This is a genomic window from Streptomyces sp. NPDC001604 (assembly GCF_042893475.1).
GTDB lineage: Bacteria > Actinomycetota > Actinomycetes > Streptomycetales > Streptomycetaceae > Streptomyces.
This window is the reverse complement of the sequence record NZ_JBIAUY010000001.1, coordinates 1-56,122: the sequence shown is the minus strand read 5'-3', so window position 1 is coordinate 56,122 and position 56,122 is coordinate 1. Positions and strand designations below refer to the sequence as shown.

Below are 56,122 nucleotides of genomic sequence, written 5' to 3'. Positions count from 1 at the left end.
CACCTGGCCTGATCTACGAGACCCGGCGGACCACGTACGCGGCACCGCGGTCCGCCGGCTCCTCACCCACGTACTCCTGGCCCCGCATCTCGCACCAGGCCGGGATGTCCAGCCGCGCCGCCTCGTCGTCGGACAGGACGCGCACCGTGCCGCCCACCGGCACGTCCCCGATGACCTTGGCGAGCTCGATGACGGGGATCGGGCAGCGCTTGCCGAGCGCGTCGACGACCAGCGCGTCGTCCTGCCGCACGGTCGCTGCCGCAGCCGGCGCCCCCAGCTTCTCCCGCACCCCCGCCACCGCCCCCGGCAGGACCTCCAGGAACCGCTCGACGTCTTCCTGCGGTGTCCCCATCGGCAGCGAAACCCGCACATTCCCCTCACTCAGTACCCCCATCGCCTTCAGCACATGGCTGGGCGTCAGCGTGCTGCTGGTGCAGGACGACCCGGAGGAGACGGAGAAACCCTCCCGGTCCAGCTCGTGCAGCAATGTCTCTCCGTCGACATAGAGACAGGAGAAGGTGACGATCCCCGGCAGCCGCCGCTCCGGGTCCCCGACCACCTCCACGTCCGGAACCGCCCGCGGCACCCGCACCCGGATCCGCTCCGTCAGCTCCTGCAGCCGTACCGCCTCTTGCTCCGCCTCAGCCCGCACCGCCCGCAACGAGGCGGCCGCGGCCACGATCCCCGGCAGATTCTCGAACCCGGCGGCCCGCCCCGACTCCCGCTCGTCCGCAGGCCCTTGCGACACGAACCGCACACCTTTTCGTACGACGAGCAGCCCCACCCCGGAGGGCCCGCCCCACTTGTGCGCACTGGCCGTGAGCAGCGACCAGTCACCCTCGACGGGGCCCCACCCCAGCGACTGCGCCGCATCCACCAGCAACGGCACACCGGACTCCCGGCACACGGCAGCCACTTCGGCCACCGGCTGCGCGGTCCCCACCTCGTGGTTGGCCGACTGAAGACAGGCCAGCGCGGTGTCCGGGCGCAGGGCGTCCGCGTACGACGCCGGCGTCACCCTGCCCTGCCGGTCCACCTCGATCTGCGTCACGCTCCCACCGCCGGCCTTGTGCGCGTCAGCCGCATGGAGCACCGAGGAGTGTTCGACCGCAGACACGATCAGGTGACGCCCAACCCGGTGACGCCCGGCCGACGCTCCGGCGATTCCCGCATGCACGGCCCGGGTCCCCGAAGACGTGAAAACCAGCTCGTCGGCCCGACATCCCACAGCCTCAGCGGCGGCTTCCCGCGCCGCATCGAGCAACATCCGAGCCCGCCGCCCCTCCCGATAGAGCCGTGCGGGGTCGGCCCATCCTTCATCCAGGGAGGCCAACAGCGCCTGACGAGCGACCGGATGAAGAGGAGCGGAGGAAGCGGCGTCGAAGTAGGACATACGGCAACCGTAGAACTTGGGGCAGGGCAGCCGCCGTTTCAGGGGCGCGGGACGAGGACATCAGCGGCTCCGTCGCGGGGCGCGACAAGCCACAACGAACCCGCAGCCGCCAATCCAGCGAACCCCCGGAGTGACTAGGCCCCCCTCCCCGCGAACCCCCGGAGGGCGTCGGCTAGGGTTTGGTCCGCATAAACATCCAAACCCCTGCCCGACGCAGGGCGGCGACCGACCACCGAAGAAGGCAGGCCGCAGCCAACCGCGCGGGCGAGACTCTCGGGAAGGCGCTACGTGAGTCCCAACGGCTCCGACCGCTCGCCGCGGCGCCCGATGCGGCGGAAGCTGCTGCAGGCAATGACCGCGGGCCTGGTCCTGGCGACCGCCACCGGTTGCACATACAAGGACTTCCCCCGCCTTGGTATGCCCACCCCGACCACGGAAGAGGCTCCGCGGATCCTCTCCCTGTGGCAGGGCTCCTGGGCTGCCGCGCTCGCCGTCGGCGTGCTGGTGTGGGGTCTGATCATCTGGAGCGCGATCTTCCACCGGCGCAGCCGCACCAAGGTCGAGGTTCCTCCGCAGACCCGGTACAACATGCCGATCGAGGCGCTGTACACGGTGGTTCCGCTCGTCATCGTCTCGGTGCTGTTCTACTTCACGGCCCGCGACGAGTCGAAGCTGCTCAGCCTCTCCGACAAGAAGCCCGACGTCACCGTGAACGTCGTCGGCTTCCAGTGGAGCTGGGGCTTCAACTACATCGAGCCCGTCCCCGGTGTCACCGGTGACGCGAAGACCGACAAGAACCTGGCCGCCATTCCGGACCGGTTCAAGAACGCGTTCCCGGCGAACGCCGGCGGTGTCTACGACGTCGGTACGCCGGCCTCGAAGAACCGGGACGGCGGCCCGGGTCCGACGCTGTGGCTCCCCAAGGGCAAGACGGTCCGCTTCGTCCTCACCTCTCGTGACGTCATCCACTCCTTCTGGGTGGTGCCGTTCCTGATGAAGATGGACGTCATCCCGGGCCACACCAACGCCTTCCAGGTGACCCCCAACAAGGAGGGCACCTTCCTCGGGAAGTGCGCCGAGCTCTGCGGCGTCGACCACTCCCGGATGCTGTTCAACGTGAAGGTCGTCTCCCCGGACCGCTACGAGCAGCACCTCAAGGACCTCGCCAAGAAGGGGCAGACCGGTTACGTTCCCGCCGGCATCGCGCAGACGAGCCACGAGAAGAACCGGGAGACGAACAACCTGTGAGCATCGTCAACGAACCCCAGGGCGCCGCGGCGGAGTCCCACTACGCGGACGAGCTGCCGGTCCGGCGCAAGCAGCCCGGCAACGTGGTCATCAAGTGGCTCACCACCACTGACCACAAGACGATCGGGACGCTCTACCTCGTCACGTCGTTCGCGTTCTTCCTGATCGGCGGCGTGATGGCGCTGCTGATGCGCGCCGAGCTGGCTCGACCTGGTCTGCAGATCATGTCGAACGAGCAGTTCAACCAGGCGTTCACGATGCACGGCACGATCATGCTGCTGATGTTCGCGACGCCGCTGTTCGCCGGTTTCACGAACTGGATCATGCCGCTGCAGATCGGCGCGCCCGACGTGGCGTTCCCGCGGCTGAACATGTTCGCCTACTGGCTCTACCTGTTCGGCTCGACCATCGCGGTCGGCGGCTTCCTCACCCCGCAGGGTGCGGCCGACTTCGGCTGGTTCGCCTACTCCCCGCTGTCGGACGCGGTCCGCAGCCCGGGTGTCGGCGCCGACCTGTGGATCATGGGTCTGGCCTTCTCCGGCTTCGGCACCATCCTCGGTGCGGTCAACTTCATCACCACCATCATCTGCATGCGTGCGCCGGGCATGACCATGTTCCGCATGCCGATCTTCGTGTGGAACGTGCTGCTGACCGCGGTGCTGGTCCTGCTCGCCTTCCCGGTCCTCGCCGCCGCGCTGTTCGCGCTGGAGGCGGATCGGAAGTTCGGGGCACATGTCTTCGACGCGGCCAACGGCGGTGCCTTGCTCTGGCAACACCTCTTCTGGTTCTTCGGCCATCCAGAGGTGTACATCATCGCGCTGCCGTTCTTCGGCATCATCTCCGAGGTCATCCCGGTCTTCTCCCGCAAGCCGATGTTCGGCTACATGGGCCTGATCGGCGCGACCATCGCCATCGCGGGTCTGTCCGTGACCGTGTGGGCCCACCACATGTACGTCACCGGCGGTGTGCTGCTGCCGTTCTTCTCCTTCATGACGTTCCTCATCGCCGTACCGACCGGCGTGAAGTTCTTCAACTGGATCGGAACGATGTGGAAGGGGTCCCTGTCCTTCGAGACCCCGATGCTCTGGGCGACCGGCTTCCTGGTCACCTTCACCTTCGGTGGTCTGACGGGTGTCATCCTGGCCTCGCCGCCGATGGACTTCCACGTCTCGGACTCGTACTTCGTCGTGGCGCACTTCCACTACGTCGTCTTCGGCACCGTCGTCTTCGCGATGTTCTCCGGCTTCCACTTCTGGTGGCCGAAGATGACCGGCAAGATGCTCGACGAGCGCCTCGGCAAGATCACCTTCTGGACGCTGTTCATCGGCTTCCACGGCACCTTCCTGGTCCAGCACTGGCTGGGTGCCGAGGGCATGCCCCGTCGTTACGCGGACTACCTCGCGGCCGACGGCTTCACCGCCCTGAACACGATCTCGACGATCAGCTCGTTCCTGCTCGGCATGTCGATCCTGCCGTTCCTCTACAACGTGTGGAAGACGGCCAAGTACGGCAAGCCGGTCGGCGTCGACGACCCGTGGGGCTACGGCCGCTCGCTCGAGTGGGCGACGTCCTGCCCGCCGCCGCGGCACAACTTCCTCACCCTGCCGCGGATCCGCAGCGAATCCCCGGCGTTCGACCTGCACCACCCTGAGATCGCCGCTCTCGACCAGCTCGAGAACGCGCCTCACGGTGAGAAGGCTCTGGCTGGTGGCAAGGAGGCCGGCAAGTGAAGGTTCAGGGCAAGATGTTCATGTGGCTGAGCGTCTTCGTCCTCGCCATGGCGGTGGTCTATGGCGTGTGGTCGAAGGAGCCGGCCGGTACCACGGCGCTCTTCCTGGCCTTCGGTCTGTGCATCATGGTCGGCTTCTACCTCGGCTTCACGGCCAAGCGGGTCGACGCGGGTGCCATGGACAACAAGGAGGCGGACGTCGCGGACGATGCCGGCGAGGTCGGGTTCTTCAGCCCGCACAGCTGGCAGCCGCTGGCCCTCGGGGTCGGTGGTGCGCTCGCCTTCCTGTCGATCGCGATCGGCTGGTGGCTGCTGTACTTCTCGGCGCCGATCATCATGATCGGCCTGTACGGCTGGGTCTTCGAGTACTACCGCGGTGAGAACCGCACCCAGTAGCACGCGCAGAGCCCACAGGGAGCCCGGACACTCCGTAAGGAGCGTCCGGGCTCCCACTTTTGCCCCAATAACGTTCCCCCGGACGGATTACCCCGCGCGCCGTCCTTGACGAACGTCCATAGCGTGAGGGACATGAACCACTCTCCGCGCACCCGCACCGTCGTCAGCTGCACTCTGCTGGTGATCGCCCTCGGCGCGGGCGGCACCGCTTGCAGCAGCGGGGGCAACCCGCTGGCCGGCAAGCCGTACGACGCGACGGACCAGGTCTCCCTCAGCGGGCTCAAGGGTGACGGGAAGAAGGCCGACCCGGACAAGGCCCTGGAGGTCACCGCCGGGGACGGCGGCCATCTCACGGACGTCACCGCCACGGACGCCGCAGGCCGCTTCGTGGCGGGCGAACTCTCCGCCGACGGCACCCACTGGCACAGCACCTCCCCGCTCGCCGCCAACGCCCACTACACGGTCCGGGTGAGCACGGAGGACGAGGACGGGGCGCCGGGCCGCAAGGTCCTCACCTTCGACACCAGCACCCCCACCACCAAGAAGCGCCTGAATGTGAAGTTCGGCCCCGACTCCGGCGAGTACGGCGTCGGCCAGCCCGTCACCGCCCAACTCGACCAGCCCGTCAGGGACAGGGCCCAGCGCGCCATCGTCGAACGGGCACTACGGGTGGACTCCGTGCCCGCCGTGCAGGGCGCCTGGCACTGGGTGGACGACAAGGAACTCCACTACCGCCCCAAGGACTACTGGCCCGCCCATGCCACCGTCCAGGTGCACAGCAACCTGGACGGCATCAAGGTCGGCGACCGCCTGTGGGGCGCCAAGAGCAAGCCGCTGAAGCTCACCATCGGCGACAGCCTCATCGCCGTCACCGACGCCGCGGCGCACTCCATGACGGTGTACAAGAACGGCGAGGACATCAGGGAACTGCCCGTCACCACCGGCAAGCCCGGCTTCGAGACCCGCAACGGCGTCAAGGTCGTCCTGGGCAAGCAGTCCTTCGTACGCATGCGCAGCGCCACCGTGGGCATCGCCGAGGGCAGCGCGGACTCCTACGACCTGCCCGTCTACTGGGCCACCCGCCTGACCTGGAGCGGCGAGTACGTCCACGCCGCCCCCTGGTCCGTCGGCTCCCAGGGCTACGCCAACGTCAGCCACGGCTGCACCGGCATGAGCACCGCCAACGCCGAGTGGTTCTTCAACACCGTCCACGAGGGCGACGTGGTGAAGGTCGTCAACTCCAACGGCGAGACCATGGAGCCCTTCGGCAACGGCTTCGGCGACTGGAACCTCACCTGGAAGAAGTGGCGCACGGGCAGCGCCCTGGTGGGCGGTACTCCCGACGGCCCGAGCCCGGACGACGCGGCACGACTGAGACCCCAGAACGTCTGATCCGCCCCGAGGGGCAGCGCCCCGTCAGGGGCGCGGGGCTGTGTCGATATGCGGCTCCGCCGCGTGGGCGCGATCAGCCGCACACGACCCGCAGTCGCCCGCGAACCCGAGCCTCTCGACCCGTCAGGCGCTCTGCTGAAGCGCCTTCTGCCGCAACAAGGAAGCCAGCGCCGAGGCGAACTCCACAGGCTCCACCGGCAGGGTGACCGCGGCATCCGCCCGACTCCACGTGGCCAGCCACGCATCCTGAGGCCGCCCGATGAGCAGCAGCACCGGCGGGCAGTTGAACACCTCGTCCTTGATCTGCCGGCACACCCCCATGCCTCCCATGGGCACGGCCTCACCGTCCAGGACGCACACGTCGATCCCGCCCCGGTCCAGCTCCTTGATGACGGCGGCCGGCGTCGCACACTCCAGGAACTCGACGACGGGAACGTCGGGAGCGGGCCTGCGCCCGGTGGCGAGCCGCACCTGTTCGCGGGTGTTGGAGTCGTCGCTGTAGACCAGCACCGTGGCGGTCGGCTGCATAGTTCCTCCGAGACGTCAGCGTCGTACGGAAAGGCCCGATGGGGCGGATGTTACTCCGTTCAACACCACGTCAACACCGGTATGGCCGCCAGCAACACTCCGAACGGCACCCCCCGGAGTGAGGGCGGGATAAGCGACCGACATAATGTCGGTCGTGGCGACAGCAACGACAGTAGAAACCGGGCACGCGCACCCGTCGGTCAACCGGCCGAACCTCACCAGCGTCGGAACCATCATCTGGCTGAGTTCCGAGCTGATGTTCTTCGCGGCCCTCTTCGCGATGTACTTCACCCTGCGATCGGTGACCGGTCCGGATCACTGGAAGGAGATGGCAAGTCATCTCAACCTTCCGTTCTCCGCGACCAACACCACGATCCTGGTGCTCTCCTCCCTCACCTGCCAGCTCGGCGTGTTCGCCGCCGAGCGCGGGGACGTGAAGAAGCTCCGGGGCTGGTTCATCATCACGTTCGTGATGGGTGCGATCTTCATCGGCGGTCAGATCTTCGAGTACACGGAGCTGGTGAAGAAGGACGGGCTCTCCCTGTCCTCCGACCCGTACGGCTCGGTGTTCTACCTGACCACCGGGTTCCACGGCATGCACGTGACGGGCGGCCTCATCGCCTTCCTGTTCGTTCTCGGCCGCACCTACGCGGCCAAGAGGTTCACCCACGAGCAGGCGACCGCGGCCATCGTCGTGTCCTACTACTGGCACTTCGTCGATGTCGTGTGGATCGGCCTCTTCGCCACGATCTACCTGATCAAGTAGCCGGGCCCGTTCCCGCGTGCGCCCGCGCGGCGCACAACCCACAAGCATCGACGCAGAAGATCCTGACACCGGGGTAATCCGTGAAAAAGCTCTCCGCACGACGACGCCATCCCATGGCGGCGCTCGTCGTCCTACTCCTCGCGCTGGCATGCACAGGGGGGCTGTACGCCGCGTTCGCACCCGCGAGCAAGGCGCAGGCCGATGACACCGCCCAGTCCCTTGCCATCGACGAGGGCAAGAAGCTCTACTCCGTGGGCTGCGCCAGCTGCCACGGCACCGGCGGTCAGGGCACCTCCGACGGTCCGAGCCTCGTGGGCGTGGGCGCCGCGGCCGTCGACTTCCAGGTCGGCACCGGCCGTATGCCGGCCCAGCAGCCGGGCGCTCAGGTCCCGAAGAAGAAGGTCATCTACTCGCAGGCCGAGATCGACCAGCTCGCCGCGTACATCGCCTCCCTCGGCGCCGGCCCGTCCATCCCCACGGCGGCGCAGTACGGCCCGGACGGTGCCGACATCGCCAAGGGTGGCGAGCTGTTCCGCACCAACTGCGCGCAGTGCCACAACTTCACCGGCAAGGGCGGTGCGCTGACGCACGGCAAGTTCGCGCCCAGCCTCGAGGGTGTAGACCCGAAGCACATCTACGAGGCCATGCAGACCGGCCCGCAGAACATGCCGTCGTTCCCCGACACCACGATGTCGGAGCAGAACAAGAAGGACATCATCGCGTACCTCCACGCGGTCAACGGAGACGACACCGAGAGCCCCGGCGGCCTTGAGCTGGGCGGACTCGGCCCGGTCTCCGAGGGCCTGTTCGCCTGGATCTTCGGACTCGGCGCGCTGATCGCGGTCGCCGTCTGGGTCGCCGCTCGGACCGCAAAGGCCAAGAAGTCATGAGTAGCCAAGACATTCCAGAAGAGAACCTGCCCGCTGAGCAGGACGCGCACGGCACCGTAAGCCTCGCGGACGAGCAGAACCCGTTCGCGGACCCCGGTCTGCCGCCCCACGAGCACCGGGTGCAGGACATCGACGAGCGGGCCGCCAAGCGGTCCGAGCGTGTGGTGGCCATGCTGTTCACGGTCTCGATGCTGGCCACGGTCGGCTTCATCGCCTCGTACGTGGCGATCCCGCACGACAAGTCGATCTTCGTGTTCCCGCTCGGCCACATCAACGCGCTGAACTTCGCGCTGGGCCTGACCCTGGGCCTCGCGCTGTTCTCCATCGGCGCGGGCGCGGTCCACTGGGCCCGCACCCTGATGTCCGACGTGGAGATCGCCGACGAGCGGCACCCGATCGAGGCGTCCCCCGAGGTCAAGGCCAAGGTCATGGCCGACTTCAAGCAGGGCGCCAAGGAGTCCGCGCTCGGCCGCCGCAAGCTCATCCGCAACACGATGTTCGGTGCGCTGGCCCTGTTCCCGCTCTCCGGCGTCATGCTGCTGCGCGACCTCGGACCGCTGCCGGGGACCAAGCTGCGCCACACGCTGTGGTCCAAGGGCAAGCTGCTCGTCAACATGAACACCAACGAGCCGCTGCGCGCCTCCGACGTCGCGGTCGGCTCGCTCACCTTCTGCAAGCCCGAGGGCCTGGAGGAGCACGACGAGAACTTCCAGACCGAGATCGCCAAGGCGGCCCTGATGATCGTCCGGATCCAGCCGGACAACATCAAGGACAAGCGCGAGCTCGAGTGGTCGTACGAGGGCATCGTCGCGTACTCGAAGATCTGCACCCACGTCGGTTGCCCGATCTCGCTGTACGAGCAGCAGACGCACCACGTGCTGTGCCCCTGCCACCAGTCCACCTTCGACCTGTCCGACGGTGCCCGGGTGATCTTCGGCCCCGCCGGTCACGCCCTGCCGCAGCTGCGCATCGGCGTGAACGACCAGGGCTACCTCGAGGCGCTCGGCGACTTCGAAGAGCCCGTCGGTCCTGCTTTCTGGGAGCGCGGATGAGCACCAACGAGAACACCGAGTCCCGGCGCGGCAAAGCGCCGGCCGGCGAGCGCGTCGCCGACTGGGCCGACGGCCGGCTGGGGATCTACTCCCTGGCCAAGACCAACATGCGCAAGATCTTCCCCGACCACTGGTCGTTCATGTTGGGCGAAGTGTGCATGTACAGCTTCATCATCCTCATCCTCACGGGTGTGTATCTGACGCTGTTCTTCCACCCGTCGATGAACGAGGTGGAGTACCACGGCAGCTACATCCCGCTGCAGGGCCAGATGATGTCCGAGGCGTTCAACTCGACCCTGCACATCTCCTTCGATGTGCGCGGTGGTCTGCTGATCCGGCAGATCCACCACTGGTCCGCGCTGATCTTCCTCGCGGGCATGTTCGTGCACATGATGCGTGTGTTCTTCACCGGCGCGTTCCGCAAGCCGCGTGAGGTCAACTGGATCTTCGGCTTCCTGCTGCTCGTCCTGGGCATGTTCACCGGCTTCACCGGTTACTCGCTCCCGGACGACCTGCTCTCGGGTACCGGTGTCCGCTTCATGGAGGGCGCGATCCTGTCCGTGCCGATCGTCGGCACGTACCTGTCGATGTTCCTCTTCGGCGGCGAGTTCCCGGGCGGCGACTTCGTGGCCCGGTTCTACTCGGTCCACATCCTGCTGCTGCCGGGCATCATGCTCGGCCTGATGGTGGGCCACCTGATCCTGGTCTTCTACCACAAGCACACGCAGTTCGCGGGCCCCGGAAAGACGAACAACAACGTCGTCGGCATGCCCCTGCTGCCCGTGTACATGGCGAAGGCCGGCGGCTTCTTCTTCCTGGTCTTCGGCGTCATCACGGCCATCGCGGCGATCGCCTCGATCAACCCGATCTGGGCCATGGGCCCGTACCGTCCGGACCAGGTGTCCACCGGCGCTCAGCCCGACTGGTACATGGGCTTCTCCGAGGGCCTGATCCGTACGATGCCGGGCTGGGAGATCAACCTCTGGGGCCACACGCTCGTCCTGGGCGTGTTCATCCCGCTGGTGATCTTCCCGCTGGTCCTGGTCGCGATCGCGGTCTACCCGTTCATCGAGTCCTGGGTCACCGGCGACAAGCGCGAGCACCACATCCTGGACCGTCCGCGCAACGCCCCGACGCGTACCGCGTTCGGTGCCGCGTGGGTCTCCTGGTACTTCGTGCTGATGATCGGTGGCGGCAACGACCTGTGGGCCACGCACTTCCACCTGTCGATCAACGCGATCACCTGGTTCGTGCGCGTCGGCTTCTTCGTCGTGCCGGTCCTCGTGTTCCTCGCAACCAAGCGGATCTGCCTCGGCCTCCAGCGCCGCGACAAGGACAAGGTGCTGCACGGCCGTGAGTCGGGCATCATCAAGCGCCTGCCGCACGGTGAGTTCATCGAGGTGCACGAGCCGCTCAGCCAGGACGCCCTGCACACGCTCACGGCGCACGAGCAGTACAAGCCGGCCCAGATCGGCCCGACGGTCGACGAGAACGGCGTCGAGCGCAAGGTCAAGGGCTCCGAGCGACTGCGCGCCAAGCTCAGCGAGGCGTACTACGGCGAGGAGTCCCAGATTCCGAAGCCCACCGTCGAGGAGTACAGGGAGATCACGAGCGGCCACGGCCACCACTGATCGCTGCGGCTCGCCACGCCACGGCAGGGGCCCCCGTCCGGTCTTCGGACGGGGGCCCTTTTCCATGCCCTGAGCTGGATAGGGTGGCCTCACACTCGTTTTCTTCTTCTACGACGACCAGGAGCGGCCTCATGAGCGCTGTGACCCCCGCTGGAGGCGACACCGCGGCGGGCCGTTCCTGGCCCCTGCTGCTGAACGGCCTGCTGGACGGCCACGACCTCAGCGCCGACGACACCGCTTGGGCGATGGACCTGATCATGCGCGGTGAGGCGACCGACGCCCAGATCGCCGGGTTCGCGGTGGCGCTGCGTGCCAAGGGCGAGACCGTCGAGGAGATCACCGGGCTCGTCCGGACGATGTACGAGCACGCGAACGTGATCGAGGTGCCGGGGCGGACCGTCGACATCGTCGGAACGGGCGGTGACGGCGCGAAGACGGTGAACATCTCCACCATGTCGGCGATCGTCATCGCGGGCACGGGCGCCAAGGTCGTCAAGCACGGCAACCGGGCCGCCTCCTCGGCGTCCGGCGCCTCGGACGTGCTGGAGAAGCTGGGCGTCAATCTGGAGCTGACCCCGAAGCGGGTGGCGGAGGTCGCGGAGGAAGCCGGCATCACCTTCTGCTTCGCCATCAAGTTCCACCCGGCGCTGCGTCATGTGGCCGCTGCCCGAGGCCAGTTGGGCATCCGGACGACCTTCAACGCCCTCGGTCCGCTGACCAACCCGGCGAAGGTGAGGGCACAGGCGGTCGGTGTCGCCGACCCGCGCCTGGCGCCGCTCATCGCCGGGGTCCTCGCCGAGCGCGGCAACTCCTCCCTCGTCTTCCGCGGCGACGACGGCTTCGACGAGCTGACCACGACGGCCACCTCACGTGTCTGGGTCGTCCGCGACGGCAAGGTCACCGAGGAGACCTTCGACCCCCGTGACGTCGGCATCGAGCTGGTCCCGGTGGAGGCCCTGCGCGGCGGCGACCCGTCGTACAACGCGGAGGTCGCCCGCAGGCTCCTCGACGGCGAGAAGGGGCCCGTACGGGACGCCGTCCTGCTGAACTCGGCGGCCGCCCTCGTCGCCCTCGACCCGGGTCCCGGGACGCTGGCCGAGCAGCTGCGGGCCGGCATGGACAAGGCGGCCCAGTCGATCGACTCCGGCGCGGCCAAGCGGGCGCTGGAGCGCTGGGTGGCGGCCAGCAACGCATAGCAGGGGAGCGCGGTCCCGCAATGCGGACACGAGTTGCGGGACCGCGATCACTTCACGTACGTTCCTGCCCAGGTCATGAGTGACAGTCATGAGGCCCCGGCCGACTGTCCGGCAACCCTCCGTCCGTGGCGGGGTGCCCCGGGTGAAGACCAGGCCGTAGGCAGCGAGGTCTACGGCAAGCGCGGACCCCTCGAGCAACCAGGGGTCCTGGTCGTCGAGGAGCCTTCCGTGAGCAAGCGAATGCGATAGGGCCGCAGAGCCCCGCCTCCGCATCCCCCTTTTCACCTTCACGCCCCTGCTTGAGCGCTACCGCTCGCGGGGCGAATTCCACCTGCTTACACGGGAGTTCCGCCATGTCCGTCTCCACCGCTGCCGCCGCCACCTCGGTTTGTGCCCCGCTGCCCGTTCTGGGTCGGGATGTCACCGTCCCGCTCGTCACGGGCGGCGAAGTCACCTATGCGGCGCTCGACTACGCGGCCAGCGCGCCGGCCCTCCAGCGGGTGTGGGACGACGTCGCGGCGTACGCGCCCTACTACGGCAGCGTCCACCGCGGCGCCGGCTACCTCTCGCAGCTCTCCACCGAGCTGTTCGAGAACGCCCGCAGGACGGTCGCCGAGTTCCTCGACTGCCGGCCCGACGACCAGCTGATCTTCACCCGCTCGACCACGGACTCCCTCAACCTGCTGGCGCAGGCCCTGCCGGCCGACTGCCAGGTCTTCGTCTTCGAGACCGAGCACCACGCCGCCCTGCTGCCCTGGAAGGACGCCCGGGTCACCTGCCTCAACGCCCCGCGCACCCCGCAGCAGGCCGTCGAGACGCTGGAGAAGGCCCTCGCCGACCGGGACCCCTTCGGCCCGGCCCTGGTCTGCGTCACCGGCGCCTCGAACGTCACCGGCGAGCTGTGGCCGGTGCGTGAGCTCGCGGCCGCGGCCCATGCGCACGGCGCCCGTATCGTCCTGGACGCCGCCCAGCTCGCCCCGCACCACCCGGTCTCCGTGCAGGAGCTCGACGTCGACTGGGTCGCCTTCTCCGGCCACAAGCTGTACGCGCCCTTCGGCTCCGGCGTACTGGCCGGCCGCGCCGACTGGCTGCAGGCCGCCGACCCCTATCTCGCGGGCGGCGGCGCCAGCCGCAAGGTCACCCGGCGCGAGGACGGCGGCGTGGACGTGGAGTGGCACGACAGCGCCGCCCGCCACGAGGCCGGCTCGCCGAACGTGATCGGCGCCTACTCCATCGCGTCGGCCTGCAAGGCGCTCACCGAGGCCGGCTTCGACACCCTGGTCGCCCGCGAGCAGCACCTGATCGAGAAGGTGCGGGCGGGCCTGGCGGAGGTGCCGCAGGTGAAGGTGCTGTCCCTCTTCGGTGACGACGCCCCTCGCGTCGGCGTGATCTCCTTCGTCGTCGAGGGCTGGAACAGCTCGCACTTCGCCGCCGCGCTCTCCGCCGAGTACGGCATCGGCGTCCGCGACGGCCTCTTCTGCGCCCACCCGCTGGTCCGCACCCTCCTGGGCAGCGACCCGCAGACCCAGGGCGAGTGCGGCGCCCCCGAGGCCGCCCCCGGCGAGAAGTCCCTCAACGCCATCCGCGTCAGCTTCGGCGCCGGCACCCCGGACGAGCACGTCGAGCGCTTCGTCACCGCCGTCAAGGAACTGGTGACGGACGGCGCGAAGTGGACGTACCGCACGGAGGACGGCCGCTGCGTCCCGGCGGTTTGATCTCGACCGCCGCCAGGGGCAGCGCCCCTTTTAGGGGCGCGGGGAACTGCGCGACCAGCCACACACGGCCCGCAGTCGCACACGAACCGCGCCCCGCAGACGCCTAGGCGTCGATCAAGAATCCAACCCGATGGCAAACGCAGCCTCCAGGTCATGCTGCGAGTACGTCCGAAACGCAACATGCGTATCCGTCGCCTCCACACCAGGGATCTTGCTGATGCTCCCGGGAATCACATCGGCAAGATCCTCATGCTGCTTCACCCGAACCATCGCGATCAGGTCATACGTTCCGGTCACGGAAAAGACTTCACTCACGCTCTCCAGCGAAGCGATCCGCTCCGCGATCTCTGGGATCCGGTCCACGCTGGTCTTGATGAGGACGATCGCGGTGATCACGGCTGGTTCTCTCCCTCGGGGGCCGGAGCTGGGGCGGACCTCACTCTAGTCGTACGGCCGAATCGCACCCAGGCGTAGACGAAGCCCAGGCCGAAGCCCACCAGGTGAGCCAGATAGGCCACCCCCGGTCCCGTCGCCGCGCGCCCGGCCGCCAGCCACTGCAGGGCCGCCCAGAAGGGCAGCACGACCCAGGCGGGGAAACGCATGGGCAGGAAGAAGAGGAACGGCAGGAGACTGGTCACCCGCGCCCCGGGGAACAGGTAGAGAAACGCGCCCAGGACCGCCGAGATCGCCCCGGACGCGCCCACCAGGGACTGCTGGGAGGTGGCATTGGCCGCCGCGTACCCCAGTAGGGCGAGGTAGCCGCAGCCGACGTAGAAGAGCGTGAACTGGACGCGGCCCATCCGTTCCTCGGTCATCGCCCCGAAGACGTAGAGGAAGAGCATGTTGCCGAGCAGGTGCACCCAGCTGCCGTGGACGAACAGGGCCGTGGCGGGGGTCAGGGCGGCCCTCGGGGAGCCCTGGAACAGCTCGGCCGGGACGACGCCCCAGTGGTGGAAGTAGGCGCGCTGGGCGGCGAGCAGCGCGTCGCCGGAACCGTGGACCGGATTGAGGCCGGCTGCGGGGCCGGTGACGAAGAGCAGACAGCACAGGGCGATCAGCGTGTGCGTCATGGGCGCCGAGGGGCGCCGGATCGCTCTGCCGACGGTCGTGCTCCACTTGCCGATCATGAATACAGAGCATGACGTAACGGGACGCAGTCGCACAGACCGCCTCGCCGCCGTGGACGGACGGGCGGCGAGTCCGCACCAGGCCGTAGGGTTACGAGCCACACGCCCGGGGAAGCTCGGGCGTCACTGACAATAGAAGGCCTAGAAGGAAAGAGCACAGGCACGATGACGGTTCCCCTCCCGACCGCCACGACGCGGTGGCGCTGCACCCTCTGCGGCAACCTCACGCGTTTCGACGTGACCCGCTCGTCGAAGGTGGTCGAGTACGTCCACCTCGATCTGGCCGGAGAGCCCAAGGTCGAGGAGCGCGAGGTGGTCAGTGAGACCATCGAGTCGGTGCGCTGTCGCTGGTGCAACGCGGTGGATCAGGTGGAACTCGTGGACAGGCCGGGCGCCGACTCCTGAGGGAGCGGCCCCACAGGTAATGGGGTGTGACGGATGGTGGAGACCACAGGCGGGGGGCCGGACGACGGCACCGCCGAGGTGCTTGACCGTCCGCTGCCCGACGGAGTGCGCCGCAAGGTCGTCCAGATCGTCTCGGACGGCTTCGGCGGGCTGACCGTCGCCGAACTGCCCGCACAGCTCAGGCAGTACGCCCGTTTCGCACCGAACCGGCGGGCCAAGTTCGCCGGCAACGCGATGGCGGCCGCGCTGGAGACCGATCCGCTGTTCCGGCAGCGCATCGGGGAGAAGCTGAGAGAGGCCCAGCCGGAACTCACCGGCGCTCTCGACTCCGGCTCGCCGCCCCCGGCCGCGGATCCGCTCGACGTGGCGGCCGCGGCCTATGTTCTGCGGCCCGCCGGCTGGGTGAAGCTCGTGACCGCGGCCGGCGAGGAGGCCCAGCGGGCCGATGCCGAGCGCGCCGACGAGGAGAGCCGGGCCGAGCTGGAGCGGCTGCGGGCGGAGCTCGACCGGGCCCGGGAGCAGACCCGGGCCGACACCGAGCGGCTCCGTGCCGAGCTGGACGCCGCCAAGAAGGAGGCCGACTCGCTGCACCGCAAGCTGCGAGCGGCCCTCAGCGACGTCAAGCGGGGCGAGGCCGCCCTGCGCAAGATCCAGGGCGAGATCGAGACCGTACGCGCCGAGGGGCAGGCGCAGGTGTCCGCCGCGGAGAGCGAGTCCCGGCGGCTGAAGTCGCGGCTCGGGGAGGCGGAGGCCGCCCTCGAGGCCACGCGCAGAGCAGCGCGCGAGGGGCGCAGTGTCGAGGACATGCGCGTGCGCCTGCTTCTGGACACCGTCCTGGACGCGGCCCAGGGGCTGCGCCGCGAGCTGGCGCTCCCACCGGTGTCCGTACGGCCGGCGGAGACCGTCGATGCCGTCGAACCGGGGCGAATGACCCCGAAAGACATCGCCGCGCGCGCTTTGTCCGAAAATGACCCGGCGATCCTGGACCAGCTGCTGGAGCTGCCGCAGGCGCACCTGGTCGTCGACGGTTACAACGTCACCAAAACGGGTTATCCCCAAATGCCTCTGGAGAAGCAGCGGTTGCGGCTCCTCGGGCAGCTTTCGCAACTCGCTGCACAGACCGGCGCCGAGGTCACCTGTGTCTTCGACGGAGCCGAGCTGGCCGCTCCGGTGCTGCTGGCGCCGCCGCGCGGAGTGCGGGTGCTGTTCTCCAAACCGGGCGTCACCGCGGACGAGTTGATCCGCCAGCTGGTGCGTGCGGAGCCGCCCGGGAGGCCTGTCATCGTGGCTTCCACGGACCGCGAGGTGGCCGACGGGGTGGCCCGCGCGGGGGCGCGGCCCATCGCCTCGGCGATGCTCCTGAAGCGGCTCTCCTGAGCCGCTTCCCGGGCCGCTGTCCCGAAGGTCGAACTTCTAGGTTTAATGCCCGAATTGGCGCAATCGTCACGCAACGTAGCGTCAACCTCGCGTCACCGCACGTGGGTTATGTGCAAAGAATGCATTGCGTCACTAAGATTTTTCACGCGAGGATTTGAAGTGATCACAAGAAGGTCACTAAGGTCTGGCCTCGAACCTCCGAGCGGGTGATCACTCACAAGAAGGAGCCCTCTTCCGTGGCGTCCCATCGTCGACCGAAGCAGCCGAGCCGGGCTCGTGTGACCGTGCTCACCACCGCAGCTGCTGCCGCTGTTGCCATCAGCGCCCAGGCCGCGAATGCCGCGCCGAGCGAGAAGCCCTCCAAGGACGAGGTCAAGGCCAAGGTCGACAAGCTGTACGAGGAGGCCGAGCAGGCCACCGAGAAGTTCAACGGCGCCAAGGAGAAGCAGGAGAAGCTCCAGAAGGAGATCTCCACCATCCAGGACAACGTCGCCCGCGGCCAGGAGGAGCTCAACCAGCTGCGTGACTCCATCGGTCTGGCGGCGGCCGCGCAGTACCGCACCGGCACCATCGACTCGTCCCTCCAGCTCTTCCTGTCGTCGAACCCGAACGACTATCTGGACAAGGCGTCCACCGCCGACCAGCTCAGCGCCCAGCAGGTCGAGGCGCTGAAGAAGATCCAGGAGAAGCAGCGCGAACTCGCCCAGGAGCGCGCCGAGGCCTCCGACAAGCTCAAGGACCTCGCCGCCACCCGCACCGAGCTGGGCAACAAGAAGAAGGACATCCAGGGCAAGCTCGCCGAGGCGCAGAAGCTGCTCAACTCCCTGACGGCCGCCGAGCGGGCCTCGCTCGCCGCCGCCGACGCCCGCGCCAGCCGCTCGGCCAGCGAGCGGGTGGACCTCGGCAACTCGACCGCCGCCTCCGCCCGGGCCCAGGCGGCCTTCGACGCAGCCAAGACCCAGATCGGCAAGCCGTACGTCTACGGCGCCACCGGCACCGCCTCCTACGACTGCTCGGGCCTGACCTCCTGGGCCTACGCCCAGGCCGGCGTCTCGATACCGCGCACCTCGCAGGCGCAGGCCAACGCCGGCACACGGATCTACTCCGAGGGCCAGCTCCAGGTCGGCGACCTCGTGCTCTTCTACGGCGACCTGCACCACGTCGCCCTCTACGCGGGCAACGGCATGGTTCTGCACGCCCCGCGCACCGGCACGACCGTGCGCTACGAGTCGATCAACAACATGCCGTTCCAGTTCGGCGTCCGGATCTGACACGCGCCCCTGAGGATCCGTTCCAAGATCAGGACACCGGTCCGCCCGAACGGGCGAATTACCTGAACCCGCACTGACCCCACGCCCCGCCCATGACCTGCGTCAGAGGCGGGGCGTCGCGTTGTGCGCCCGCAGACGTCGCTGGCCGCCGCGCACTCGCGTGGCTAGCATCGCCGCGTCCCTCGACGGAAGTCGTCGGACCTACCGCCGGACGGGCGGAAAGTCACGCCTGCTCAGGCCGCGTAGGACCAGCCCACCCGGGCCGGCTCAGGCCTGTGAAACAGGAACCCGTGGTGGCATCGCGAAGCGGTGCGGACCAGAATCTCCCGCCCCCCGGGTCGGAGAGGGCGTCCATGTCTGCCGCGTGTCCCCCGGAGCCCGGGGGAGGCCGGTGGCGTCCGGCAATGGAAGGAGCGTCGCTACTCGTGAGGTCCCACCGCCGCCCTGCACCGTCCGGGTTCAACCGGGGCGCCGGCACCGCCTTGTGTGTGCTGTCCGCCGCGGCCTCCGCCCTCGGTGCCGTCCCGGCCGACGCCGCTCCGTACGACCACACCCGGGCCGAGGTGGACCGCCTCTACGCGGAGGCCGAGAAGGCGACCGAGGCCTACGACAAGGCCGACGAAACCGCAGGCAGGCTGCAGAAGCAGGTGCACGAGGCCCAGGACCTGATCGCCCGGCAGCAGGAGCGCATCAACTCCGTGCGGGAGTCGCTCGGTTCGCTGGCCGTCGCCCAGTACCGCTCCGGCGGCATCGACCCGACCCTCGCGCTGCTCTTCTCCGACAACCCGTCCGACTACCTCGACAAGGCCTCCGTCCTGGACCGGATCAACGCCCATCAGGCGGGCGAGCTCAGAGACCTCCAGACCTCGATGCGCGACGTCGCCCAGGAGCGCGCCGAAGCGGTCGGCAAGCTCGCCGAGCTGGAGAAGAGCCGCAAGGCCGTGGCCGCCCACAAGAGGATCGTGGAGAAGAAACTCGCCGAGGCCCGTCGGCTGCTCAACTCCCTGCCGTACGGGGAGCGTGCCGCCTACGGCCGGGCCTCCCGGGGCGACCGCGGCGAGCTCTTCCCCGACCTCGGCAGCGCCATGCCGGCCTCGGCGCGGGCGGCCGCCGCGATGGCCGCCGCCCGCTCCGCGCTCGGCACGCCGTATGTGTGGGGCGCCACCGGCCCCTACGGCTTCGACTGTTCGGGGTTGATGCAGTGGTCGTACGCGCAGGCCGGGGTCCAGCTGCCGCGCACCTCGCAGGAGCAGGCGTACGCCGGCCGGCAGATCCCGCTCTCCGAGGCGCGCCCCGGCGACCTGGTCATCTACCGTTCCGACGCCAGCCATGTCGGGATGTACATGGGCAACGGCCAGGTGATCCACGCGCCCTACCCGGGCGCGCCCGTGCGCTACGACCCGGTGGACATGCTGCCGGTGTCCTCGGTCACCAGGGTCTGACCAACCGGCCCTGTCGGCCTTACGATCGGAAAGTGGCTGGTCGTGGGCGGGCGTCGAGGTTCTCCGTGGTGGCGCTCGTGCTGCTGCTCGTCTCTTTGGTGGCGTGCGGCGGGCAGCCCGCCGGCGGCAGCGCCGGGGCCGATCTGCAGCGGCTCCTCGACCGGCGGTCCACCGCCGTCCTCGACCGCGACCGGGCGGCCTTCCTGAAGACGGGTGCGCCGGGCTGGTTCGAGAACCTGCGCGGGGTGCCGCTGGCGTCCTGGTCGTACCGCGTGACCGCCCTGCACCGCACCGGCGACGAAGCCACCGCCGACGCCGAACTGCGCTACCGCATCGAGGGATACGACAACGCGCCCGTCATCGTCGGCCGCACCCTGACCCTCTCCCGGGAGAGCGACGGGCAGTGGTACGTGGACGCGGACAGGCCCGCCAGGAAGTCCTCCCAGCAGCTGTGGGACCAGGGCGCCGTGACCGTCGTACGCGGCGGCCACAGCATCGTTCTCGGCACCGGGCAGTCCAGCGAGGCGCTGCACTCCTACGCGGATCTCGCGGACCGGGCGGTGCCCGCCGTGTCCGCGGCCTGGGGCAGCGACTGGGCGGGGCACGTGGTGGTGCTCGTGCCGGGGTCGGTGGAGGGCATGGCGGGGCTGCTCGGCTCGCCCGCCTCCCAGTACCGCGGGATCGCGGCGGTCACCACCGGCGAGGTGGGCGGCCCGCCGACCGCGCCCGCGGACCGCATCATCGTCAACCCGGACGCGTACGCCCTGCTCGGCCCGCTGGGCAAGCAGGTCGTGCTCACCCACGAGACCACCCATGTCGCCACCCGTGCCCACACCAACGCCGCCACCCCGCTGTGGCTGTCCGAGGGGTACGCCGACTGGATCGGCTACCTCGGCACCGGCCGCACCCCGGCCGAGGCCGCGCCCGAGCTGGCGCGCGCGGTGAGCGAGGGGCGGGTGCCGGACCGGCTGCCCACCGACAAGGACTTCGGCTTCAGCGGCGACGCCACGAAGCTGGCGCAGGCCTACGAGGGCGGCTGGATGGCCTGCCGGCTGATCGCGCAGCAGTGGAGCCTTGAGCGGCTCCGGCAGTTCTACCGCGCGGTCGGCGACCACCGGCAGCGGGCGGGCTCGGTGGAGGGTGCGCTGCAGAAGGTGCTGGGGACGACATCGGAGAAGTTCTCCCGGCAGTGGCGGGACTACCTCCGGGCGCAACTCGGCTGACCCGGGCCGGACAAAGGCCCCTCAGGAGGAGTTCGAGTTCTCCCTGGTGCGGGTGGCCTGCGTGGGCAGGGGCGGCACGGGCTCGCGGGAGACCGTCGACTGCCACAGTTCCACGGCCCCGAGCACGGCGGCGACGACCAGCAGGCCGTTGCGGACGACGAGCAGGGCGACGCCGAGGGTGTCGCTCAGGACGACGTGCAGGAACCAGACCGGGAACTCCAGCACCGTCACGAAGGCGGCCGCAACCACCAGCGCCACCGGCACCTGCATCCGGCTGCTCCGGAAGCACAGGCAGACGGCCCCGAGACCCACCAGCCACACCATGTACTGCGGGCTGATCACCCGGCTGGTGACCGTGAACATCAGCACCGCGACGAAGGCCGCATCCGCGAGGGTGTTCGGCAGGAACCGCGTGGCCATCAGCCGCCACAGCAGCAGCCAGCCGAAGACGACACCGGTCAGGAACAGGGCCGCAGTGCTGACCAGGCCCACGTACGGGCCGAGGAATTCGATCGAGCCGTAGTTCAGCAGCACCTGGCCCTTCCAGCCGAACTGCCGGGCGACGTGGAAGACGAGGGAGCCCAGCGACTCCACCTCCGTGCCGCGGTTGCGCTGGAAGGTCAGAAAGGCGAACGCGCCGGGCATGGTCACCGCGAACACCGCCGCCAGCGCGGCCACGGTCGCCGCCGCCCAGGCCCAGGTGGAGCGCTTGCGGGCGCCGACCAGCAGGAGCGCCGGCCACACCTTCAGCATCGCCCCGAAGCCCACCAGGAGGCCCATCACGCGCGGATGCCGGGCGCCCGCGAGCAGCCCGGCCACGGCCACCGCGGTGACCATCACGTCGTAGCGTGCGTACACGGTCGGACCGAGCAGCGGTACGCCCAGCACCCACACCCAGGCGCCGCGCAGCGTCTTGCCGGGCCGCAGCCCTGCGTACAGGAGCAGCGACAGGACGACCAGGTCCGCCAGGCAGGCGAGGGCGAAGAAGGCCGTCGCGTAGTCGAGGAAGCCCAGCAGCGCGGGGGAGAGGATCGGCAGGGCGGCGGCGGGCGGGTACTGCCAGGTGACGTCGCCCAGCGGGAAGGTGCCGTGGCGCAGGGTCTCGTACCAGCCCTGGTAGATCACGGACACGTCGGTGGTGACGTCCGGCCCGGGGAAGACGAACACCTTGAGGACGGACAGCAGCAGCACCAGCCTGGTCAGGCCCCAGGTCACCAGCAGTCCCGCAAGGGGCCGCCTTCCACCCGCAATGTCCACCGGAGCCCCGTTTCCGTCCGCTTCCCGTTCCCGTCTTGAGGGGAACATGATGTCCTGTGCAGCTGTGTGCGTGCCATAAACGTGGCCGTGCCGAGCTGTGTGCGCCCGTTGGATAAGGTCGGCGGCGATGCACAAGACCCTGATCGTGACGAACGACTTCCCGCCCCGCCCGGGCGGTATCCAGGCGTTTCTGCACAACATGGCGCTACGGCTCGACCCGGACCGCCTCGTCGTCTACGCATCCACCTGGAAGCGCAGCCGGGAGGGGATCGAGGCCACGGCCGCCTTCGACGCCGAGCAGCCCTTCACCGTCGTACGCGACGCCACCACGATGCTGCTGCCCACGCCGGGCGCGACCCGGCGGGCGGTCGGGCTGCTCCGGGAGCACGGCTGTACGTCGGTGTGGTTCGGGGCGGCGGCGCCGCTCGGCCTGATGGCGCCGGCCCTGCGCAAGGCGGGCGCCGAGCGGCTGGTGGCCACCACCCACGGTCACGAGGCGGGATGGGCGCAGCTGCCGGCCGCCCGGCAGCTGCTGCGCCGTATCGGCGAGTCCACGGACACGATCACCTACCTCGGCGAGTACACGCGCTCGCGCATCGCCACCGCCCTGACCCCTGAGGCGGCCGGGCGGATGGTGCAGCTGCCGCCGGGCGTCGACGAGAAGACCTTCCACCCGGAGTCGGGCGGCGCCGCGGTCCGCGCCCGCCTCGGCCTCACCGACCGGCCGGTGGTCGTGTGCGTGTCCCGCCTGGTGCCACGCAAGGGCCAGGACACCCTGATCCTCGCCATGCCCCGCATCCTGGCCGCCGAGCCGGAGGCGGTACTGCTGATCGTCGGCGGCGGCCCCTACGAGAAGGACCTGCGCCGACTGGCCCACGAGACCGGTGTCACCGACTCCGTGCGTTTCACGGGCGCCGTGCCCTGGTCCGAGCTGCCCGCCCACTACGGCGCCGGAGACGTCTTCGCGATGCCGTGCCGGACCCGGCGGGGCGGGCTGGACGTGGAGGGGCTGGGGATCGTGTACCTGGAGGCCTCGGCGACCGGCCTGCCGGTCGTCGCGGGAGACTCGGGCGGCGCCCCCGACGCCGTACTGGACGGCGAGACGGGTTGGGTGCTGCGGGGCGGCTCCGCCGAGGAGGCAGCCGACCGGATCGTGGCGCTCCTGGGGGATGCGGAACTGCGGCGGCGGATGGGGGAGCGCGGCAGGGAGTGGGTCGAGGAGAAGTGGCGCTGGGACCTCCTGGCGGAGCAGCTCAAGGCCTTGCTGTAGGACAGCGCCCCTTCAGGGGCGCGGGGCTGTGTCGATTTGCGGCTCCGCCGCATGGGCGCGACAAGCCACAAACAACCCGCACCCGCCGACAACGAATATGTGGCACCCCACTAGGCGGAACCCGAAAATCCGCCCATGCTGCGCACATGACAGCAAAACTGATACAGCATCAGCTGACGAGACGTCAAATCCTGGGCATGGTTGCCCTGCAGACGGCGGCTGCGGCCGGCCTCACCCGCATCGGACTACAGTCCGCCCACGCAGCCGAGCCCGACGCAGTCGACACCGCCCCAGCCATTGTCATCGGCTCCGGCTACGGAGGCGCCGTCGCCGCCCTCCGCCTCGGCCAGGCCGGCATCCGCACCCTCGTCCTGGAGATGGGCCGCCTCTGGAACACCCCCGGCCCCGACGGCAAGGTCTTCTGCAACACCGCCAACCCGGACCAGCGCTCCATGTGGTTCCGCAGCCGCACCGAGGCCCCGCTGGCCACCTTCCTGTGGCTGGACGTCGTCAACAAGGACATCACCCCGTACCCCGGCGCCCTGGACCGCGTGCACTTCGACAACATGTCCGTCTACGTCGGACGCGGCGTCGGCGGCGGCTCCCTGGTCAACGGCGGCATGGCGGTCACCCCGCTCCAGTCGTACTTCAAGGAGCAGTTCCCGACCGTGGACGCGAGCGAGATGTACAGCACGTACTTCCCGCGGGCCCGTTCCATGCTCGGCGTGAACACCGTCGACCCCACGTGGTTCGAGTCCACCGAGTGGTACCGGTTCACCCGGACCTCCCGCAAGGCCGCGGCGAACACCGGCCTGGAGACCACCTTCGTGCCGAACGTGTACGACTTCGACTACATGCAGCGCGAGGCGGCCGGAACGGCGACCAGGTCCGCGCTCGGGCAGGAGGTCATCTACGGCAACAACTACGGCAAGCGCAGCCTCGACAAGACGTATCTGGCCTCGGCGCTCGGCACCGGGAACGTCACCATCAACACCCTGGAGAAGGTGAAGGCCATCGGCCGGGCGAGCGACGGGAGCTGGACCCTGACCGCGGACCGGATCGACAACACCGGCGCGGTCGTCGAGACCAAGCAGTACAGCTGTACGTACCTCTTCCTGGGCGGCGGCAGCCTCGGCACCACCGAACTCCTCGTCCGGGCCCGGGACACGGGCGCCCTGCCCGCGCTGAACTCCAGCGTCGGCGCCGGCTGGGGCACCAACGGCAACACCATGCTCGGCCGCGCCAACCACATCTGGGACACCACCGGCGCCAACCAGTCGACCATGCCGGTCATGGGCATCGACGACTGGGCCAACATCGACAACCCGGTCTTCGCGGAGATCGCCCCGCTGCCCATCGGGTTCGAGACCTGGGTCAGCCTCTATCTGGCGATCACCAAGAACCCGGAGCGGGCGAGCTTCACGTACGACTCCTCGACCGGTGGGGTCAAGCTGGGCTGGAGCGCCGCGCAGAGCGCCGTCTCGGTCGCCATGGCGAAGAAGCTGTTCGACCGGATCAACTCGGCCAACGCCACGATCTACCGCTACGACCTGTTCGGATCCTCGAACAAGGTCTTCGCCGACGACTTCTGCTACCACCCGCTGGGTGGCTGCGTCCTCGGCAAGGCGACCGACAACTACGGCCGGGTGAAGGGGTATTCGAAGCTGTACGTCACCGACGGCTCGCTGGTGCCGGGCTCGATCGGCGTGAACCCGTTCGTGACGATCACCGCGCTCGCCGAACGGACGATGGCGCGGGTCCTCGTGGAGGACACCGCGCCATGAGCCGTCGTAGGACCGGGGCGTACTACTTCGCGTAGATCGCCTCGATCTCGTCCGCGTAGTCCTTCGCCACCACATTGCGCTTGAGCTTCAGCGACGGCGTCAGGTGGCCGGACTCCTCGGTGAACTGGGAGGACAGAATGCGGAACTTCCGCACCGATTCCGCCTTCGACACCGCGGCGTTGCCGTCGTCGATTGCCGACTGGATCTCGGCCTGCAGGTCCGCGTCCTCGCGCAGCGACGCCGCGGTGGAACCCGCCGGCTTGCCGTGCTCGGCGGCCCAGCGGCCCAGGAACTCGTCGTCGATGGTGACCAGCGCGCCCACGAACGGCCGCCCGTCGCCCACCACCATGCACTCCGCGACCAGGGCGTGCGCCCGGATGCGGTCCTCGATCACGGCCGGGGCGACGTTCTTGCCGCCCGCGGTGACGATGATCTCCTTCTTGCGGCCGGTGATCCTGAGGTAGCCGTCCTCGTCCAGGGTGCCGATGTCACCGGTGTGGAACCAGCCGTCGGCCAGGGCCTCCGCGGTCGCCGCCTCGTTGTTCCAGTACCCCTTGAACAGGTGCTCGCCGTGCAGCAGCACCTCGCCGTCGTCCGCGATCCGGATCACCGAACCGGGCAGCGGCTGGCCGACCGTGCCGATCTTCTGGCGGTCCCAGGGGTTGAAGGCGGTGGCGGCACAGGACTCGGTCAGGCCGTAGCCCTCCAGGACCGAGAAGCCGATACCGCGGAAGAAGTGGCCCAGGCGCTCGCCCAGCGGGGCGCCACCGGAGATCGCGTACTCGCCGCGGCCGCCGAGCACCGCGCGCAGCTTGCTGTAGACGAGCTTGTCGAACGTCTTGTACTTGAGCTTCAGGCCGAGCGACGGGCCGGACGGCGTGTCCAGCGCGCGGCTGTACGCGATCGCGGTGTCCGCCGCCTTGTCGAAGATCTTGCCCTTGCCGTCCGCCTGCGCCTTGGCGCGCGCCGAGTTGTAGACCTTCTCGAAGACGCGCGGGACACCTAGGATCAACGTCGGCCGGAACGAGGCCAGTTCGTCGGTGAGGTTCTTGATGTCCGGGACCAGGCCCAGCTTGATCGGCGCCATCATCGGCGCGATCTGCACCAGCCGGCCGAAGACGTGCGCGAGGGGCAGGAAGAGCAGGACGGAACACTCGCCGGTGCGGAACAGGGGCCGCAGGCGCTCGACGATGTTGCCGCACTCGGCGAAGAAGCTGCGGTGGGTGAGCACACAGCCCTTGGGGCGGCCGGTGGTGCCGGAGGTGTAGACGATCGTCGCCGGGTCGTCGGCCTTCGCCAGCGAGCTGCGGTCCTCGACCATGGCGTCGGTGACGTCCTTGCCGGCGTTGCCGAGCTCCTCGATCGCGCCGGCCTCGATCTGCCAGACGTGCTTGAGGGCGGGCAGCGACTCACGCACCGACTCGACGGCGGCGGCGTGGCCGTCCAGCTCGACGATCATGGCGGTGGCGCCCGAGTCGGACAGGATCCACTGCACCTGCTCCGGCGAGCTGGTCTCGTACACCGGCACGGTGACCGCGCCCGCGCTCCAGATCGCGAAGTCCAGCAGCGTCCACTCGTAGCGGGTGCGGGACATCAGGCCGACCCGGTCGCCGGGCTGGACACCGGAGGCGATCAGACCCTTTGCGGCCGCGTGCACCTCGGCCAGAAAGGTGGTCGCCGTCACGTCCTGCCAGGCGCCGCCCACCTTGCGGGCGATCACGGCGACGTCCGGATGCTGCGCGGCGTTTCTGCGGACGATGTCGGTCAGGTTGCCGTCCGCAGGGACCTCGTACAAAGCCGGAAGGCTGAACTCGCGCAAGACTGCTGCTCCTAATAAGGCGCCGGCGCCACGACGTTGTGTGATGCGACGGTGGGTCCAAGGCTCGGGCAGGTACTCAGAGATTCAGTGGTTGAAATACTGAGCACGACTGGACTGCCCGGACGTTACCCGCCGGTATGGCTTCTTCGACAGGGGGTCCCGGCGAGATGTTCGCTGCGTCACACGGGTTGGTGTTGCTTTACGTACGGTAGTCCACCCGCTAACTGACTGGCCAGTAACGGCAGGACCGGCCGCCACTGTTCACGTTCACCCCACACGCTTACCCTTGATCGCCATGGCATCCACACCACCCGGCAACCGCAGGACACGGGTCCATGTGGTCAGTGACGTGCACGGCAACGCCCGTGACCTGGCGCGGGCCGGCGAGGGCGCCGATGCCCTGATCTGTCTGGGCGACCTGGTCCTCTTCCTCGACTACGCCGACCACTCGCGCGGGATCTTCCCCGACCTGTTCGGCGAGGAGAACGCCGACCGCATCGTCGAGCTGCGCACCGCCCGCCGCTTCCAGGAGGCGCGGGAGTTCGGGGCCCGGCTGTGGGGCGGCATCGGCGCGGACCGGGCCTTCGCGATCGAGCAGGCGGTGCGCAAGCAGTACGCCGAGATGTTCGCGGCCTTCCCGACACCGACGTACGCCACCTACGGCAATGTCGACATGCCGCCCCTGTGGCCGGAGTACGCCGGCCCGGGCACGACCGTGCTCGACGGCGAGCGCGTGGAGATCGGCGGCCGCACCTTCGGCTTCGTCGGCGGCGGCCTCAAGTCCCCGATGCGCACCCCGTACGAGATCAGCGACGAGGAGTACGCGGCGAAGATCGAGGCCGTCGGCGAGGTGGACGTGCTGTGCACCCACATCCCGCCGGAGGTGCCCGAACTCGTCTACGACACGGTGGCGCGCCGCTTCGAGCGGGGCAGCCGGGCCCTCCTGGACGCGATCCGCCGCACCCGCCCCCGGTACGCACTGTTCGGCCACGTCCACCAGCCGCTGGTGCGGCGCATGCGGATCGGGGCCACGGAGTGCGTGAACGTGGGGCACTTCGCGGGGACCGGGAAGCCCTGGGCGCTTGAATGGTGAATAGGGCCTGTCTTTCGGGCCAGGTCGGCCTTGGGAGACGGTGCTTCTCGGCCGCCCCGAGCGGGGTCTGGTGCGTGCAGCTGCAAGGCGGAGGAGGCTGTGACATCAGCCGCTGCCGCGGCGGGCGACGCGGAGCGTCGGCGAGTGACGACAACGCCGCTGGGGGTCCCCCACGCCCTTAAGGCAGTGGGGGAGCGCGTGCCGGGGCCCGCGACGCCGGGCTGGCCCGAAAGGCAGGCCCTGACGCAGGTGGGGGTGAAGGCGGGCGCTCACGTGCGCGGTAGCCTTCACGCTGCGCGCACCGTGCGCACGACGACCTCTTTACCGGCCCGCATCTGGAGGAGCCACGGCGATGGCGGAACACACCAGCTCGAGCATCACGATCGAGGCGGCACCGGCCGATGTCATGGGGGTGATCGCAGACTTCGCCCGCTACCCGGACTGGACCGGTGAGGTGAAGGAGGCCGAGGTCCTCGAGACCGACGCCCAGGGCCGCGCCGAGCAGGTCCGCCTCGTCATGGACGCCGGCGCGATCAAGGACGACCAGGTGCTGGCGTACACCTGGACCGGTGAGAACTCGGTCTCCTGGACCCTGGTCAAGTCGCAGATGCTGCGGGCGCTCGACGGGTCGTACATCTTGAAGGCAGTGGGGGCGGGGGCGACCGAGGTCACGTATCAGCTGACGGTGGACGTCAAGATCCCGATGCTCGGGATGATCAAGCGGAAGGCCGAGAAGGTCATCATCGACCGGGCCTTGGCCGGGCTGAAGAAGCGGGTGGAGTCGGGGGAGAAGTAGGGGTCCCGCCGTAGGGGTGCGTCCGGCTTGCGGGGTCTCGGTTACCGTTCAGCCTCATGCGCACCATCCTGATCACTGGCCCTGGCGGTTCCGGGCGTACGACCGTTGCCGCCGCGACCGCCCTGCGGGCCGCCGGCAACGGCACCCGCACCCTCGTTCTCAGTGCCGACCGCACTGACACCCTGGGGGCTGTGCTCGGGGCGGCGACGGGACCGGCCCCGGTCACCGTCGCCCCGAACCTCACCGCCTGGCGCCCCGACGCCGCTGCCGGTTTCCGGGATGACCTCAGTGCTTTTCAGGAACGTGCGGCCAACGTCCTCGATCTGCTCGGGGCCTCCCGGCTGGATGCCGAGGAGGTCACCCCCCTTCCCGGCGCCGAGGAGCTGAATCTGCTGCGAGCCCTGCGGGACGCGGCTCTCGCGGAGGCACATGACCTGCTGGTCGTCGATCTGCCGCCGACCCCGCAGGCGCTCGCCCTGCTCGCCCTGCCCGAAGAGCTGCGCCGCTATCTGCGCCGGCTGCTGCCGCCCGAGCGGCAGGCGGCCCGGGCCCTGCGGCCCGTTCTCGGACGGCTCGCCGGGGTCCCCATGCCCTCCGAGTGGCTGTACGAGACGGCCGCCCGCTGGGACACGGAACTCGGCGCCGTCGAGGCGGTCCTCGCCGACCCGAACACCGTCGTACGGCTGGTCGCCGAACCCGGGCCGGCCGGTGCCGACGCCGTGCACTCCGCCGGCCTCGCCCTCGCCCTGCGCGGGCTGCGCACCGACGTCCTGGTCGCCAACCGGGTGCTGCCCGAGGCGAACGGCTGGCTCGCCGGGCTCGTCGCCCAGCAGCGCAAGGTCCTGGAGGAGTGGCAGGAGCCGTACGACGTCCGGACCGTCGCCCACCTGGGCCGCGACCCGCGCGGCACGGACGACCTCGCCGCGCTCGCCGTCCCCGGCACCCTGGACGTCAACGGCACGACCTCCACCGTCGAGTGGCCCGTCGCCGACCGGCTCGCCGACGACGGCGTGCTCGTGTGGCACCTCCCCCTGCCCGGCGCCATACGCGACGACCTGGACCTCATCCGGCGCGGCGACGAACTCGTCGTCGCGGCAGGCCAGTTCCGCCGTATCGTCCCGCTGCCGTCCGTGCTGCGCCGCTGCACCGTCGACGGGGCCGCGCTGCGGGAGGGCGAACTGCGCATCCGGTTCGTGCCCGACCCGGATCTGTGGCCGGACAGGCCGTGAACCACCTACGCCCATTCGGGTAACGTCGTAGAGACGAACCGTAGTCAGGAGGTCGTCATGAGCGAAGAGCGCCCCCCGTCCGACGCCGGCAATCACGAGGTGGTCGACGAGGTGCGGGCGACCGACGCCGACGCCTGGGCGAAGGCGTGCGCCGAGGACCTCGCGGCGGAGAAGGCCCGCCGCCGCGCAGAGTACGGCCAGCCGCCGATCTCGGCCGGTGAGGAACTGCGCAAGCTCGTCGACGCCGTCTCGGAGAAGCTGTCGTCGATCCAGTCGCCGCTGCTCGGCTCCGTCGCCGGACCGGCCGCCCAGCAGGTGGTGAAGCAGGTCGTCCAGCAGGCGAAGGCCGCGGTCGAACCCGTCATCGAACGCAACCCGGACGTCTTCGACCACCTCGCCGCCGCGGGCAACGAACTGCTCGCCGCCTACCGCTCCGCGGTCCAGGCCCAGGAACAGCGCTGGACGAGCCGTACGACGGACCTGCACAAGGACCTGGACGAGCGCCGGGACGGCGACGAGGGCGGCACCGGCCCCGGACAACGCATCGACCTGGACTGACCCCTCCCTCGCACCCCTCGCCGGGCCTCGCCGCCCGGGTCCCCGGCTGCCCAGCGATTGGACGTCGAGGCCTTGGCGCCAGGGCCTCGGGTACGGTTGGCCGTAGCGGGGCTCGACCGAAACTGAGGGATTCATGGGACTCACCATCGGCGTCGACATCGGCGGCACCAAGATCGCGGCCGGCGTGGTCGATGAGGAAGGCAACATCCTCTCGACGCACAAGGTGCCGACCCCGGGCACGCCCGAGGCGATCGTGGACGCCATCGCCTCCGCAGTGGAGGGCGCGCACGCCGGGCACGAGATCGTGGGCGTGGGCATCGGTGCGGCCGGTTACGTCAACCGCCAGCGCTCGGAGGTCTACTTCGCGCCCAACATCGACTGGCGCAACGAGCCGCTGAAGGCCAAGGTCGAGGCCCGGGTGGGCCTCCCGGTCGTCGTGGAGAACGACGCCAACGCGGCCGCCTGGGGCGAGTACAAGTTCGGCGCGGGCAAGGGGCACCGCAACGTCATCTGCATCACCCTCGGCACCGGCCTCGGCGGCGGCATCATCATCGGCAACAAGCTGCGCCGCGGCCACTACGGCGTGGCCGCCGAGTTCGGCCACATCCGCATGGTGCCGGACGGCCTGCTGTGCGGCTGCGGCTCGCAGGGCTGCTGGGAGCAGTACGCCTCCGGGCGCGCCCTCGTCAGATACGCCAAGCAGCGCGCCAACGCCACCCCCGAGAACGCCGAGATCCTGCTCGGCCTCGGTGACGGCACCCCCGACGGCATCGAGGGCAAGCACATCTCCATGGCCGCCCGCCAGGGCGACCCGGTCGCCGTCGACTCCTACCGCGAACTCGCCCGCTGGGCCGGCGCGGGCCTCGCCGACCTGGCCTCCCTCTTCGACCCCTCCGCCTTCATCGTCGGCGGCGGCCTCTCGGACGAGGGCGAACTGGTCCTCGACCCGATCCGCAAGTCCTACAAGCGCTGGCTGGTGGGCGGCAACTGGCGCCCGGTGGCCGAGGTCATCGCCGCCCAGCTGGGCAACAAGGCGGGCCTGGTAGGCGCGGCAGACCTGGCGCGAGAGCCCGACCCGATCATGTGAGGGCCACCTTTCAAGGTGCGGTGAGGACGCGTTTTCAAGGGGCGCGGGGAACTGCGCGACAAGCCACAGACGACCGGCAGTCGCCCACAAACCTCGCGCCCCGGCCCATTGGGCGTAGATTGATCCACATGGAGCTGCTGCCCAACTCCCACACGGAACCGGACGGTTCAGCCGTCATCCGAGTCCTCAGCTACAACATCCGCTCGATGCGCGACGACACGGACGCCCTGGCCAGGGTGATCACCGCCTGCGCCCCCGACCTGGTCCTCATCCAGGAAGCCCCCCGCTTCTTCCGCTGGCGCAAGAAACTGTCCCGTCTCGCATCGGCCGCAGGCCAAGTCATCCTCACCGGAGGTGCCACCGCCTCCGGCCCGGCGATCCTCTGCACGCTCCGGGCAACCGTCGAGCGCACGGAGGACGTCCTCCTCCCGCTCACCCCCGGCCTGCACCGCCGCGGCTTCGCCACCGCGGTCGTCCGCTTCGGCGGCGCCCGCCTCGGTGTGGTCAGCTACCACCTCTCCCTGCAGGCGGACGAGCGGTACGAGCAGGGCGGCATGCTCCTCGACCGCCTGGCCGGCCTCGGCGTGGAGCACGCGATCGCGGGCGGCGACCTCAACGACCGCCCCACCGGCCGCACCTTCAGCCGCCTCGCCGACAGCCTGCAGGACTGCTGGGCCACCTCCCCCTGGGGCAGCGAGTACACCTCGACGCCCGTGACCCCGTACCAGCGCATCGACGCGATCTTCGCCACCAAGGGCATCGAGGTGCTCGGCTGCGGTGTCCCGCTGGGTCATCCCGGGGTGGCCGAGACCGACCTCAACAGGGCGACGGATCACCTGCCCGTGCTTGCCGCACTTCGCGTGCCCGCGGCCTGAAACACACCTGCCGGACGGAGTCCGGCGCAGCCGCCCGAAGCCTGTGAGGCCCCCTGGGGCCGAGCAGTGCGAGGGTGGCGTTGAGAGGTACTGCCCTGAGGGCGGCCACGGACCACTTTCCGGTCCTGGCCGCCCTCAAGATCCCTGCCGGCGATGTCCCCGCTGGTCAGACGACGGCTCCGCGCCCCGGATCGTCGTCGTCCTCGTCGTCCGTCCTCATCCGCATCACCAGCGTGGCGAAACCGCCCAGGAAGCCGCCGATGCCGAGCGTGGCCAGCCACCAGGTCATGTCCCAGCCGAACAGCACCGCCAGCAGGAGCAGGATCGGGCCGCCGATCACGCCCAGCCAGGCGAACTTCGCGGTCGCGTCGGCGGTGGGCAGCGGCGGCGGCTCCGGCGGGACGAAGTGGCCCTCGTCGTCCTCGTCGAAGTCGTCCTCGGACGGCTCGGCGGCCGTGTAGTCGCGCGGTCCGACGCCGGGTGCGAAGGAGACGGAGCCGCCCAGCGGCTTCTTCGGCTTCTCCTGCTTCGGCGCCTCACCCTGGGAGTCGTCGTTGGTCTCCGGCTCGAGCAGCGCCAGGTCCTCGATCGACTTGAACGGCTTGGTGCCCGGTGGGTCCTTCGGCTCCTCGCCGTAGCCGGCGACGATCGCGGCCCACGCGGCATCCTCGTCGAAGGGGACGCCCTGCTCCTCCGGCTCGCGGTCCTCGCGGTCCGAGTCGTGCTCAGCCACCTGCGGCCGTCCCTTCCTTGCCGACACTGGGTGCGAGCCGGCCGATGAACGCGAGGCTCTCTTCGAAAATCCGGTCCGCATCGTGGTCCAACGTCGCCACGTGGTAGCTCTGTTCCAGCAGTATCTCCGTCACGTCCCTCGATGAGACCCGGCCGAGGATCCGCGCCGAGTCGGCCGGCGGCACGACATGGTCCTGCGGGCTGCGCAGCACCAGCAGCGGCTGTGTGACCTGCGGAAGCTCGCCGTCGACCAGCCGGAAGAAGTTGCGCAGGGAGTGCGCCGCGTGCAGCGGAACCCGGTCGTACCCCAGCTCGGCGCTGCCCTCCTTCGCGATGTCGCTGGCGATCCCCTTCGTCGTGCGCACGAGATGGCGGGCCACGGGAAGGGCGTACGGGGAAAAGCCGTGCATGCGGTTCGCCGGGTTGACGACCACCACTCCGGCGACCGCCTCCCCGTGCTTCGCCGCCAGACGCAGTGCCAGGGTGCCGCCCATGGACAGGCCGGCCACGAACACCTCGCTGCAGCGCTCGCGCAGGGACCGCAGCTCGCGGTCCACCTCGGCGTACCAGTCCTGCCAGCCGGTGAGCTGCATGTCCTCCCAGCGGGTGCCGTGCCCGGGCAGCAGCGGCAGTGAGACCGTGAGGCCGTGCTGGGCGAGATACTCGGCCCAGGGGCGCAGCGACTGGGGGGAACCGGTGAAGCCGTGGCAGAGCAGGACGCCGACCTCCCCGCCCTCGTGGCGGTACGGCTCGGCTCCAGGAAGGACCGGCACTTCGGTCTCCTGTTCATGAGAGTGACGTGAAGTCCAGGTGCTTCACCGTACGCGACCGCACTGACACCGACCAGGGTCGTCGGATCCTTTGACAGTGCTCCGGGTTAAGGTCTGACCGACGGAAACAGGAGGCACACGGGTGTTGTACGGCACGATGAAGGTTGCCATCGGGGGGCCGCTGAAGGTCGCCTTCAGGCCTTGGGTGGAAGGCCTGGAGAACATTCCGGCGGAGGGCGCCGCCATCCTGGCGAGCAATCATCTCTCCTTCTCCGACTCGTTCTTCCTGCCCGCGGTCCTCGACCGCAAGGTCACCTTCATCGCGAAGGCCGAGTACTTCACCACGCCCGGCGTCAAGGGCCGGCTGACGGCCGCCTTCTTCAAGGGCGTCGGCCAGCTCCCGGTGGACCGCTCCGGTGCGCGCGGCGCGGGCGAGGCGGCCATCAGGAGCGGCCTGGAGGTGCTGGAGCGCGGCGAGCTGTTCGGTATCTACCCCGAGGGCACGCGCTCGCCCGACGGCCGCCTCTACCGCGGCAAGCCCGGTGGTCTCGCGCGCGTGGCGCTCGCCTCCGGCGCGCCGGTCATCCCGGTCGCCATGATCGACACGGAGAAGATCCAGCCGCCGGGCAAGGTCATGCCCAAGCTGATGCGCCCGGGCATCCGCATCGGCAAGCCCCTCGACTTCAGCCGCTACCAGGGCATGGAGCACGACCGCTTCGTGCTGCGCGCGGTCACCGACGAGGTCATGTACGAGATCATGAAGCTCTCCGGCCAGGAGTACGTCGACATGTACGCGACCGCGGCGAAGCGCCAGATCGCGGAGGCGGCGAAGGCCGAGAAGGAACAGGCCAAGGAGCAGGCCAAGGAGCAGGCCAAGAAGGACAAGTCCGAGGCCTAGGCTCTCGGTCGAGGGGGGTGGGGGGACATGCCCAAGCGCGAGCGCGTCATGCGCATGTCGGTCGAGCAGCCGCTGTGGCGTGCGCTCACCGCGTACCGGGTGCTCACGATGCTGTACGCGGTCGGCCTGTTCGCCACGGCCTACGACGAGTACGACCACGCGGGCGTCGCCATCGCCTACTACGTCGTCCTGTTCGTGTGGACGCTCGCCACCCTGCCCCGCGTCCAGAGCGCGGCCGCCTGCACCAAGCGCTTCCTCGCGGTCGACCTCGCCATCGCGCTCACCGGCATCCTGCTCACCCCGCTCGCGGTCAACGAGCAGCACATCCAGAGCGGCGGCCCCACCCTGCCGTCGATATGGACCGCAGGCTCGGTCCTCGCGTACGCCATCAAGGGCGGCTGGCGCTGGGCCGCGTTCGCCTCGACCCCGGTCGCCGCCGCCAACCTGATCGAGCGCGGCGCCCCCGCCCGCGACACCGTCCACAACGTCATCCTGGTCTGGGTCGCCTCCATCGCCATCGGCTACGTCGTCGAGGTCGCCCGCGCCTCCGAGCGCACCCTCGCCCGCGCCCTGGAGATCGAGGCCGCGACCCGGGAGCGGGAGCGGCTCGCCCGGGACATCCACGACGGCGTGCTGCAGGTGCTGGCCATGGTGCAGCGCCGGGGCGCGGTCCTCGGCGGCGAGGCGGCGGAGCTCGGCCGGATGGCCGGTGAGCAGGAGGTCGCGCTGCGCACCCTGGTCTCCGGCGGGCTGGTCCCCGTCTCCCGGGTGTCGGAGGACGCCGCCGAGGGCGCGGTCGTACGGGCGGTGGAGGAGCCGTCGTACGACGAGGACGGTCCCGTCGATCTACGGGCGCTGCTCGCTCGGTACGCGGCCGCGAAGGTCAGCTTCGCCGAACCCGGCGCCGCCGTGCTGCTGCCCAGAGCCGCCGCGAAGGAGCTGGCCGCGGCCGTCGGCGCCGCCCTGGACAACGTGCGCAGACACGCCGGCGAGGACGCGCGGGCGTGGATCCTCGTCGAGGACGAGCCCGGTGAGGTCGTGGTGACCGTACGGGACGACGGACCCGGCATCCCCGAGGGGCGGCTCGCCCAGGCCGAGGGGGAGGGGCGGCTCGGCGTCGCCCTGTCGATCCGCGGCCGGCTGCGCGACCTCGGCGGCAGCGCCGAACTGATCTCGGTGCCCGGGCAGGGCACGGAGGTCGAACTGAAAGTACCGAAGGACGCGAAGGACCCACGGGGGAAGGCAGAGCGGCGATGACGGATCCGACCGACGAGCGGCAGGACGCGATCAAGGTCATGGTGGTCGACGACCACCCCATGTGGCGCGATGCCGTCGCCCGTGACCTGGCCGAGTCCGGTTTCGACGTGGTCGCCACCGCGGGGGACGGCGACCAGGCCGTGCGCCGCGCCAAGGCCGCCGGCCCCGATGTGCTCGTGCTCGATCTGAACCTGCCCGCCAAGCCGGGCGTCCAGGTCTGCAAGGAACTCGTCGGCCACAACCCCGCGCTGCGGGTCCTCGTGCTGTCGGCGAGCGGTGAGCACGCCGACGTCCTGGAGGCGGTGAAGTCCGGCGCCACGGGTTATCTGCTGAAGTCGGCGTCCACGGACGAGCTGCTGGACGCGGTGCGCCGCACGGCCGTCGGCGACCCGGTGTTCACGCCGGGCCTGGCCGGACTGGTCCTCGGTGAGTACCGCCGTCTCGCCTCCGAGCCCGCGCCCGCCGCGGACACCGACCAGCCGGGCGCCCCGCAGCTCACCGACCGCGAGACCGAGGTGCTGCGCCTGGTCGCCAAGGGCCTGAGCTACAAGCAGATCGCCGAACGCCTGGTCATCTCCCACCGCACGGTCCAGAACCACGTCCAGAACACCCTCGGCAAGCTTCAGCTGCACAACAGGGTGGAACTCGTCCGGTACGCCATAGAGCGCGGACTCGACGACGAGTGACGGCGACACGGGAGCTTGACGGCGGGTAAACCAACCGCCCGCTGATTCACCGGAATTGCCCTTCCAGCCCATCCCTCTGTGACCTGGATCACCATTAGCGTGGCTGTCACCAGGCAACTGCGGCGAAGGGACATTTCCATGCGGGTCGGAGTACTGACCGGAGGCGGCGACTGCCCCGGACTCAACGCCGTCATCCGGGGCATCGTCCGCAAGGGCGTGCAGGAGTACGGCTACGACTTCGTCGGCTACCGGGACGGCTGGCGCGGACCCCTCGAAGGCGACACCGTCCGCCTCGACATCCCCGCCGTGCGCGGCATCCTGCCCCGCGGCGGCACCATCCTCGGCTCCTCGCGCACCAATCCGCTGAAGCAGGAGAACGGCATCCGCCGGATCAAGGAGAACCTCGCCAAGCAGGAGGTCGAGGCGCTCATCGCGATCGGCGGCGAGGACACCCTGGGAGTGGCGGCGCGCCTGACCGACGAGTACGGGGTGCCCGTCGTCGGCGTACCGAAGACGATCGACAACGACCTGTCCGCCACCGACTACACCTTCGGCTTCGACACCGCGGTCGGCATCGCCACCGAGGCCATCGACCGGCTGCACACCACCGCCGAGTCCCACATGCGCGTCCTGGTCTGCGAGGTGATGGGCCGGCACGCCGGCTGGATCGCCCTGCACTCCGGCCTCGCCGGCGGCGCCAATGTCATCCTCATCCCCGAGCAGCGCTTCGACCTCGAACAGGTCTGCGCCTGGATCACCTCCCGCTTCAAGGCCTCGTACGCCCCCATCGTGGTCGTCGCCGAGGGCGCCATGCCCAAGGACGGCGACGTGGTCCTCAAGGACGAGTCGCTGGACTCCTTCGGGCACGTCCGCCTCTCTGGGGTCGGCGAATGGCTCGCCAAGGAGATCGAGAAGCGCACCGGCAAGGAGGCCCGCACGACCGTCCTCGGTCACATCCAGCGCGGCGGCACCCCGAGCGCCTTCGACCGCTGGCTCGCCACCCGCTTCGGCCTGCACGCCATCGAAGCCGTCCACGAGGGCGACTTCGGCAAGATGGTCGCCCTGCGCGGCACCGACATCGTCCGCGTCCCCATCGCCGAGGCGACGGCGAAGCTGAAGACGGTGGACCCCGAGCTGTACGAGGAGGTCGGGGTCTTCTTCGGCTGACGGCAGTCCCCCGACGGCTACACGGTCGTGCGGTGCAGCTGGCCGATCAGCTCCCGCACGATCGTCGTCCCGTTCAGTGTCAGCACCGACTCCGGGTGGAACTGCACGCCCGCGAACCGCGGACCGCGCAGCGCGTGCACCTCCCCGTTCGCCGCCCGGCTCACCTCCACCGCGTGTGCGGCCAGCTCCCGCGCCGCCTCCTCGTCACAGCGCGCCACGAAGCTGTTGTAGAAGCCGACGGTCTCGGTCCGCCCGAACAGCTCGATCGCCGTCTGCGCCCCCTGGTACGGCACTTCCTTCCGTACGATCTCCAGGCCCAGCTCGGCCGCGATCAGCTCGTGCCCGAGGCAGACGCCGAGCACGCCGTGCCGGTGCCCCCTGATCACCTCGGCGGTGAGGTCCCGCAGGAACCGCATCTTGGGGTCGTCGAGGTCGGAGGGGTCACCGGGACCGGGCCCGAGGACGAGCGGCCCCTCGTGCGCGAGCACCGCCTCCCGCAGCCCGGGTTCGTCGTAGCGCCGGACGGTCACCTCCAGGCCGCTCGACCGCAGGACGTGCGCCAGCATCGCGGTGAAGGTGTCCTCCCCGTCGACGACCAGGGCATGTCCGGCGAGTTCGACACCCTTTCTGGGGGCTTCCTGCATCCGCAGCCAGAACGGCGCAAGCGAGGCCCGGCGCCCGTCGAGCGCGGCACGCACGCGTGGGTCCTCGGCGAGCCGTACGCGCGCGTGGCCCTCGCGCGGCCGTGCCGGACGTACGCCCAGGGCCGCCAGCACGCCCGCCGCCTTCGCATGTGTCTCGGCGACCTCGCTCGCCGGGTCCGAACCGCGGACCAGGGTGGCGCCGACCGGGACCCGCAGGTGTCCTTCGGAGGAGATGTCGGCCGTACGGATCAGGATGGGGGAGTCGAGGGTCTGCGCGCCGCCGGAGTCCCGGCCGAGCAGTGCGAGCGCACCCGCGTAGTAGCCGCGCCCGCCGACCTCGTGCCGCTCGATGACCCGGCAGGCGTTCTGCACCGGCGAACCGGTGACCGTGGCCGCGAACATGGTCTCCTTCAGGACCTCGCGCACGTCCAGCGAGGACTTCCCGCGCAACTCGTACTCGGTGTGCGCGAGATGGGCCATCTCCTTCAGCCGCGGGCCGACGACCACCCCGCCCATGTCGCCGACGGTGCACATCATCTTGAGCTCCTCGTCGACGACCATCGACAGCTCCTCGATCTCCTTGCCGTCGGCGAGGAAGTCCAGCAGGTGCTCGGGGGTGGGGCCCTCGGCGGGATATCGGTACGTCCCGCTGATCGGGTTCATCACGACGGTGCCGCCGGACATCCGTACATGCACCTCGGGACTGGCCCCGACCAGCGTGCGCTCCCCGGTGTGCACGACGAACGTCCAGTACGCGCCCCGCTCGCCCTCCAAAAGCCGCCGGAACAGCGCCAGCGCGTCGGTGCGGGAGAACTCCGGGATCTCACCCCCGTAGGTCCGCCGGAGCACGAAGTTGGCGCCCTCGCCCCGCCCGATCTCCTCGTGCAGCACCCGGCCGACGATCTCGCCGTACTCCTCGTCCTCGACGTCGAAGCCGCCGCCCGCCACCCGCACCTCGTGCGCCGGGAGCTGCGCGAGGGCGTCGGCGAGGGGGATCTCGTACGACTCCTCGGGGGTGAGGAAGGCCAGCGGTGTCCCGTCGTCGCGGACGTCGAAGCCGCGTTCGCGGATCTGCCGGAAGGGGACGAGTGCGAGGCCCTCGTCGGGGAGGTCGGCCAGGCGGTCGTACGTGGTGACCGGGCCGAGCAGCACCTCCACGGTGTTCTCGTCGCGGCCCGGCGCGCGGCGGCGCAGCAGGGCGAACGGTCGGGGATCGTCGAGCAGGTCGGCCAGGTGCATGAGTCCGTTTTCCTTCTCTACTGGAGAGGAACGGACCCCGGGAAACGCCGAAGGCCGCCCCTCGGGCGGCCTTCGCGAAGTCTTGCGTACGCGCAGTCAGTGGGCCGCCGGATGAGCGGTCCACCACCAGTTCTGGGTCGAAAGCGCGAACATGCGGTGCACCCTACCGCACCACCGCGCCGTCCGGAGCGTGATCCGCCCGTCTCACCAGTCGAGCGGAGGGAAAAGCAGTCGACACGACCCCGTAATGTTTACGGGGTGACCGTGAACGCTAAGACCAGCGCGAGCGCTGGCAACACCTGGCGAGATCTGCCCGCGGCGCAGCAGCCCGAGTACCCCGACACCGAGGCTCTGCGCGCAGTCGTTGCGGACCTCGAGTCGTATCCGCCGCTCGTCTTCGCGGGCGAGTGCGACCAGCTGCGCGCCCGGATGGCGGCCGTCGCCAAGGGAGAGGCGTTCCTCCTCCAGGGCGGCGACTGCGCCGAGGCCTTCGACGCGGTGTCCGCCGACCACATCCGCAACAAGCTCAAGACGCTGCTGCAGATGGGCGCGGTGCTGACGTACGCCGCCTCGGTGCCGGTCGTGAAGGTCGGCCGTATCGCCGGCCAGTACTCCAAGCCGCGCTCCAAGCCGACCGAGACCCGCGACGGCGTGACGCTGCCGACCTACCGCGGTGACTCCGTCAACGGCTTCGACTTCACCGAGGCCGCCCGCATCCCGGACCCGGAGCGGCTGAAGCGGATGTACCACGCGTCCGCCTCCACGCTGAACCTGGTGCGCGCCTTCACCACCGGCGGCTACGCCGACCTGCGCCAGGTGCACGCCTGGAACCAGGACTTCGTGAAGTCGTCCCCCTCCGGCCAGCGCTACGAGCAGCTGGCCCGGGAGATCGACAACGCGCTGAACTTCATGCGGGCCTGCGGCACCGACCCGGAGGAGTTCAAGACGGTCGAGTTCTACTCCTCGCACGAGGCGCTGCTGCTGGACTACGAGTCCGCGCTCACCCGCGTCGACTCGCGCACCGGGCAGCTGTACGACGTCTCCGGGCACATGGTGTGGATCGGTGAGCGCACCCGGCAGCTGGACGGCGCGCACATCGAGTTCGCCTCGAAGATCCGCAACCCGATCGGCATCAAGCTCGGCCCGACGACCACGGCCGAGGAGGCGCTGCAGTACATCGACCGCCTCGACCCGGACCGCGAGCCGGGCCGGCTGACGTTCATCGTCCGCATGGGCGCGGACAAGATCCGCGACAAGCTCCCCGAGCTGGTCGAGAAGGTCACCGCCTCCGGCGCGACCGTGGCCTGGGTGACCGACCCGATGCACGGCAACACCTTCGAGGCGGCCTCCGGTCACAAGACCCGCCGCTTCGACGACGTGCTGGACGAGGTCAAGGGCTTCTTCGAGGTCCACAAGGGCCTCGGCACCCACCCGGGCGGCATCCACGTCGAGCTCACCGGTGACGACGTCACCGAGTGCGTGGGCGGCGGCGACGAGATCTTCGTCGACGATCTGCACCAGCGCTACGAGACGGCCTGCGACCCGCGCCTGAACCGCAGCCAGTCCCTCGACCTGGCGTTCCTCGTCGCGGAGATGTACCGGGACCAGTAACCGCTGATCAGAGCGATGGGGCGCGGATCACATACGATCCGCGCCCCTCTGCACTTTTGCCGGATCCAAGCGCCGGGTAAGGTTAGGTTAGCCTCACCGATCAATCGGGACGGCACCACTTCGATCCCGGCGGGAGGTGAACCGCGTGTTCGTCTGCAGTTGCTTCGGCATCACGGAACAGCAGGTCAAGAAGCACGCGGAGGACGGTGCCTGCACCCCGCGCCAGATAGCCTCGGCCTGCAAGGCGGGCACGGACTGCGGTTCGTGCGTACGGCGTATCCAGGCGCTGCTGGGCCGGGGCGACTGCTCCCGCCGTGAGCTCGCAGATCAGGGCAAGCCGGTCCTGGCCGCGCTCGACGAGGCGGCCTAGCTCTCCGGCTGCTCGATCAGCTGCGCGATGTAGAGCGCCTCGCCGAGCTTCTCCACCAGTTCCAGCTGGGTGTCGAGGTAGTCGATGTGATGCTCCTCGTCCTCGAGGATCGACTCGAAGATGTTCGCCGACGTGATGTCGCCCTTGTTCCGCATCACCTCGATGCCCCGCTTGAGGCGGTCGATCGCCTCGACCTCGATCTGCCGGTCCGCCTCGAACATCTCCTTGACGGTCTGTCCCACCCGTACATGGAAGAGGCGCTGGTAGTTCGGCAGCCCCTCCAGGAAGAGGATCCGGTCGGTGAGCACCTCCGCGTGCTTCATCTCGTCGAACGACTCGTGCCGCGTGTACTTGGCGAGCTTCGTCCAGCCGAAGTTCTCCTGCATCTTCGCGTGCAGAAAGTACTGGTTGATCGCGGTCAGCTCGCCGGTGAGCTGCTCATTGAGGAATTCGATGACCTCGGGGTCGCCCTGCATCGCTAAGGCTCCTTCCAAGCGGGGTGGAACTGGCAGGCTGCGCCGCATGATTGCACCGGCGAGGAAGATCGTCCAGTAAGTCTGCGCTTAGTAGGTAAGTGCATGCTCAGTACTAATTGCCCCGTTTTCGCGGGGGCGGTCAAGTGCACCGTCCGAGGTCTGTCAGGATGGAGTCATGGGTCAGCCGGTGGAGCGTGAATCGGGAGAACGCGATTCAGGAGGAGCAGCACAGTCCGAGCTTCCCCCGGGGCAGCGTCTGCAGCGCGGCTGGCCGGTCACGCATTACGGGCCCGTTCCCAAGTTCCGCCCCGAGCGCTGGGAGTTCAGGGTCTTCGGTGCCACCGCTGACGGCGAGAAACACTGCTGGACCCATGAGGAGTTCACGGCCCTGCCGTACACCACCGTCGTGGGCGACCTGCACTGCGTCACGAAGTTCAGCATGCTCGGCGCGGAATGGGGCGGCATTCCGGCTCGTGCGATCCTCGAGATCGCGCCGCCCGCGCCCACTGTCACCCATGTGATGGTGTGGGCCGAATACGGATTCAGTTCGAACCTCCGCCTGGCGGATTTCGCTTCCGAGCGGACCATCTTCGCCACCCACAAGGACGGCGAACTGCTCACCGCGGAACACGGCTTCCCGCTGCGCCTCGTCGTGCCCCATCTGTATGCCTGGAAGGGCCCCAAGTGGGTGCGCGGCGTGGAGTACATGACCGCCGACCGCCGGGGCTTCTGGGAGGAGCGCGGCTACCACAACATCGGTGACCCGTGGAAGGAGCAGCGCTACTCCTACCAGGAGGAGCCCGGGGAGGGCCCCGAGCTCTGATCCCGGTCTTCGGTGGTCAGTGGTGGTACGCGTGCACCATCGCATGCCCCTTGCCGCGGCCGATCATCCACTTGTTGACAGGCGTCGTCACGAAGAAGGCGAGCGCCAGCGAGATCGCGAGCGATCCCCAGAACAGCAGGTCCGCCAGTTGCGCGTCCATCGCGTCCGGCCACAGCGCGATCACGCCGTTGTCGATCAGCTCCATCATCGCGATGGACAGGGTGTCCGCGGCCAGCGCCACCCGGAAGGCCGTACGGAAGTCGACGCCGGCCCGAAGCACCCCGCGCAGCGTGAGCGAGTAGCCGAAGAAGAACGCGAGCACGATCGCCAGCACCGTCGTCGCGAGGTTGCCCCAGCCGAAGGCCGTGCCGATCACCATGCCCAGCACCTCGCCGATGGCGCAGCCGGTGAGGCAGTGGAGGGTGGCCTGCGCGGCCGTGCTCCAGCCGGCGGCCGCAGGGTGATGGTGCGCGTGTGCCTCGTGTGCGTGTGCCTCGTGTGCGTGCGCGTGTGCCTCGTGCTGCATGACTGCCCCCAATGTCAGGTAACGGTTCCTGCACCGAGCAGGAACCGTATACCCCCCAGGGGTATTCCCTAACGGGTCAGGAATCGCGCAGTTTCTTCAGCCGCTCCACATCGGCCGCATGTCCCTCCTTGCCGCCGGGCGTCTCGATGATCAGCGGTACGCCCTCGGTGGCGGGGTGGGTCATCAGCGCCCGGAAGGGGTCCTCGCCGATGTGACCTGCGCCGATGTTCTCGTGCCTGTCCTTGTGCGCGCCCACCACGTCCTTGGAGTCGTTGGCGTGGATCAGCTTCAGCCGGCCCTCGCCGACCGTGTCCACCAGCAGATCGAGGGTCTGGTGCATGCCGCTCGGGCCGGTCAGGTCGTGGCCGGCCGCGAAGATGTGGCAGGTGTCCAGGCAGACCCCGAGCTTCGGATGGGCGTCCAGCGCCTCGAAGTACGGCCCGAAGTCCCAGGTCCGCGAGCAGAGCGAGGCGCCCTGCCCGGCCGTCGACTCCAGCAGCAGGAACGGATCGTCGTCGTGGGTCAGCTCGTCCAGCAACGGCAGCAGGTACTGCCGTACCTGCTTCAGGGCCACGGACCGGTCCCGGCCGCCCGTCGCGCTGCCCGTGTGCACGACCACGCCGAGCGCCCCGATCTCCCGCCCGCGCCGCAGCGAGTGCCGCAGCGACTCCACCGACTTCTCCACGGTCGCCTCGGTGTGCGAGCCGAAGTTGATCAGGTACGGGGCGTGGACGTACGCCGGGATCGACTCGGCCGCGCACACCGCGCGGAACTCCTCGTCCTGCCGCGGATTGCCGGCGGGCGTGGCCCAGCCACGCGGGTTGGCGACGAAGACCTGCACCGTCTCGGCCTTGAGATCGTGGGCGTAGGACAGACCGACGGAGTGGAGGCCGCCGGCCACGGGGACGTGGCCGCCGACGGGGTTGCGGGACTGCTGACTCTTCACCCGTTCAGGGTGTCATGCGCTGCGACCTGCTCCGTCACCGGATCTTGATGGTGATCGTCGACCCCTTGGGCGCCGTGTCCCCGCCCTTCACGGACTGGTTCTTGACGGTGTCGCCGAACAGGCCGAGCAGACCACGGTCCTCCTCGACCTTGAAGCCGGCATCCTCCAGGGCCTTGTGCGCGTCGTCCACGCTGTCGCCGGTGACGTCCGGGACCTCGACCATCTCCGGTCCCTTGGACAGCGTCAGCGTCACCGTGTCGCCGTCGGCGGCCTGGCTGTCGCCCGCGGGCGTCTGCGCCGCGACCTGGCCCTTGTCGTACTCGGAGTTGATCCGCTCGGCGGCGACCTTCACCGTCAGGCCGGCGTCCTCCAGGTCGGACTTCGCACTGTCCAGGTCCTCACCCGTGACGTCCGGGACGTCCACCGGGCTGCCCTTGCTGACGACCAGCGCGATCGCCGAACCCGCGTGCCGCTTGGTGCCCGCCTCGGGGGTCGTGGAGATCACCGAGCCCTTGGGGACGTCCTCGCTGAACTCCCGGGTGACCATGCCCGGCTCCAGCCCGCTCTTCTTCAGCCGGGCCCTCGCCTCGGCCAGCGTCCGCGCCGACACGTCGGGCACCCGCACGGTCTCCGGGCCGTCGGAGATGGTGAGCGCCACCGACCCGTTGTCGCGGATGCGGGTGCCGGGTGAGGGGTCCGAGCTGATGACCGTGCCCCGCTGCACCGTGTCGCTGTACGCGTGCTTGACCGCGCCGAGGTCGAGGCCGGCCTTCTGCAGCTGCTGGGTGGCCTGCGTCTGGGTCTTCGCCAGCACGTACGGGACCTTGGTGAACTGGCCGGAGTTGATGTACCACACGCCCGTGCCGACCCCGAGGATCAGCAGTACGGCGACGAGGACCGCGAGCGGACCGCGCCGGGAGCGCGCGCCACGGCGCCGCGGCGGCAGCGGCGGGGGAGTCTCCAGCAGGCTGGTGCGGTGGATCCCGCCGTCGTCCTCGTTCACCGGCAGCGGACGCGGCACCGTCAGCGCGCGCGGGATCACGCTCGTACGGTCCTCGGAGATGTTCCGATGGTCCGCGGCGAAGGCCTGCGGCGGCAGCGCGTCCAGCTGGTCCGCGCTGAGCGCGGCGCGCACCTCGCGGGCCTGCGCGAGCAGCGCCACCGCGTCCTGCGGGCGCAGGTCGGGGGTGCGGGCGGTCGCCGAGGCGACCAGCTCGTCCAGTCGGTGCGCCAGCCCCGGCACGGCGGCCGACGGCGGCGGGACGTCCTCGTGGATGTGCTTGTAGAGGACCGTTGCCGGAGAGTCCCCGCCGTGCGGCCGGTCGCCGGTCAGCATCTCGTACAGGACGACACCGCACGCGTACACGTCGACCCGGGGGTCGGCCGTGCCGTGCGCTATCTGCTCGGGAGCCAGGTAGGAGACGGTGCCGAGGACGCTGCCGGTGGTGTTGGTGACCGTGTCCACGGACCGCACCAGGCCGAAGTCGGCGACCTTGACCCGGCCGTCGTCCCCTATCAGCACGTTCTCCGGCTTCATGTCGCGGTGCACGAACCCGGCACGGTGCGCGGCGCCGAGCGCGGCGAGCACCGGCTCCAGGATGTCCAGGGCGGCGCGCGGCTGCAGCGCCCCGCGCTCGCGCAGCACGTCACGCAGGGTGCACCCGGCGACGTACTCCATGGCGAGATAGACGTACGACCCGTCGGTGCCCTGGTCGAAGACCTGCACCACGTTCGGGTGGGCGAGCCTTGCGACCGACTTCGCCTCGCGGATGAACCGGTCGACGAAGGTCCCGTCGGCCGCGAGCGTGGGGTGCATCACCTTGAGCGCGAGCACGCGGTCGAGGCGGGTGTCCAGGGCCCGGTAGACCGTGGCCATCCCGCCGACCGCGATCCGCGCGTCCACGCGATAGCGCCCGTCGAGCACCTGCCCGACCAGAGGGTCCTGAAGGGTCGTATCCACGCAGGTGAGTGTACGAGCCGTGACTGACAGGGCTGCCGGTTCGGGTGAGATCGGAGCGGGACTGCAGCCGAGCTGTGACGGAGGTCGCACCGGCTTCCGGATCCTGTCGAACGCGCGTTCAGAACGCGGGGCGTTCGGGATCCAGGTGCGCACGCCCCTCGTGCGGCGAGGACGCCTCCGCGAAATGACGGCGCGGGATGCGGCCCGCCCGGTACGCGAGCCTGCCCGCCTCCACGGCGTGCTTCATGGCCTCGGCCATCAGCTGCGGCTCCTGCGCCCGCGTCACCGCTGAGGCAAGCATCACGCCCGCACACCCCAGCTCCATCGCGAGCGCCGCGTCCGAGGCCGTGCCGGCGCCCGCGTCCAGGATCACCGGCACGCGCGCGTGCTCGGTGATCAGCTGGAAGTTGTGCGGGTTGCGGATGCCGAGCCCGGAGCCGATGGGCGAACCCAGCGGCATGATCGCCGCGCAGCCGACGTCCTCCAGCCTGCGGGCGAGGACGGGGTCGTCGTTGGTGTACGGCAGCACGGTGAAACCGTCGTCGACCAGGGTCTCGGCCGCGTCCAGCAGCTCGATCGGGTCCGGCAGCAGGGTGCGCTCGTCGGCGATCACCTCAAGTTTGATCAGGTCGGTGCCGAGCGCCTCGCGCGCGAGGCGGGCGGTCAGCACGGCCTCCCCGGCGGTGAAGCAGCCCGCCGTGTTCGGCAGCACCCGGATGCCGAGCTTCTCCAGGACGGACAGCACCGAGCCGTGCACCGAGGGGTCCACGCGCCGCATAGCGACCGTCGTGAGCTCCGTGCCGGACGCCACCAGCGCCCGCTCGAGGACATCGAGGCTGGGGGCACCGCCGGTGCCCATGATCAGGCGGGACGTGAAGGACGTACCGCCGATGACAAAGGGGTCGTCGGCCATGGGTCAGCCTCCTTGGACGGCGGTGAGGACCTCGACGCGGTCCCCCTCACGCAGGGACGTCGACGGCCACTGCGCGCGCGGGACGACGGTTTCGTTCAGGGCGGCGGCCACTCCGGAGGGTGCCGGGGTCAGCGCGCGTACGACGGTGTCGAGAGCCGTGCCGGAAGCGAACTCCCTGGGCTCTCCGTTGACGGAGATGTTCATGCGGGCTGCTCCAGGAGCGCGAAACGCTTGGGGGTGAACGGGCGTGCCTCCTCCGGGAGTTCACCGGTGGCCAGGACGTGCGCCATGGCGTCGCCGGTGACCGGGGTGAGCAGGACGCCGTTGCGGTAGTGGCCGGTGGCCAGCAGCAGACCGGGCAGTTGTGTCGGGCCGAGCATGGGCGCGTTGTCCGGAGAACCGGGGCGCAGTCCGGCCCGCGTCTCCGTCAGCGGCAGCTCGGTGATCCCGGGGACCAGCTCGTGTGCGTCGCGCAGCAGCTCGTACACCCCGCCCGCGGTGACCGTCGTGTCCCAGCCCAGCTCCTCGCTGGTCGCGCCGATCACCAGCTCGCCGTTCTCGCGCGGCACCAGGTAGACATGGCTGCCGCGGACGACGGCGCGCACGGTGCGGCTCAGGAACGGCGCATACCGCTTCGGCACGGTCAGCCGCAGCACCTGCCCCTTCACCGGCCGCACGGGCGGCAGGACGTCGTCCGGGACGCCCGGCAGCCGTCCGCTGAGGCTGCCTGCGGCCAGCACCACCTGGCCCGCGCCCAGCTCGGTGCCGTCGGTCGTGGTGACGCCGCAGGCCCGGTCCCGTACGACATGGAAACGCTCGGCCCAGGTGCGGTGGAAGACCACGCCCGCGTGCTCGCACGCGGCCACCAGCGCGCGTGCCAGTCGCCGCGGGTCGATCTGGTGGTCGCCGTCCACCCGGAGGCCGCCGCGCACGCCCGGTGCGAGCATCGGCTCCAGGCGTCGGCACTCGCGCCCCGACAGCCACTCCGACTCCAGGCCCGACTCACGCTGCAGCGCGTGCAGTTCGCGCAAATGGGCGCGGTCGTCGGCGTCCAGGGCGACGGCGAGCGTGCCGCACTGGCGGTAGCCGAGGTCCTGGCCGGTGAGGTCGCTGAGCTCGGCCGCGAAGGCCGGGTACCGGCGGGCGGACTCCAGGTTGAGGCCGAGCAGGGTCTGCTCGCCGTAGTGCAGTTCCGTGACCGCGGCCAGCATCCCGGCGGCCACCTGGGCGGCCCCACCGCCCGGTTCGGGGTCCACGACGGCCGTGGCGAAACCGCGCTGCGCGGCCCGCCAGGCCGTGACCAGGCCGATGATTCCGCCCCCGATGACGAGGACGTCTGACGTACGTGACGACATGGGCGTCCAGCCCCTCCCTTCGCCGGCATGACCCGGATCAGGTTCGTACGGTCGGAGGCCGCCAGCCTCCCTCTCAGCCCGGTGCGTCCGGGCTCCCGCGAGTGCTTGTACGTTGGCCACCCTAGCCCGAGCCGCCGCGCCTCTGTAAGGGAGCCTTCCGTCATGCCCCGTTCCCTGGACGGCCTCGTCCTCGCTCCCGTCGCCGACCAGGCCCCAGGTCAGGTGGGTACCCGGACCCGGGTTCAGGTACCACGAGCAGGGCTGCGAGATCTGGGCCGAGTACGCGGGCGGCGACGTCGTGCGCGGGCATCTGGTGGGTACTCGGTCAGGTGACCGGCTGGACTTCCGGTACGTCCAGCTGAAGCGTGACGGGACGACCTCCTCGGGGCACTGCGTCTCGGCTGTCGTGGAGCTCCCGGACGGGCGGGTGCGGCTGGAGGAGACCTGGGAGTGGGAGTCGCAGTCGGGCAGCGGGACCAGTGTTGTGGAGCAGGTCACTGAACACGACTCCTGACTGACGAATTGTCAGTTGTCTATGGTGATCAGGTGAGCGAGCAGACGCGGGAAGAAAGCACGTCACCGGCGCGGCGCGTGGTCGTCGTCGGCGCGGGCATGGCGGGTGTCCAGACGGCCGTCGCCCTGCGCGAACAGGGCTTCACCGGCACCGTGACGGTGATCGGCGCCGAACCCCATCAGCCCTACGACCGGCCGCCGCTGTCCAAGGCCGTGCTGCTCGGCAAGTCCGAGGGCTCCGCCTTCGACGTCGACTTCGAGGCGCTCGGCATCGAACTGCGGCTGGGGTGCGAGGTGCTCGGCGTGCGCCCCGGCGAGCACGAGCTGGACACCGAGGCCGGACCCGTGCCCTACGACGTCCTGGTCCTCGCGACCGGCGCCGAACCGATGACGCTGCCGGGCACCGAGGGCGTGCCCGGGGTGCATCTGCTGCGCACCCTGGACGACGCCGAGCGGCTGCGGCCCGTGCTGGCCAGGCAGCACGACATCGTGGTCGTCGGCGCGGGCTGGATCGGCGCGGAGTTCGCCACCGCCGCGCGCGAGGCGGGCTGCGCGGTGACCGTCGTCGAGGCCGCCGACCGGCCGCTCGCCGGTGCGCTGCCCGCCGAGGTGGCCGCGCCGATGGCCGCCTGGTACGCCGACGCGGGCGCCGAACTGCGTACGCACGCGCGCGTGGCGCACATCGAGCCCGGCGCGGTCGTCCTCGACGACGGCTACCGGCTGCCCGCGGGCGCCGTCGTGGTCGGCATCGGCGCACGCCCCGCCACGGCCTGGCTGGCCGGCGCCGGCATCGAACTCGGCGCGAACCGCGAAGTCGTGGCCGACGCCCACCTGCGCACCTCGGCACCGGACGTCTACGCCGTCGGCGACTGCGCCTCCTTCCCCTCGGGACGGTACGGCGAGCGCCTGCTGGTCCACCACTGGGACAACGCCCTCCAGGGCCCGCGCACGGTGGCCGCGAACATCATCGGCGAGGCCACCGGCGAGCCCCCGGCGGTCTACGACCCGGTCCCGTACTTCTGGTCCGAGCAGTTCGGCCGCTTCGTCCAGTACGCCGGCCATCACAGCGCAGCCGACACGACCCTGTGGCGCGGCGACCCCTCGGGCCCCGCCTGGTCCGTCTGCTGGCTGCGCGAGAGCCGCCTGGTCGCCCTGCTGGCGGTCGGCAGGCCGAGGGACCTCGCGCAGGGCAGACGGCTGATCGAGGCGGGCACCCCGATGGACCCCGAACTGCTGGCGGACCCGGCGCGGCCCCTGAAGACGGCCACGGCGTAGTACGCAGAAGGGCGGCCACGACAGGGGGTGAAGCCCCAGGTCGGACGTTTCTGGCTTCCGACTGTCAGTGCGGGATGGCAGGCTTGACCCCGTGACCGAGATTGACGCAAAGATCGATGCTCTCGTCCCCGCCTGGCTCACCCTGCCCGACATCGCAGAGATGCTCGATGTCGAGGTGACGCGTGTGCGGCAGCTGGTCAAGGAGGGCCAGCTCATCGCCGTACGCCGAGGTGAGAACCGCGCTCTGCACGTGCCCGCCGCATTCATCGACGCGGCCGAGCAGAGGGTCGTCAAGGGCCTGACCGGCACCCTGACGCTCCTGAGGGACGACGGCTTCACCGACGAAGAGATGATCGAGTGGCTCTTCACCCCCGACGACAGCCTGCCCGGCACCCCCGCGCAGGCGCTGAGCGAGAATCGCGGTACGGAGGTGAAGCGCCGGGCCCAGGCGCTCGCCGTCTGATCCGAACAGGCTGAACCGAACACCGTCCGGCGTACGGGCCGGGGTCCGCGCAGGCAGGGCCGCGGCCGTGGCTGAGTGCGGCCCGCAGAAACCGGTGCGGGCCGCAGCAACCGACGGCCGCGGCCGGCCGCCGCCCGTACGCCGCCGACCAGGAACGACACCCACGGGGGACCCTCGTCATGCCCGACACCGCCACCGCCGCACACGCCGAGCTCGCCGACGCCCGCGTCTACCTCTGCACGGACGCCCGCAGGCGCCAGGGCGACCTGCCGGAGTTCCTGGACGCCGTCCTGGCGGGCGGGGTCGACATCGTGCAGTTGCGCGACAAGGGCATGGAGGCCGCCGAGGAGCTGGAGCACCTGAAGGTCTTCGCCGACGCCTGCGCCCGCCACGGCAGGCTGCTCGCCGTCAACGACCGCGCGGACGTGGCACACGCCGCGGGCGCCGACGTGCTCCACCTCGGCCAGGGCGACCTCCCGGTCCCCGCGGCCCGCGCGATCCTCGGCGGGGACGTCCTCATCGGCCGCTCCACCCATGCCGAGTCCGAGGCCGCCGCTGCCGCCGCCCAGGAGGGCGTCGACTACTTCTGCACCGGACCCTGCTGGCCGACCCCCACCAAGCCCGGCCGCCACGCCCCCGGTCTCGACCTGGTCCGGTACACCGCCTCCCTGGGCACCGAGCGCCCCTGGTTCGCCATCGGCGGCATCGACCTGGGCAACCTCGACCAGGTGCTCGAGGCCGGCGCCCGCCGCGTCGTGGTCGTCCGCGCGATCACGGAGGCCGACGACCCGGGCGCGGCGGCGCAGGAGTTCGCGAAGCGGCTGCGGAGCGCGTGACGCAGGCCCGATCGGAGTCCGGCGTCCAGCAGATTGTCCGATGGGCGTCAGAAGGATTGTCCTATGGGAATCCGGCAGGTTGTCCGACGGAATGTGTGGCAGCTTGTCGGACGGAATGTCTGACGGGTTGTCCGAAAAATGTCCGCCAGGTTGTCCGATAGGTGGACAACAAATAGACAAATCCGGCAAATGTCCCCCATCCGGTTGGGGGAGTCGCCGCCCCCTGACTAACCTGCGGGTATGGCCCTCGGAACCGCATCCACCAGGACTGACCACGCGCGCACGGTGCGTGACATGCTCGCGACCGGCAAGACGACGTTCTCGTTCGAGTTCTGGGCTCCGAAGACGGAGAAGGGCGAACGCAACCTCTGGAACGCGCTCCGCAGGGTCGAGGCCGTGGCCCCCAGCTTCGTCTCCGTGACGTACGGGGCGGGCGGCTCCACCCGCGCGGGCACGGTGAAGGCGACCGAGCAGATCGCCGCCGACACCACGCTCACCCCGGTCGCCCACCTCACCGCGGTCAACCACTCCATCGCCGAGCTGCGCAACATCATCGGCCAGTACGCCGACGCCGGGATCCGCAACATGCTCGCCGTGCGCGGCGACCCGCCCGGCGACCCCATGGGCGACTGGGTGCCGCACCCGTCGGGACTGACCTATGCCGCAGAGCTCGTCCAGCTCATCAAGGAGTCGGGCGACTTCTGCGTCGGCGTCGCTGCCTTCCCGGAGATGCACCCGCGCTCCGAGGACCGGGACACCGACGTCGCCCACTTCGTCGACAAGTGCCGGGCCGGCGCCGACTACGCCATCACACAGATGTTCTTCCAACCGGAGTCCTATCTGCGGCTGCGTGACCGGGTCGACGCGGCCGGCTGCGACACCCCCGTCATCCCCGAGGTCATGCCGGTGACCAGCGTGAAGATGCTGGAGCGGCTGCCGCAACTCAGCAACGCCGTCATCCCCGCCGCCCTGAAAGAGCGGATCCTCACAGCAAAAGACGATCCGACCGCTGTACGCTCCATTGGCATCGAATTCGCCACGGAGTTCTGCGCGCGGCTGCTGGCCGAGGGAGTGCCCGGACTGCACTTCATCACGCTCAACAACTCCACGGCGACGCTGGAAATCTACGAAAACCTGGGCCTGCACCACCCCCCGCAGGCCTAGACCGGCCGCACGGGTATACGACACACTGCGTAGCGGCGACTCGGAGAGGGGCGTACATGGGCTGGACGGTCCTCTACATCGCGTTCGGCATCGTCGCGCTGTGGCTGCTGGGCGAGGTGCTGCTGCAGTACAAGGCGCGGCTGCGCTGGCGACTGCTCGCCTTCGCCGGGTTCCTCGGCGTCGTGCTCGGGGTGCTGATCCCCTCGGTGATCGTCATCGGTCTCGGCGCCGCCGCGTTCGCGGTCGGCCAGACCTACGTCACGCTGTCGTTCCGCCGCGGCTTCGCATCGGGCTGGGCGGTCAGCCGGACCGGCATCCCCGGCGTCGGCAAGCGCGGCCACGGCGAACCGGACCACCAGGACCCGACCCTGGAGGTCTCCGACCTCGAGCCGGGCGACGACGGCCACGACGACCAGGACGTCTACCACCGCGACAGCGTGTCCTACGGCAACGAGGACGACTACGACCGCGACGACGTCTTCACGCCCGCCCGCTCCTCCCAGCCCGCCCCCGCCGAGACCACCGCGGTCTACGAGCCGCAGCCCCTGCCCGAGGACACCGGCTCCTACGGCATATACAGCGACTCCGCGTACGCCGCCGCCGACGCGTCCTACGCGAACGCGGGGCAGTCCCAGGACCAGTACGCGACAGCCGCGCAGGGCGCCGACCAGTCCTACGGGTACGACTACTCCGGCTACAGCCAGCAGCAGTACGGCTACGACACCACCGGCCAGCAGCAGTACGCCGCCTACTCCGACCCGTACATCGGCACCCAGACCTACGGCGGCGGCTACGACGCCTACGGTCAGTACGGCCAGCAGGGCTACGGCCAGGACCAGTACGCCACCGGCGGCTACGACGGCCAGACCCCGTCCGGCGGGGTATGGGTCCCGCAGCAGCGCACCGACGAGACCTACGGCGGCGAGCTCCCGCAGGAGCAGGCCTACCCCTACCAGGACAACGGCCAGGGCCAGGGGCAGGGCCATGCTCAGGGGCACGGATACGACGAGCAGTACCGCTTCTGAACGCGCAGTACCGTTTCTGGTGGCCCGGTACCGCCTCTGAGGACCCTTCAGCCCGGGGCGCTCACTGAGAGCCCCGGAACTCCGGCCCCTCCACGATCAGACCGGCCACCAGCGCCCCCGACATACCGGCGTGCGGCAGCCCCCCGCCGGGGTGCGACCAGCCTCCGGCGGTGAACAGGCCCGGTATCGCCGTGCTGTTGGACGGGTGCAGGGTGCCCTCTGCGGACGCCAGCGACGGCGGCGGGACGGCGCCGCCCTCGGCCCCCGTCTCCCGCTCGGTGTGCACAGGGGTGCGGACCTCGCGCCACAGCGTCCGCTCACGCAGCCCTGGCACCGCACGCTCGGCGGCGGCGACCATCCGGTCCGCAAAGGCGTCGGCGGCCCCCGGCGCGGCCCAGTCGTACCCCAGGGCGGACGGCACCGTCGCCGTCAGCACCACGGACTCGTGCTCCCCGTCGGGGCGCAGCGCCGGGTCGTCCGGGCGGTCGATGCGAACCGTGGGCCGCGCGGGAGTTCCCCCCGGCCTGAACAGGGACAGCTCCTCCGCCCCGTCCGGCGAGTGCACCACCGTGCGGTGCGCGGCATCCGGCTCCCGCGCTCCGCGCAGTGCCAGGCACACCACCACCCGGCCGGGGTGCAGGTCTTCGGCGCCGGGCTCGACGTCTTCAGTCCCGTAGAGTTTCCGGCCCGGCACGAGGCCGGACAGCCGCCAGGGACCCGAACCGACGACCGTGTCCGCCTCCGCCACGGTCCCGTCGGACAGTTCCACGCCCGCCGCGCGGCCGTCCTTCTCCAGGACCCCGGTGACCTCCGCGCCGAACACGAACTCGACCTTCCGCGCCAGGCACCGCTCGTACACCGCCCGCGCCAACTCACGTATGCCGCCCCGCACATACCAGGTTCCGAAGGCATGCTCCATGTACGGCAGCACGGCCGCGCTCGCCGGAGCGGTGCCCGGATCGACGCCGTGGGCGAGGGCGTAGCCGTCCAGCAGCGCCGCGAGGCGCGGGTCGCGCAGCTCCCAGGCGCCGATCTCGGCGAGGGTGGTGGCGCGGCGGGTGCGCAGCAGCCGCTTGTGCGGGACCGCCGGGTACGGCTCGCGGTCGGTCAGCACACGCCAGTTGGGCCACAGAGGTTCCTCCAGCAGCGGCCGGCGGGTGCGGTCCCAGGCCTCCCGGGCCCGCACCAGGAAGTCGCCCCAGCGGCCGCCCGCGCCCGCCCCGAGCGCCTCGTCCAGGGCGGCGACCACTCCCGCGCGCGAGGCGTTCGGCAGCGCGACCGCGGTGCCGTCCGCGAAGACGTGCCGCGAGGACGGGTCGACCTGGACCAGCTCGACGCACTCCTCCAGTGGCTCCCGGCCGGTCTTGATGAACAGATCGCGCCAGACAGCGGGCAGGGTCAGCAGCCCGGGGCCGGTGTCGAAGCCGAACCCGTCCCGCTCGAAGCGCCGCACCGCTCCGCCGTACGTCTCCGCCCGCTCGTACACCACCACCCGCTGACCCGCGACGGCCAGCCGGGCGGCGGCCGCCATCGCGCCCATCCCGGCGCCGATCACCACGATCCGTCCCATGCCTGCGACTTTATCGACCGCCACTGACATTGATCCTGATACTCAGGTTCCGGTGGTCGTGACTCTGCCACTGACTGACGTCCTGCTGGACTGTCTTCTGGCTGTTCTGTCCGGCCCCCGGGACCTGTTCTCATGGCTCCGGCCGGGCGGAACATGACCTGATAGGAGCTTGGTCAGAAGCCCCTTCAATGTCCTGTCTGCGCCACCCGGCCGGCGCCCACCTTCGGCTGGGAAGGCACCATCAGCATGGCATCAGCGGTCGTGGACAGCACGGCAGACCAGGAAGTGGTCGGCGGGGTCGACTCCCACACCGACACCCTCCACGTCGCGGTCATCAGCGACAACGGCGGCCAT

Annotated in this window: 54 protein-coding genes, 1 pseudogene and 2 riboswitches (1 of these 57 cut by a window edge); of the genes and pseudogenes, 37 read left to right on the top strand and 18 right to left on the bottom strand. The window is 70.0% G+C overall.

Annotated features, from left to right (window positions below; all coding sequences use genetic code 11):
- A protein-coding gene (locus tag ACFY1E_RS00275; protein ID WP_344405216.1) for a carbohydrate kinase family protein crosses the window boundary here: on the top strand, window positions 1–12 show its 3' end. Its footprint begins 963 nt before the window's first position; the window shows 12 of its 975 coding nt (coding positions 964–975); the start codon falls outside the window, past its left edge; it ends in the stop codon at window positions 10–12.
- Between the two features lies 1 nt (window position 13).
- Here the strand turns inward: ACFY1E_RS00275 and ACFY1E_RS00270 are convergent, their stop codons facing one another.
- Window positions 14–1,393, bottom strand: a complete 1,380-nt coding sequence (locus tag ACFY1E_RS00270) for a cysteine desulfurase/sulfurtransferase TusA family protein (protein WP_389069588.1) — start codon at window positions 1,391–1,393, stop codon at window positions 14–16.
- A gap of 288 nt (window positions 1,394–1,681) precedes the next feature.
- Here ACFY1E_RS00270 and coxB point away from each other — a divergent pair, with 288 nt between their 5' ends.
- From coxB to ACFY1E_RS00250, 4 genes are all read left to right on the top strand, one after another.
- Window positions 1,682–2,641, top strand: a complete 960-nt coding sequence (gene coxB / locus ACFY1E_RS00265; RefSeq protein WP_389069586.1) for a cytochrome c oxidase subunit II — start codon at window positions 1,682–1,684, stop codon at window positions 2,639–2,641.
- Complete coding sequence (ctaD, locus tag ACFY1E_RS00260; RefSeq protein ID WP_389069584.1) at window positions 2,638–4,371, top strand: cytochrome c oxidase subunit I; 1,734 nt, start codon at window positions 2,638–2,640, stop codon at window positions 4,369–4,371. Before coxB ends, ctaD begins: the two co-directional genes overlap by 4 nt.
- Window positions 4,368–4,766 carry a cytochrome c oxidase subunit 4 gene (locus ACFY1E_RS00255; RefSeq protein ID WP_115908610.1) on the top strand — a complete coding sequence of 133 codons (399 nt, stop codon included), beginning with the start codon at window positions 4,368–4,370 and terminating at the stop codon, window positions 4,764–4,766. Before ctaD ends, ACFY1E_RS00255 begins: the two co-directional genes overlap by 4 nt.
- Before the next feature lie 132 nt (window positions 4,767–4,898).
- On the top strand, window positions 4,899–6,158 hold the full coding sequence (locus ACFY1E_RS00250) for an Ig-like domain-containing protein (RefSeq protein ID WP_389069581.1): 1,260 nt from the start codon (window positions 4,899–4,901) through the stop codon (window positions 6,156–6,158).
- Window positions 6,159–6,281: 123 nt separating this feature from the next.
- Here ACFY1E_RS00250 and ACFY1E_RS00245 read toward each other — a convergent pair whose 3' ends face one another.
- Window positions 6,282–6,686 (bottom strand): hypothetical protein, encoded by a 405-nt coding sequence (locus ACFY1E_RS00245; RefSeq protein WP_389069578.1) that lies wholly within the window; start codon window positions 6,684–6,686, stop codon window positions 6,282–6,284.
- Window positions 6,687–6,831: 145 nt separating this feature from the next.
- Between ACFY1E_RS00245 and ACFY1E_RS00240 the strand changes: the two genes are divergently transcribed.
- The 6 genes from ACFY1E_RS00240 to ACFY1E_RS00215 all read left to right on the top strand — a co-directional run bounded on the left by ACFY1E_RS00240 (window position 6,832) and on the right by ACFY1E_RS00215 (window position 13,936).
- Window positions 6,832–7,452 (top strand): heme-copper oxidase subunit III, encoded by a 621-nt coding sequence (locus ACFY1E_RS00240; protein WP_019067823.1) that lies wholly within the window; start codon window positions 6,832–6,834, stop codon window positions 7,450–7,452.
- An 80-nt stretch (window positions 7,453–7,532) separates the two neighbouring features.
- Window positions 7,533–8,342, top strand: a complete 810-nt coding sequence (locus ACFY1E_RS00235) for a c-type cytochrome (protein ID WP_365838064.1) — start codon at window positions 7,533–7,535, stop codon at window positions 8,340–8,342.
- On the top strand, window positions 8,339–9,394 hold the full coding sequence (locus tag ACFY1E_RS00230; RefSeq protein WP_389069575.1) for a Rieske 2Fe-2S domain-containing protein: 1,056 nt from the start codon (window positions 8,339–8,341) through the stop codon (window positions 9,392–9,394). The genes ACFY1E_RS00235 and ACFY1E_RS00230 overlap by 4 nt, the downstream gene beginning before the upstream one ends.
- Entirely contained in the window at window positions 9,391–11,025 is a 1,635-nt protein-coding gene (locus ACFY1E_RS00225) for a cytochrome bc complex cytochrome b subunit (protein ID WP_389069573.1), read from the top strand. The genes ACFY1E_RS00230 and ACFY1E_RS00225 overlap by 4 nt, the downstream gene beginning before the upstream one ends.
- Before the next feature lie 131 nt (window positions 11,026–11,156).
- Window positions 11,157–12,221 (top strand): anthranilate phosphoribosyltransferase, encoded by a 1,065-nt coding sequence (gene trpD, locus ACFY1E_RS00220; protein ID WP_389069571.1) that lies wholly within the window; start codon window positions 11,157–11,159, stop codon window positions 12,219–12,221.
- Between the two features lie 71 nt (window positions 12,222–12,292).
- Window positions 12,293–12,409: riboswitch (SAM riboswitch) on the top strand.
- 165 nt (window positions 12,410–12,574) lie between these two features.
- Window positions 12,575–13,936, top strand: coding sequence for an aminotransferase class V-fold PLP-dependent enzyme (locus tag ACFY1E_RS00215; RefSeq protein ID WP_389069569.1), 1,362 nt, complete (start codon window positions 12,575–12,577; stop codon window positions 13,934–13,936).
- A gap of 114 nt (window positions 13,937–14,050) precedes the next feature.
- Here the strand turns inward: ACFY1E_RS00215 and ACFY1E_RS00210 are convergent, their stop codons facing one another.
- The gene (locus ACFY1E_RS00210) at window positions 14,051–14,332 is read right to left on the bottom strand and encodes an Lrp/AsnC family transcriptional regulator (RefSeq protein WP_099928230.1); all 282 of its coding nucleotides are present in this window, start codon (window positions 14,330–14,332) and stop codon (window positions 14,051–14,053) included.
- Window positions 14,329–15,063: a rhomboid family intramembrane serine protease gene (locus ACFY1E_RS00205; protein WP_389069566.1), complete on the bottom strand. Its 735-nt coding sequence runs from the start codon at window positions 15,061–15,063 to the stop codon at window positions 14,329–14,331. Before ACFY1E_RS00205 ends, ACFY1E_RS00210 begins: the two co-directional genes overlap by 4 nt.
- Before the next feature lie 165 nt (window positions 15,064–15,228).
- Between ACFY1E_RS00205 and ACFY1E_RS00200 the strand changes: the two genes are divergently transcribed.
- From ACFY1E_RS00200 to ACFY1E_RS00180, 5 genes are all read left to right on the top strand, one after another.
- Window positions 15,229–15,468 (top strand): hypothetical protein, encoded by a 240-nt coding sequence (locus ACFY1E_RS00200; RefSeq protein WP_009309707.1) that lies wholly within the window; start codon window positions 15,229–15,231, stop codon window positions 15,466–15,468.
- A 33-nt stretch (window positions 15,469–15,501) separates the two neighbouring features.
- Window positions 15,502–16,845 (top strand): NYN domain-containing protein, encoded by a 1,344-nt coding sequence (locus tag ACFY1E_RS00195; protein ID WP_389069563.1) that lies wholly within the window; start codon window positions 15,502–15,504, stop codon window positions 16,843–16,845.
- Window positions 16,846–17,081: 236 nt separating this feature from the next.
- Complete coding sequence (locus tag ACFY1E_RS00190) at window positions 17,082–18,116, top strand: NlpC/P60 family protein (protein WP_389069561.1); 1,035 nt, start codon at window positions 17,082–17,084, stop codon at window positions 18,114–18,116.
- Window positions 18,117–18,541: 425 nt separating this feature from the next.
- Complete coding sequence (locus ACFY1E_RS00185) at window positions 18,542–19,558, top strand: NlpC/P60 family protein (RefSeq protein WP_389069558.1); 1,017 nt, start codon at window positions 18,542–18,544, stop codon at window positions 19,556–19,558.
- Between the two features lie 32 nt (window positions 19,559–19,590).
- Window positions 19,591–20,781 carry a hypothetical protein gene (locus tag ACFY1E_RS00180; RefSeq protein WP_389069556.1) on the top strand — a complete coding sequence of 397 codons (1,191 nt, stop codon included), beginning with the start codon at window positions 19,591–19,593 and terminating at the stop codon, window positions 20,779–20,781.
- 21 nt (window positions 20,782–20,802) lie between these two features.
- Here ACFY1E_RS00180 and ACFY1E_RS00175 read toward each other — a convergent pair whose 3' ends face one another.
- Window positions 20,803–22,038: a glycosyltransferase 87 family protein gene (locus ACFY1E_RS00175; RefSeq protein WP_389069553.1), complete on the bottom strand. Its 1,236-nt coding sequence runs from the start codon at window positions 22,036–22,038 to the stop codon at window positions 20,803–20,805.
- Between the two features lie 127 nt (window positions 22,039–22,165).
- Between ACFY1E_RS00175 and ACFY1E_RS00170 the strand changes: the two genes are divergently transcribed.
- Together ACFY1E_RS00170 and ACFY1E_RS00165 are read left to right on the top strand one after the other, a co-directional pair.
- On the top strand, window positions 22,166–23,308 hold the full coding sequence (locus tag ACFY1E_RS00170) for a glycosyltransferase family 4 protein (protein WP_389069552.1): 1,143 nt from the start codon (window positions 22,166–22,168) through the stop codon (window positions 23,306–23,308).
- A gap of 197 nt (window positions 23,309–23,505) precedes the next feature.
- Window positions 23,506–25,092 (top strand): GMC oxidoreductase, encoded by a 1,587-nt coding sequence (locus ACFY1E_RS00165; protein WP_389069550.1) that lies wholly within the window; start codon window positions 23,506–23,508, stop codon window positions 25,090–25,092.
- Between the two features lie 22 nt (window positions 25,093–25,114).
- Here ACFY1E_RS00165 and ACFY1E_RS00160 read toward each other — a convergent pair whose 3' ends face one another.
- Window positions 25,115–26,911, bottom strand: a complete 1,797-nt coding sequence (locus ACFY1E_RS00160) for an AMP-dependent synthetase/ligase (RefSeq protein WP_389069547.1) — start codon at window positions 26,909–26,911, stop codon at window positions 25,115–25,117.
- 337 nt (window positions 26,912–27,248) lie between these two features.
- Between ACFY1E_RS00160 and ACFY1E_RS00155 the strand changes: the two genes are divergently transcribed.
- The 6 genes from ACFY1E_RS00155 (at window position 27,249) to ACFY1E_RS00130 (ending at window position 32,549) form a co-directional block, all read left to right on the top strand.
- Window positions 27,249–28,004: a metallophosphoesterase gene (locus tag ACFY1E_RS00155; RefSeq protein WP_389071537.1), complete on the top strand. Its 756-nt coding sequence runs from the start codon at window positions 27,249–27,251 to the stop codon at window positions 28,002–28,004.
- A 352-nt stretch (window positions 28,005–28,356) separates the two neighbouring features.
- Window positions 28,357–28,800: an SRPBCC family protein gene (locus tag ACFY1E_RS00150; protein WP_389069545.1), complete on the top strand. Its 444-nt coding sequence runs from the start codon at window positions 28,357–28,359 to the stop codon at window positions 28,798–28,800.
- Between the two features lie 56 nt (window positions 28,801–28,856).
- Entirely contained in the window at window positions 28,857–30,029 is a 1,173-nt protein-coding gene (locus ACFY1E_RS00145; protein ID WP_389069543.1) for an ArsA family ATPase, read from the top strand.
- A gap of 57 nt (window positions 30,030–30,086) precedes the next feature.
- Entirely contained in the window at window positions 30,087–30,587 is a 501-nt protein-coding gene (locus tag ACFY1E_RS00140) for a DUF5304 domain-containing protein (RefSeq protein ID WP_389069541.1), read from the top strand.
- 133 nt (window positions 30,588–30,720) lie between these two features.
- Complete coding sequence (locus tag ACFY1E_RS00135; RefSeq protein ID WP_389069538.1) at window positions 30,721–31,674, top strand: ROK family glucokinase; 954 nt, start codon at window positions 30,721–30,723, stop codon at window positions 31,672–31,674.
- Between the two features lie 128 nt (window positions 31,675–31,802).
- On the top strand, window positions 31,803–32,549 hold the full coding sequence (locus tag ACFY1E_RS00130; protein ID WP_389069535.1) for an endonuclease/exonuclease/phosphatase family protein: 747 nt from the start codon (window positions 31,803–31,805) through the stop codon (window positions 32,547–32,549).
- A gap of 166 nt (window positions 32,550–32,715) precedes the next feature.
- Here the strand turns inward: ACFY1E_RS00130 and ACFY1E_RS00125 are convergent, their stop codons facing one another.
- Together ACFY1E_RS00125 and ACFY1E_RS00120 are read right to left on the bottom strand one after the other, a co-directional pair.
- Window positions 32,716–33,282 (bottom strand): hypothetical protein, encoded by a 567-nt coding sequence (locus ACFY1E_RS00125; RefSeq protein ID WP_389069533.1) that lies wholly within the window; start codon window positions 33,280–33,282, stop codon window positions 32,716–32,718.
- On the bottom strand, window positions 33,275–34,054 hold the full coding sequence (locus ACFY1E_RS00120) for an alpha/beta hydrolase (protein WP_389069532.1): 780 nt from the start codon (window positions 34,052–34,054) through the stop codon (window positions 33,275–33,277). The genes ACFY1E_RS00125 and ACFY1E_RS00120 overlap by 8 nt, the downstream gene beginning before the upstream one ends.
- Window positions 34,055–34,208: 154 nt before the next feature.
- On the opposite strand from ACFY1E_RS00120, the gene ACFY1E_RS00115 reads away from it, so the two are divergent.
- The 4 genes from ACFY1E_RS00115 to ACFY1E_RS00100 all read left to right on the top strand — a co-directional run bounded on the left by ACFY1E_RS00115 (window position 34,209) and on the right by ACFY1E_RS00100 (window position 38,059).
- Entirely contained in the window at window positions 34,209–34,949 is a 741-nt protein-coding gene (locus ACFY1E_RS00115) for a lysophospholipid acyltransferase family protein (protein ID WP_389071535.1), read from the top strand.
- Between the two features lie 27 nt (window positions 34,950–34,976).
- The gene (macS, locus tag ACFY1E_RS00110) at window positions 34,977–36,206 is read left to right on the top strand and encodes a MacS family sensor histidine kinase (protein WP_389069529.1); all 1,230 of its coding nucleotides are present in this window, start codon (window positions 34,977–34,979) and stop codon (window positions 36,204–36,206) included.
- Entirely contained in the window at window positions 36,203–36,892 is a 690-nt protein-coding gene (locus tag ACFY1E_RS00105) for a response regulator (protein ID WP_389069527.1), read from the top strand. The genes macS and ACFY1E_RS00105 overlap by 4 nt, the downstream gene beginning before the upstream one ends.
- A gap of 138 nt (window positions 36,893–37,030) precedes the next feature.
- A complete protein-coding gene (locus tag ACFY1E_RS00100) occupies window positions 37,031–38,059 on the top strand; it encodes a 6-phosphofructokinase (protein ID WP_389069525.1) in 1,029 nt (342 codons plus the stop codon).
- A 17-nt stretch (window positions 38,060–38,076) separates the two neighbouring features.
- Here the strand turns inward: ACFY1E_RS00100 and ACFY1E_RS00095 are convergent, their stop codons facing one another.
- On the bottom strand, window positions 38,077–39,942 hold the full coding sequence (locus ACFY1E_RS00095) for an anthranilate synthase family protein (protein WP_389069523.1): 1,866 nt from the start codon (window positions 39,940–39,942) through the stop codon (window positions 38,077–38,079).
- Window positions 39,943–40,038: 96 nt separating this feature from the next.
- A complete protein-coding gene (locus tag ACFY1E_RS00090; protein WP_078912442.1) occupies window positions 40,039–40,095 on the bottom strand; it encodes a trp operon leader peptide in 57 nt (18 codons plus the stop codon).
- Window positions 40,096–40,200: 105 nt separating this feature from the next.
- Between ACFY1E_RS00090 and ACFY1E_RS00085 the strand changes: the two genes are divergently transcribed.
- Window positions 40,201–41,553: a class II 3-deoxy-7-phosphoheptulonate synthase gene (locus ACFY1E_RS00085; RefSeq protein ID WP_099928210.1), complete on the top strand. Its 1,353-nt coding sequence runs from the start codon at window positions 40,201–40,203 to the stop codon at window positions 41,551–41,553.
- A 136-nt stretch (window positions 41,554–41,689) separates the two neighbouring features.
- Window positions 41,690–41,923: a bacterioferritin-associated ferredoxin gene (locus ACFY1E_RS00080; protein ID WP_389069520.1), complete on the top strand. Its 234-nt coding sequence runs from the start codon at window positions 41,690–41,692 to the stop codon at window positions 41,921–41,923.
- On the opposite strand, the gene bfr is transcribed toward ACFY1E_RS00080, so the two are convergent.
- Window positions 41,920–42,399: a bacterioferritin gene (gene bfr, locus ACFY1E_RS00075; protein ID WP_389069517.1), complete on the bottom strand. Its 480-nt coding sequence runs from the start codon at window positions 42,397–42,399 to the stop codon at window positions 41,920–41,922. The genes ACFY1E_RS00080 and bfr overlap by 4 nt on opposite strands.
- Window positions 42,400–42,574: 175 nt before the next feature.
- On the opposite strand from bfr, the gene ACFY1E_RS00070 reads away from it, so the two are divergent.
- Window positions 42,575–43,222 carry a sulfite oxidase-like oxidoreductase gene (locus ACFY1E_RS00070; protein WP_389069514.1) on the top strand — a complete coding sequence of 216 codons (648 nt, stop codon included), beginning with the start codon at window positions 42,575–42,577 and terminating at the stop codon, window positions 43,220–43,222.
- Window positions 43,223–43,238: 16 nt separating this feature from the next.
- On the opposite strand, the gene ACFY1E_RS00065 is transcribed toward ACFY1E_RS00070, so the two are convergent.
- The 6 genes from ACFY1E_RS00065 to thiO all read right to left on the bottom strand — a co-directional run bounded on the left by ACFY1E_RS00065 (window position 43,239) and on the right by thiO (window position 48,922).
- On the bottom strand, window positions 43,239–43,748 hold the full coding sequence (locus tag ACFY1E_RS00065; RefSeq protein WP_389069512.1) for a DUF4396 domain-containing protein: 510 nt from the start codon (window positions 43,746–43,748) through the stop codon (window positions 43,239–43,241).
- Between the two features lie 76 nt (window positions 43,749–43,824).
- Window positions 43,825–44,694: a deoxyribonuclease IV gene (locus tag ACFY1E_RS00060; RefSeq protein ID WP_389069510.1), complete on the bottom strand. Its 870-nt coding sequence runs from the start codon at window positions 44,692–44,694 to the stop codon at window positions 43,825–43,827.
- Window positions 44,695–44,728: 34 nt separating this feature from the next.
- Window positions 44,729–46,654: a Stk1 family PASTA domain-containing Ser/Thr kinase gene (pknB, locus tag ACFY1E_RS00055; protein ID WP_389069509.1), complete on the bottom strand. Its 1,926-nt coding sequence runs from the start codon at window positions 46,652–46,654 to the stop codon at window positions 44,729–44,731.
- Between the two features lie 118 nt (window positions 46,655–46,772).
- The gene (locus ACFY1E_RS00050; protein ID WP_389069506.1) at window positions 46,773–47,567 is read right to left on the bottom strand and encodes a thiazole synthase; all 795 of its coding nucleotides are present in this window, start codon (window positions 47,565–47,567) and stop codon (window positions 46,773–46,775) included.
- A 3-nt stretch (window positions 47,568–47,570) separates the two neighbouring features.
- A complete protein-coding gene (gene thiS / locus ACFY1E_RS00045) occupies window positions 47,571–47,771 on the bottom strand; it encodes a sulfur carrier protein ThiS (RefSeq protein WP_344405171.1) in 201 nt (66 codons plus the stop codon).
- The gene (thiO, locus tag ACFY1E_RS00040; RefSeq protein ID WP_389069504.1) at window positions 47,768–48,922 is read right to left on the bottom strand and encodes a glycine oxidase ThiO; all 1,155 of its coding nucleotides are present in this window, start codon (window positions 48,920–48,922) and stop codon (window positions 47,768–47,770) included. The genes thiS and thiO overlap by 4 nt, the downstream gene beginning before the upstream one ends.
- A riboswitch (TPP riboswitch) is annotated at window positions 48,920–49,031 on the bottom strand. Its footprint overlaps the gene before it by 3 nt.
- A 53-nt stretch (window positions 49,032–49,084) precedes the next feature.
- Between thiO and ACFY1E_RS00035 the strand changes: the two are divergent.
- The 6 genes and pseudogenes from ACFY1E_RS00035 (at window position 49,085) to ACFY1E_RS00010 (ending at window position 54,198) form a co-directional block, all read left to right on the top strand.
- Window positions 49,085–49,436: pseudogene (locus ACFY1E_RS00035) on the top strand (hypothetical protein).
- A 32-nt stretch (window positions 49,437–49,468) separates the two neighbouring features.
- Window positions 49,469–50,710: an NAD(P)/FAD-dependent oxidoreductase gene (locus tag ACFY1E_RS00030; protein ID WP_389069503.1), complete on the top strand. Its 1,242-nt coding sequence runs from the start codon at window positions 49,469–49,471 to the stop codon at window positions 50,708–50,710.
- A gap of 91 nt (window positions 50,711–50,801) precedes the next feature.
- The gene (locus tag ACFY1E_RS00025; RefSeq protein ID WP_389069501.1) at window positions 50,802–51,173 is read left to right on the top strand and encodes an Rv2175c family DNA-binding protein; all 372 of its coding nucleotides are present in this window, start codon (window positions 50,802–50,804) and stop codon (window positions 51,171–51,173) included.
- 179 nt (window positions 51,174–51,352) lie between these two features.
- Window positions 51,353–52,009: a thiamine phosphate synthase gene (gene thiE, locus ACFY1E_RS00020; protein ID WP_389069499.1), complete on the top strand. Its 657-nt coding sequence runs from the start codon at window positions 51,353–51,355 to the stop codon at window positions 52,007–52,009.
- Window positions 52,010–52,249: 240 nt separating this feature from the next.
- Complete coding sequence (gene metF, locus ACFY1E_RS00015) at window positions 52,250–53,173, top strand: methylenetetrahydrofolate reductase [NAD(P)H] (protein ID WP_389069497.1); 924 nt, start codon at window positions 52,250–52,252, stop codon at window positions 53,171–53,173.
- 56 nt (window positions 53,174–53,229) lie between these two features.
- Entirely contained in the window at window positions 53,230–54,198 is a 969-nt protein-coding gene (locus tag ACFY1E_RS00010) for a hypothetical protein (protein WP_389069494.1), read from the top strand.
- Window positions 54,199–54,259: 61 nt separating this feature from the next.
- Here ACFY1E_RS00010 and ACFY1E_RS00005 read toward each other — a convergent pair whose 3' ends face one another.
- The gene (locus tag ACFY1E_RS00005; RefSeq protein ID WP_389069492.1) at window positions 54,260–55,768 is read right to left on the bottom strand and encodes a phytoene desaturase family protein; all 1,509 of its coding nucleotides are present in this window, start codon (window positions 55,766–55,768) and stop codon (window positions 54,260–54,262) included.
- Window positions 55,769–56,122 lie beyond the last annotated feature (354 nt).

Coding starts and splice junctions, on each gene's coding strand:
- ACFY1E_RS00105 (WP_389069527.1), top strand. CDS start 36,203: ATGACGGATCCGACCGACGAGCGGCAGGACGCGATCAAGGTCATGGTG.
- ACFY1E_RS00230 (WP_389069575.1), top strand. CDS start 8,339: ATGAGTAGCCAAGACATTCCAGAAGAGAACCTGCCCGCTGAGCAGGAC.
- ACFY1E_RS00215 (WP_389069569.1), top strand. CDS start 12,575: ATGTCCGTCTCCACCGCTGCCGCCGCCACCTCGGTTTGTGCCCCGCTG.
- ACFY1E_RS00140 (WP_389069541.1), top strand. CDS start 30,087: ATGAGCGAAGAGCGCCCCCCGTCCGACGCCGGCAATCACGAGGTGGTC.
- bfr (WP_389069517.1), bottom strand. CDS start 42,399: ATGCAGGGCGACCCCGAGGTCATCGAATTCCTCAATGAGCAGCTCACC.
- thiO (WP_389069504.1), bottom strand. CDS start 48,922: ATGTCGTCACGTACGTCAGACGTCCTCGTCATCGGGGGCGGAATCATC.
- metF (WP_389069497.1), top strand. CDS start 52,250: ATGGCCCTCGGAACCGCATCCACCAGGACTGACCACGCGCGCACGGTG.
- ACFY1E_RS00100 (WP_389069525.1), top strand. CDS start 37,031: ATGCGGGTCGGAGTACTGACCGGAGGCGGCGACTGCCCCGGACTCAAC.
- ACFY1E_RS00250 (WP_389069581.1), top strand. CDS start 4,899: ATGAACCACTCTCCGCGCACCCGCACCGTCGTCAGCTGCACTCTGCTG.
- ACFY1E_RS00225 (WP_389069573.1), top strand. CDS start 9,391: ATGAGCACCAACGAGAACACCGAGTCCCGGCGCGGCAAAGCGCCGGCC.
- ACFY1E_RS00200 (WP_009309707.1), top strand. CDS start 15,229: ATGACGGTTCCCCTCCCGACCGCCACGACGCGGTGGCGCTGCACCCTC.
- ACFY1E_RS00170 (WP_389069552.1), top strand. CDS start 22,166: ATGCACAAGACCCTGATCGTGACGAACGACTTCCCGCCCCGCCCGGGC.
- ACFY1E_RS00130 (WP_389069535.1), top strand. CDS start 31,803: ATGGAGCTGCTGCCCAACTCCCACACGGAACCGGACGGTTCAGCCGTC.
- thiS (WP_344405171.1), bottom strand. CDS start 47,771: ATGAACATCTCCGTCAACGGAGAGCCCAGGGAGTTCGCTTCCGGCACG.
- ACFY1E_RS00005 (WP_389069492.1), bottom strand. CDS start 55,768: ATGGGACGGATCGTGGTGATCGGCGCCGGGATGGGCGCGATGGCGGCC.
- trpD (WP_389069571.1), top strand. CDS start 11,157: ATGAGCGCTGTGACCCCCGCTGGAGGCGACACCGCGGCGGGCCGTTCC.
- ACFY1E_RS00240 (WP_019067823.1), top strand. CDS start 6,832: ATGTCGGTCGTGGCGACAGCAACGACAGTAGAAACCGGGCACGCGCAC.
- ACFY1E_RS00205 (WP_389069566.1), bottom strand. CDS start 15,063: ATGATCGGCAAGTGGAGCACGACCGTCGGCAGAGCGATCCGGCGCCCC.
- ACFY1E_RS00165 (WP_389069550.1), top strand. CDS start 23,506: ATGGTTGCCCTGCAGACGGCGGCTGCGGCCGGCCTCACCCGCATCGGA.
- ACFY1E_RS00195 (WP_389069563.1), top strand. CDS start 15,502: ATGGTGGAGACCACAGGCGGGGGGCCGGACGACGGCACCGCCGAGGTG.
- ACFY1E_RS00115 (WP_389071535.1), top strand. CDS start 34,209: ATGAAGGTTGCCATCGGGGGGCCGCTGAAGGTCGCCTTCAGGCCTTGG.
- ACFY1E_RS00150 (WP_389069545.1), top strand. CDS start 28,357: ATGGCGGAACACACCAGCTCGAGCATCACGATCGAGGCGGCACCGGCC.
- macS (WP_389069529.1), top strand. CDS start 34,977: ATGCCCAAGCGCGAGCGCGTCATGCGCATGTCGGTCGAGCAGCCGCTG.
- ACFY1E_RS00135 (WP_389069538.1), top strand. CDS start 30,721: ATGGGACTCACCATCGGCGTCGACATCGGCGGCACCAAGATCGCGGCC.
- ACFY1E_RS00010 (WP_389069494.1), top strand. CDS start 53,230: ATGGGCTGGACGGTCCTCTACATCGCGTTCGGCATCGTCGCGCTGTGG.
- ACFY1E_RS00145 (WP_389069543.1), top strand. CDS start 28,857: ATGCGCACCATCCTGATCACTGGCCCTGGCGGTTCCGGGCGTACGACC.
- ACFY1E_RS00270 (WP_389069588.1), bottom strand. CDS start 1,393: ATGTCCTACTTCGACGCCGCTTCCTCCGCTCCTCTTCATCCGGTCGCT.
- ACFY1E_RS00095 (WP_389069523.1), bottom strand. CDS start 39,942: ATGCACCTGGCCGACCTGCTCGACGATCCCCGACCGTTCGCCCTGCTG.
- ACFY1E_RS00070 (WP_389069514.1), top strand. CDS start 42,575: ATGGGTCAGCCGGTGGAGCGTGAATCGGGAGAACGCGATTCAGGAGGA.
- thiE (WP_389069499.1), top strand. CDS start 51,353: ATGCCCGACACCGCCACCGCCGCACACGCCGAGCTCGCCGACGCCCGC.
- ACFY1E_RS00245 (WP_389069578.1), bottom strand. CDS start 6,686: ATGCAGCCGACCGCCACGGTGCTGGTCTACAGCGACGACTCCAACACC.
- ACFY1E_RS00065 (WP_389069512.1), bottom strand. CDS start 43,748: ATGCAGCACGAGGCACACGCGCACGCACACGAGGCACACGCACACGAG.
- ACFY1E_RS00050 (WP_389069506.1), bottom strand. CDS start 47,567: ATGGCCGACGACCCCTTTGTCATCGGCGGTACGTCCTTCACGTCCCGC.